Source organism: Aliiroseovarius sediminilitoris (assembly GCF_900109955.1).
GTDB classification, from domain to species: Bacteria; Pseudomonadota; Alphaproteobacteria; order Rhodobacterales; family Rhodobacteraceae; genus Aliiroseovarius; species Aliiroseovarius sediminilitoris.
The window spans coordinates 1,530,569-1,587,776 of the sequence record NZ_FOJB01000001.1; the positions used below are offsets into that span (position 1 = coordinate 1,530,569).

At 60.2% G+C, this 57,208-nt stretch carries 52 protein-coding genes (2 of these 52 cut by a window edge); 30 read left to right on the forward strand and 22 right to left on the reverse strand.

Annotation, left to right across the window (positions count from 1 at the left end):
- On the forward strand, positions 1-332 hold the end of the coding sequence (locus BMY55_RS07600) for a hypothetical protein (RefSeq protein ID WP_091429609.1). Its footprint begins 3,469 nt before the window's first position; the window shows 332 of its 3,801 coding nt (coding positions 3,470-3,801); its start codon lies beyond the left edge, outside the window; it ends in the stop codon at positions 330-332.
- Complete coding sequence (locus BMY55_RS07605) at positions 332-3,700, forward strand: beta propeller repeat protein (protein ID WP_091429610.1); 3,369 nt, start codon at positions 332-334, stop codon at positions 3,698-3,700. The genes BMY55_RS07600 and BMY55_RS07605 overlap by 1 nt, the downstream gene beginning before the upstream one ends.
- A gap of 319 nt (positions 3,701-4,019) precedes the next feature.
- Here the strand turns inward: BMY55_RS07605 and BMY55_RS07610 are convergent, their stop codons facing one another.
- A complete protein-coding gene (locus tag BMY55_RS07610) occupies positions 4,020-4,634 on the reverse strand; it encodes a TetR/AcrR family transcriptional regulator (protein WP_177179307.1) in 615 nt (204 codons plus the stop codon).
- A 111-nt stretch (positions 4,635-4,745) separates the two neighbouring features.
- On the opposite strand from BMY55_RS07610, the gene BMY55_RS07615 reads away from it, so the two are divergent.
- The 4 genes from BMY55_RS07615 to BMY55_RS07630 all read left to right on the forward strand — a co-directional run bounded on the left by BMY55_RS07615 (position 4,746) and on the right by BMY55_RS07630 (position 8,732).
- Positions 4,746-5,597: a DUF6920 family protein gene (locus BMY55_RS07615; RefSeq protein WP_091429615.1), complete on the forward strand. Its 852-nt coding sequence runs from the start codon at positions 4,746-4,748 to the stop codon at positions 5,595-5,597.
- 89 nt (positions 5,598-5,686) lie between these two features.
- Positions 5,687-6,319, forward strand: a complete 633-nt coding sequence (locus tag BMY55_RS07620) for a LysE family translocator (protein ID WP_091429616.1) — start codon at positions 5,687-5,689, stop codon at positions 6,317-6,319.
- Positions 6,320-6,604: 285 nt separating this feature from the next.
- Positions 6,605-7,021, forward strand: a complete 417-nt coding sequence (locus BMY55_RS07625) for a universal stress protein (RefSeq protein WP_091429618.1) — start codon at positions 6,605-6,607, stop codon at positions 7,019-7,021.
- Positions 7,022-7,064: 43 nt separating this feature from the next.
- Positions 7,065-8,732 carry a BCCT family transporter gene (locus BMY55_RS07630; RefSeq protein ID WP_091429620.1) on the forward strand — a complete coding sequence of 556 codons (1,668 nt, stop codon included), beginning with the start codon at positions 7,065-7,067 and terminating at the stop codon, positions 8,730-8,732.
- Between the two features lie 64 nt (positions 8,733-8,796).
- On the opposite strand, the gene BMY55_RS07635 is transcribed toward BMY55_RS07630, so the two are convergent.
- Genes BMY55_RS07635 through BMY55_RS07650 form a run of 4 tightly spaced genes read right to left on the reverse strand, consistent with a single transcriptional unit; the run spans position 8,797 to position 13,016 of the window.
- The gene (locus BMY55_RS07635; protein WP_091429622.1) at positions 8,797-9,579 is read right to left on the reverse strand and encodes a dimethylarginine dimethylaminohydrolase family protein; all 783 of its coding nucleotides are present in this window, start codon (positions 9,577-9,579) and stop codon (positions 8,797-8,799) included.
- A gap of 16 nt (positions 9,580-9,595) precedes the next feature.
- Entirely contained in the window at positions 9,596-11,188 is a 1,593-nt protein-coding gene (locus BMY55_RS07640) for a 5-guanidino-2-oxopentanoate decarboxylase (RefSeq protein ID WP_091429623.1), read from the reverse strand.
- Positions 11,185-12,372, reverse strand: coding sequence for a pyridoxal phosphate-dependent aminotransferase (locus tag BMY55_RS07645; RefSeq protein ID WP_091429625.1), 1,188 nt, complete (start codon positions 12,370-12,372; stop codon positions 11,185-11,187). Before BMY55_RS07645 ends, BMY55_RS07640 begins: the two co-directional genes overlap by 4 nt.
- Entirely contained in the window at positions 12,369-13,016 is a 648-nt protein-coding gene (locus BMY55_RS07650; RefSeq protein ID WP_245744678.1) for a TetR/AcrR family transcriptional regulator, read from the reverse strand. The genes BMY55_RS07645 and BMY55_RS07650 overlap by 4 nt, the downstream gene beginning before the upstream one ends.
- An 89-nt stretch (positions 13,017-13,105) precedes the next feature.
- Here BMY55_RS07650 and BMY55_RS07655 point away from each other — a divergent pair, with 89 nt between their 5' ends.
- Genes BMY55_RS07655 through BMY55_RS07670 form a run of 4 tightly spaced genes read left to right on the forward strand, consistent with a single transcriptional unit; the run spans position 13,106 to position 16,240 of the window.
- Positions 13,106-13,900, forward strand: coding sequence for an ABC transporter ATP-binding protein (locus tag BMY55_RS07655; protein ID WP_091432176.1), 795 nt, complete (start codon positions 13,106-13,108; stop codon positions 13,898-13,900).
- A 32-nt stretch (positions 13,901-13,932) separates the two neighbouring features.
- A complete protein-coding gene (locus BMY55_RS07660; RefSeq protein WP_091429629.1) occupies positions 13,933-14,706 on the forward strand; it encodes a transporter substrate-binding domain-containing protein in 774 nt (257 codons plus the stop codon).
- Positions 14,707-14,714: 8 nt separating this feature from the next.
- Positions 14,715-15,467: an ABC transporter permease gene (locus tag BMY55_RS07665; RefSeq protein WP_091429631.1), complete on the forward strand. Its 753-nt coding sequence runs from the start codon at positions 14,715-14,717 to the stop codon at positions 15,465-15,467.
- Positions 15,464-16,240 carry an ABC transporter permease gene (locus BMY55_RS07670; RefSeq protein WP_091429632.1) on the forward strand — a complete coding sequence of 259 codons (777 nt, stop codon included), beginning with the start codon at positions 15,464-15,466 and terminating at the stop codon, positions 16,238-16,240. The genes BMY55_RS07665 and BMY55_RS07670 overlap by 4 nt, the downstream gene beginning before the upstream one ends.
- Here the strand turns inward: BMY55_RS07670 and BMY55_RS07675 are convergent.
- From BMY55_RS07675 to BMY55_RS07690, 4 genes are all read right to left on the reverse strand, one after another.
- Complete coding sequence (locus tag BMY55_RS07675; protein WP_143064305.1) at positions 16,237-17,151, reverse strand: alpha/beta hydrolase family protein; 915 nt, start codon at positions 17,149-17,151, stop codon at positions 16,237-16,239. The genes BMY55_RS07670 and BMY55_RS07675 overlap by 4 nt on opposite strands.
- Before the next feature lie 62 nt (positions 17,152-17,213).
- The gene (locus BMY55_RS07680; protein WP_091429635.1) at positions 17,214-18,233 is read right to left on the reverse strand and encodes a TRAP transporter substrate-binding protein; all 1,020 of its coding nucleotides are present in this window, start codon (positions 18,231-18,233) and stop codon (positions 17,214-17,216) included.
- Between the two features lie 13 nt (positions 18,234-18,246).
- A complete protein-coding gene (locus BMY55_RS07685; protein WP_245744679.1) occupies positions 18,247-19,560 on the reverse strand; it encodes a TRAP transporter large permease in 1,314 nt (437 codons plus the stop codon).
- Entirely contained in the window at positions 19,557-20,072 is a 516-nt protein-coding gene (locus BMY55_RS07690) for a TRAP transporter small permease subunit (protein WP_091429637.1), read from the reverse strand. The genes BMY55_RS07685 and BMY55_RS07690 overlap by 4 nt, the downstream gene beginning before the upstream one ends.
- A gap of 261 nt (positions 20,073-20,333) precedes the next feature.
- Here BMY55_RS07690 and BMY55_RS07695 point away from each other — a divergent pair, with 261 nt between their 5' ends.
- The 3 genes from BMY55_RS07695 (at position 20,334) to BMY55_RS07705 (ending at position 24,081) form a co-directional block, all read left to right on the forward strand.
- Positions 20,334-21,908, forward strand: coding sequence for an inorganic phosphate transporter (locus tag BMY55_RS07695; protein WP_091429638.1), 1,575 nt, complete (start codon positions 20,334-20,336; stop codon positions 21,906-21,908).
- A gap of 16 nt (positions 21,909-21,924) precedes the next feature.
- Entirely contained in the window at positions 21,925-23,757 is a 1,833-nt protein-coding gene (locus BMY55_RS07700) for a Na/Pi cotransporter family protein (protein WP_245744680.1), read from the forward strand.
- 69 nt (positions 23,758-23,826) lie between these two features.
- Positions 23,827-24,081 (forward strand): hypothetical protein, encoded by a 255-nt coding sequence (locus BMY55_RS07705; RefSeq protein ID WP_143064306.1) that lies wholly within the window; start codon positions 23,827-23,829, stop codon positions 24,079-24,081.
- A gap of 54 nt (positions 24,082-24,135) precedes the next feature.
- Here BMY55_RS07705 and BMY55_RS07710 read toward each other — a convergent pair whose 3' ends face one another.
- Positions 24,136-25,038 (reverse strand): LysR substrate-binding domain-containing protein, encoded by a 903-nt coding sequence (locus tag BMY55_RS07710; protein WP_091429642.1) that lies wholly within the window; start codon positions 25,036-25,038, stop codon positions 24,136-24,138.
- 242 nt (positions 25,039-25,280) lie between these two features.
- Between BMY55_RS07710 and ugpB the strand changes: the two genes are divergently transcribed.
- From ugpB to ugpC, 4 genes are read left to right on the forward strand one after another with little or no spacing between them, the layout of a single operon-like run.
- Positions 25,281-26,549 carry a sn-glycerol-3-phosphate ABC transporter substrate-binding protein UgpB gene (gene ugpB / locus BMY55_RS07715; protein WP_407639074.1) on the forward strand — a complete coding sequence of 423 codons (1,269 nt, stop codon included), beginning with the start codon at positions 25,281-25,283 and terminating at the stop codon, positions 26,547-26,549.
- A gap of 57 nt (positions 26,550-26,606) precedes the next feature.
- Positions 26,607-27,488 (forward strand): sn-glycerol-3-phosphate ABC transporter permease UgpA, encoded by an 882-nt coding sequence (gene ugpA, locus BMY55_RS07720; RefSeq protein WP_091432181.1) that lies wholly within the window; start codon positions 26,607-26,609, stop codon positions 27,486-27,488.
- Between the two features lie 20 nt (positions 27,489-27,508).
- The gene (gene ugpE / locus BMY55_RS07725) at positions 27,509-28,345 is read left to right on the forward strand and encodes a sn-glycerol-3-phosphate ABC transporter permease UgpE (RefSeq protein ID WP_091432182.1); all 837 of its coding nucleotides are present in this window, start codon (positions 27,509-27,511) and stop codon (positions 28,343-28,345) included.
- A 3-nt stretch (positions 28,346-28,348) separates the two neighbouring features.
- A complete protein-coding gene (gene ugpC / locus BMY55_RS07730; RefSeq protein ID WP_091429646.1) occupies positions 28,349-29,404 on the forward strand; it encodes a sn-glycerol-3-phosphate ABC transporter ATP-binding protein UgpC in 1,056 nt (351 codons plus the stop codon).
- Between the two features lie 4 nt (positions 29,405-29,408).
- On the opposite strand, the gene BMY55_RS07735 is transcribed toward ugpC, so the two are convergent.
- Positions 29,409-31,085 (reverse strand): beta-N-acetylhexosaminidase, encoded by a 1,677-nt coding sequence (locus tag BMY55_RS07735; protein WP_245744681.1) that lies wholly within the window; start codon positions 31,083-31,085, stop codon positions 29,409-29,411.
- A 103-nt stretch (positions 31,086-31,188) separates the two neighbouring features.
- Entirely contained in the window at positions 31,189-31,944 is a 756-nt protein-coding gene (locus BMY55_RS07740; protein ID WP_091429650.1) for a GntR family transcriptional regulator, read from the reverse strand.
- A gap of 221 nt (positions 31,945-32,165) precedes the next feature.
- Here BMY55_RS07740 and BMY55_RS07745 point away from each other — a divergent pair, with 221 nt between their 5' ends.
- The 11 genes from BMY55_RS07745 to BMY55_RS07795 all read left to right on the forward strand — a co-directional run bounded on the left by BMY55_RS07745 (position 32,166) and on the right by BMY55_RS07795 (position 43,437).
- The gene (locus BMY55_RS07745; RefSeq protein ID WP_091429652.1) at positions 32,166-33,098 is read left to right on the forward strand and encodes a carbohydrate ABC transporter permease; all 933 of its coding nucleotides are present in this window, start codon (positions 32,166-32,168) and stop codon (positions 33,096-33,098) included.
- Between the two features lies 1 nt (position 33,099).
- Positions 33,100-33,942 (forward strand): carbohydrate ABC transporter permease, encoded by an 843-nt coding sequence (locus BMY55_RS07750; protein ID WP_091429653.1) that lies wholly within the window; start codon positions 33,100-33,102, stop codon positions 33,940-33,942.
- Positions 33,943-33,964: 22 nt separating this feature from the next.
- Positions 33,965-35,170, forward strand: a complete 1,206-nt coding sequence (locus BMY55_RS07755) for an ABC transporter substrate-binding protein (protein ID WP_091429655.1) — start codon at positions 33,965-33,967, stop codon at positions 35,168-35,170.
- 77 nt (positions 35,171-35,247) lie between these two features.
- Positions 35,248-36,348 carry an ABC transporter ATP-binding protein gene (locus BMY55_RS07760; RefSeq protein ID WP_091429656.1) on the forward strand — a complete coding sequence of 367 codons (1,101 nt, stop codon included), beginning with the start codon at positions 35,248-35,250 and terminating at the stop codon, positions 36,346-36,348.
- Positions 36,345-37,481, forward strand: coding sequence for a Gfo/Idh/MocA family protein (locus BMY55_RS07765; RefSeq protein WP_091429676.1), 1,137 nt, complete (start codon positions 36,345-36,347; stop codon positions 37,479-37,481). The genes BMY55_RS07760 and BMY55_RS07765 overlap by 4 nt, the downstream gene beginning before the upstream one ends.
- Positions 37,478-38,482, forward strand: coding sequence for an SIS domain-containing protein (locus BMY55_RS07770; protein ID WP_245744682.1), 1,005 nt, complete (start codon positions 37,478-37,480; stop codon positions 38,480-38,482). The genes BMY55_RS07765 and BMY55_RS07770 overlap by 4 nt, the downstream gene beginning before the upstream one ends.
- Positions 38,479-39,531 (forward strand): SIS domain-containing protein, encoded by a 1,053-nt coding sequence (locus BMY55_RS07775; RefSeq protein WP_091429678.1) that lies wholly within the window; start codon positions 38,479-38,481, stop codon positions 39,529-39,531. Before BMY55_RS07770 ends, BMY55_RS07775 begins: the two co-directional genes overlap by 4 nt.
- The gene (locus BMY55_RS07780) at positions 39,528-40,439 is read left to right on the forward strand and encodes an ROK family protein (protein WP_091429679.1); all 912 of its coding nucleotides are present in this window, start codon (positions 39,528-39,530) and stop codon (positions 40,437-40,439) included. The genes BMY55_RS07775 and BMY55_RS07780 overlap by 4 nt, the downstream gene beginning before the upstream one ends.
- Entirely contained in the window at positions 40,432-41,673 is a 1,242-nt protein-coding gene (locus tag BMY55_RS07785) for a class II D-tagatose-bisphosphate aldolase non-catalytic subunit (RefSeq protein ID WP_091429681.1), read from the forward strand. Before BMY55_RS07780 ends, BMY55_RS07785 begins: the two co-directional genes overlap by 8 nt.
- Complete coding sequence (nagA, locus tag BMY55_RS07790; RefSeq protein ID WP_091429683.1) at positions 41,670-42,809, forward strand: N-acetylglucosamine-6-phosphate deacetylase; 1,140 nt, start codon at positions 41,670-41,672, stop codon at positions 42,807-42,809. The genes BMY55_RS07785 and nagA overlap by 4 nt, the downstream gene beginning before the upstream one ends.
- A gap of 145 nt (positions 42,810-42,954) precedes the next feature.
- Entirely contained in the window at positions 42,955-43,437 is a 483-nt protein-coding gene (locus BMY55_RS07795; protein WP_091429685.1) for a fasciclin domain-containing protein, read from the forward strand.
- 65 nt (positions 43,438-43,502) lie between these two features.
- On the opposite strand, the gene BMY55_RS07800 is transcribed toward BMY55_RS07795, so the two are convergent.
- Positions 43,503-43,970, reverse strand: a complete 468-nt coding sequence (locus tag BMY55_RS07800; protein WP_091429686.1) for a hypothetical protein — start codon at positions 43,968-43,970, stop codon at positions 43,503-43,505.
- A 264-nt stretch (positions 43,971-44,234) separates the two neighbouring features.
- Between BMY55_RS07800 and BMY55_RS07805 the strand changes: the two genes are divergently transcribed.
- Complete coding sequence (locus BMY55_RS07805; RefSeq protein WP_091429688.1) at positions 44,235-46,118, forward strand: SLC13 family permease; 1,884 nt, start codon at positions 44,235-44,237, stop codon at positions 46,116-46,118.
- A 4-nt stretch (positions 46,119-46,122) separates the two neighbouring features.
- On the opposite strand, the gene BMY55_RS07810 is transcribed toward BMY55_RS07805, so the two are convergent.
- The 5 genes from BMY55_RS07810 to BMY55_RS07830 all read right to left on the reverse strand — a co-directional run bounded on the left by BMY55_RS07810 (position 46,123) and on the right by BMY55_RS07830 (position 52,673).
- Complete coding sequence (locus tag BMY55_RS07810; protein ID WP_091429689.1) at positions 46,123-46,908, reverse strand: carnitinyl-CoA dehydratase; 786 nt, start codon at positions 46,906-46,908, stop codon at positions 46,123-46,125.
- Complete coding sequence (locus tag BMY55_RS07815) at positions 46,909-48,939, reverse strand: acetate--CoA ligase family protein (RefSeq protein WP_091429691.1); 2,031 nt, start codon at positions 48,937-48,939, stop codon at positions 46,909-46,911. It lies immediately after the preceding gene.
- Between the two features lie 271 nt (positions 48,940-49,210).
- Complete coding sequence (locus BMY55_RS07820) at positions 49,211-50,371, reverse strand: acyl-CoA dehydrogenase family protein (protein WP_091429692.1); 1,161 nt, start codon at positions 50,369-50,371, stop codon at positions 49,211-49,213.
- Positions 50,371-51,765, reverse strand: a complete 1,395-nt coding sequence (locus BMY55_RS07825; protein WP_091429694.1) for a carnitine 3-dehydrogenase — start codon at positions 51,763-51,765, stop codon at positions 50,371-50,373. Before BMY55_RS07825 ends, BMY55_RS07820 begins: the two co-directional genes overlap by 1 nt.
- Positions 51,762-52,673, reverse strand: a complete 912-nt coding sequence (locus tag BMY55_RS07830; RefSeq protein WP_091429695.1) for a BKACE family enzyme — start codon at positions 52,671-52,673, stop codon at positions 51,762-51,764. Before BMY55_RS07830 ends, BMY55_RS07825 begins: the two co-directional genes overlap by 4 nt.
- An 80-nt stretch (positions 52,674-52,753) precedes the next feature.
- Here BMY55_RS07830 and BMY55_RS07835 point away from each other — a divergent pair, with 80 nt between their 5' ends.
- Positions 52,754-53,728 carry a GlxA family transcriptional regulator gene (locus BMY55_RS07835; protein ID WP_091429697.1) on the forward strand — a complete coding sequence of 325 codons (975 nt, stop codon included), beginning with the start codon at positions 52,754-52,756 and terminating at the stop codon, positions 53,726-53,728.
- Here BMY55_RS07835 and BMY55_RS07840 read toward each other — a convergent pair.
- The 4 genes in view from BMY55_RS07840 to BMY55_RS07855 are tightly spaced (at most 42 nt apart) and all read right to left on the reverse strand, a layout consistent with a single transcriptional unit that may run on beyond the window.
- Entirely contained in the window at positions 53,703-54,359 is a 657-nt protein-coding gene (locus tag BMY55_RS07840; protein ID WP_091429699.1) for an NnrU family protein, read from the reverse strand. The two genes, BMY55_RS07835 and BMY55_RS07840, sit on opposite strands and share 26 nt — an antisense overlap.
- Positions 54,360-54,398: 39 nt before the next feature.
- Entirely contained in the window at positions 54,399-55,358 is a 960-nt protein-coding gene (locus BMY55_RS07845; protein WP_091429701.1) for a glucokinase, read from the reverse strand.
- Positions 55,355-56,689 (reverse strand): GH1 family beta-glucosidase, encoded by a 1,335-nt coding sequence (locus BMY55_RS07850; protein ID WP_091429703.1) that lies wholly within the window; start codon positions 56,687-56,689, stop codon positions 55,355-55,357. Before BMY55_RS07850 ends, BMY55_RS07845 begins: the two co-directional genes overlap by 4 nt.
- A gap of 42 nt (positions 56,690-56,731) precedes the next feature.
- On the reverse strand, positions 56,732-57,208 hold the 3' end of the coding sequence (locus BMY55_RS07855; protein WP_091432185.1) for a LacI family DNA-binding transcriptional regulator. Its footprint extends 564 nt past the window's final position; 477 of the gene's 1,041 nt are visible here — the last part of the coding sequence; the start codon falls outside the window, past its right edge; it ends in the stop codon at positions 56,732-56,734.

The following is a 57,208-nucleotide window of genomic DNA, read 5'->3' on the forward strand; positions in this document are numbered from 1 at the left end:
CGGCGGGCAAGGTGCACCTGACTTCCGGCATTGTGCCGCGAAAATCGCTGCAACTCGCGCGTGATTGGGTGGATCCTGGGCTGGGACGGATGGCACCGTCGGCCCGGATTGGCCCGGTGCTGATCGACCCTGACAAGGTGCGCCTGCCAAAGATCGCCAGTTTTGGAGAAGATCAGATCTGGACCCGACGCGACACGCCGTTTTCCTGGAAGGACGACCCCATTCTGGCGGCAACGCAAGCCGCGCTTCTGCCGGATGCGCCGGCGGCGATCGAAGAGGGATATGTGCGCATAGCCACCGCACCGATCCCCGGCAACGAGGAGGAGAGCTGATGCGATACAACTGGCCGGGTCGCGGACGCGCTGGCATCGACTTCGCCGCTCGTCGTCACGATTTCAATGCCTTCACCGACATTCATGCGCCAGAGGGATTGTTTGACGAAATCTTTGGCAATCGCGCGGATTATCTGCGCGTTCTCGAAGATCTGGGCGCTTTTACCGACGCCAATCGCTGGATTCCGCTTGGACCGACGGGAATGATCAATGGGCAAGCGACCGGCAACCCTGTCGTGGCCGGACGCGTCCGGGATCTGCAAGTCTCGCCAGATGGCAGCCGGGCCTATGCCGGTTCAGCCAATGGTGGGGTGTGGGTGACACTCGATGCCGGGCAAAGCTGGGCACCGCTTGGCAGTTGGGGGGTGAACCCCAGCGCGGCTTCGGGCACGGGCGGGCGTGTGCAATCGTTGACCATCGGCGCGCTTGATGTCGAGTTCGGCGCGACGCCGGATGACGATGTGATCTATGCCGCGACCGGCGAACTAAGGGCCATCACCGGGCGGACCCATGCTGATGATCATGCAGGGGTCGGCATATTGCGGCTTGATGGCACGCTTTCCAGTGCCTTGGGAAGCGTGGGATCAATCCCCTGGCTGCGCGAGGGGACCGCGCTGCGGGGCGCAGGGGTATTCAGGCTGACCCATGAGCCAGGCGTGCCGCTGTCGTTCGACCCCACTGGCAGCAATGTGATGATCGCGGCAGCGTCGTCCGGGTTGTATTTTCGCGATGGCCCGTTTGTGGCGGATGCAGCTTGGGATCGGATCGAACGCGCGCCCTTCGACTTTGATGCCGACACCTGGCCGCATGTTTCGGATGTGTTGTGGACCGGATCGACCCCGAAACGCATCTTTGCAGCCCTGACCCACAACGAGACCGGCAAGACGGCTGTGTATGTCACCGAAGGCGGCCCGGACAGCAATTACAGCAAGATCAGTTTGAATGGCGTACGACGCGGGGCGCGGCTGAGCATGGCCGTCGCGCCGTCCAACCCGGATGTGGTCTATGTGCTTGGCACCGGTGCACATAACCGCGCACGGCTGTGGCGGATCGAAGGCACCGGCCCCGCACGTGTCGTCGATGATGTCCCGCCCGGTCTGTTTGGCAAGCCGAAGATGGATGGCACCACTGTGAAGGTGGACGGCAATTCATCGCATTATAACAACTCTGTGGCGGTCGATCCGACGAATGAAAACATCGTCTATGTCGCCGGATCGACGATCCGGGTCAGCAATGTCTCGAACGCGAACATGCACAAGCTGACGATCAGCGGCTCCCATGCCGCAAACGACTACAGCACGGATTTCAACACCAGTAACAACCTCGCGGCCGAGACAGACGCGACCTTTTTCGGCAACATGGCACATGCAGACGTTCACGCAATCCGGCCCGTCGGAAGCGAGGTCTGGATCGGGTGCGATGGCGGGGTTTTTGTGGATCGCGGTTCTGGCATGGTGTCGCTGAACTATGGGCTTGCCATTTCGGAACCCGGTTTTCTGGCGTGCCATCCCGACGTGCCAGGTGCGCTTATTGCAGGCACGCAGGACAATGGCCGGATTGAAAAGGTTGGCGGATCGCTCTGGCGGCTTTGGCGCAAGGGCGATGGCGGGGGCGTTGCGTATCACACGACCAACCCGGCCTACTATCTTGGTCAATATACCGAAGCCTCATGGCGGGAAAATCAGGGACGGTTCACGCGACCCGTCTTTCGGACCACGGTTGCTGCGGGCAGCGCTCCGCCCGAAAGCGAAACCAAAGAGAACGACGCCTCGCTGTTTTACAGCGGAATCGCTGCGGTGGCAGGCGAGGTGGATGAAACCCGCATCGCCATCGGCACGACGCGCGTGTGGTTTTCGCCCGATTGGAACCCGGCAAATGCAGACAATACATGGGTAACACTGCCATCGGGTGAAGATGCCCGCACGCCGGGATCGGAAAATGACGGGCAGGACAAGTTTGGCGACGATGAAATGGCGGTGACGCTGCGCTGGGCACAGCGCGGCGACGCGACCAATGATTTCGACGGTGCGCGGCTTTTGATCCTGACCAACAAGAACATCTACCAATACAGCTTTGATAAGGCCGAGGACAAATGGACCGCTCACCGGTTCACCGAAAAGAAGATGAAGAACCGGATCCGCAAGAACGAAGATATCGAGACCGGTCCATCGGAAAAGCTGCCCTATATCGGCAAATGGACCGATGTCTTTTCCCATGACCGGACGCGCGGCAGCCACGGCTCGTTTTACGTCGCGACGACGTCCAAATCGAAGATGACAGATACGGGCGAGGTTGGTGAAGCAGACCGGATGGACACGCTGTGGTGGTTTGACGGCGAAGAGACCTGGCATCCCACCGGATTGCGCAATCAAGGGCTTGATCCGCTGGCTGGAACCTCGGGCACCAAAGCCCCACAGTTTGCGGTTGTGGTCCATCCTGACGATCCGAATATCGTTTTTGTCGGGGGAAGTGCAGGTGTGTGGCGCGGTGTATTGAGCTTTTCAGGCGACACGCCAAGTTGGAACTGGACCGGAGAACTGAACGGTCTGCCGCAGGCCGTCGTGCAGGATCTGGTGATTTTCCGAGAGGGGGATCTGAGGCTTCTGCGTGCCGCATTGGAAAGCCGGGGGATCTGGGAGTTGAATATCTCGGACTCGTCAACGTCAGTGGGCAATACCTACCTGCGCGTGACCAACCTTGACACCCGGCAGGCCGAGATTGATGCCGCGCCGATTGACCCGTTGAGTTCCACCAGCCCCCCTGCGACCTTCACGCTGGATATGAGCCCGGACATATATGTGCATGGTTCAGCGGCGCCGCCGCCCTGGGGCATGGGGGTCTTGCCCAATGAAGCGCAGATGTTCGATCGAACCGAGCGTGAGCGCACGCCGTTCAGGCTGAGTTTTCGCCGTTCGCCCGGCACTTATCCGACCTATGTCATGGTGCATCACCGGGACACCGATCCATTGGCGGGCAATCAGGTCACGGTGGTCCTGCTGCGTCTTGCCAATGCGCCAGTTGATTTGACCACGGTGCCAATCGATACGCCGTGGCGTCAGGCTGTGTTGGCTTTGATGGACGGGTCGTCAAACACGCCGCCCGCGGGCTGGGCTTTGGCCGAACCAGGAGCACCCCGACGCAATCTAACCGGGCCGATTGAAGCCCGCGTGCCGCGTGCGGTGGAGTTCGCTGTCGATCTGTCCCACCCGGTGACAGACGCATCGGGACAAGATGACGAGTTGCTGGTGGCAATTGTAAACTCGACCCGAGATCCGCTTTCGCTGGCACAGCTCAATCGCAACAATCTGGCGATGCTTATTCGCCGCAGCCGCAAGGTGGCAGCGCGAAGATTCCGCCGCCGCAGTTGATCTGGCGCTTTTCGTGACAAGTCCGATCCAGCGATGACCTGACTGACGGCGACAACAAAATCGCCTGTTGCCGTCAGGTGCAGATTGCATATCCCGGTCACGAAGACATCATTTCAAAAAAGTGAAACGGACAAGGCGCTGATACTCTCTGCGTGGCAATCCGATTGGTGCAGGCGGGCAGGCGAGGGCGGGTAGCAACCTTCTCAACCCAGAATCTAGCGGGAAAAAAGAGCTTATGTTGAAGCGTCGTCCCGCGACGCAGCTTCTTCCTGGTGCCATTGCGCAGCCGACCAAACAGTTTGTAAGCTTGCGACCATCATCATCCCGTGGCACCGTACAGCCGACTTGTCAGGTCAAAGGCGCGTTCAGCTCGCTGGGCGATCGCGGTCCGATCCAATACATCCATCCGGCCCAGTGCTTGCCGCAGTTGCACCTCTCCGAACAGTAAGCTGATATAGCTTTCGGCGGCATCGGCGGGATCGGTGTCATCGCGAAACCGGCCCGCAGCGACCAATTGCGTCATGATGGCGGTGATCAAGGCCACCATCTCGTGGCGCGCGGCACTGTCAATTGCTTCGCCCAGAAGGCCAGTTTCGTCTGCATCTGCGATGGCTGCCCGGTTCATGATAATCGCCTTCTCGCCGGTGGTGAACGCCAGCAGCAGGGGGCCAAGGGCGCGCAGGGTGTCCTGTGGGTCGGAATGATTGTCCAGCGCATCCCGAAGCAGGTCTTTGACGTTTCGCGCGTTTTCTTCGATCAGGCTTTGAAACAGCGTTTGCTTGTTGCCATACCAGGCATAGAGCGTCTGGTTTGACGCCGCTGCTCGCTTGGCAATCTGCAACATACTGGTGCTGCGATAGCCCTTCTCGGCGAGAACGTCGAAGGCGGCGGCTTCGATCTGGCGCCGTCTTTCATCTTGTTTATCCGGAGTCATGGTGTGCTTTCTCGATCTGTCTTGACAGTAAATGTACATGTGTATACTCCACAGTCAATGGCAGTACATAAGTGTACGATTGTAGCAGAAAACATCATAGTGGAGACCCTCATGAAGCCCCTCAAAATTCTTGCAATAGGTGCCGCTGCCGTAATCGCGGCAACCGCCAGCGTCGTCATCTATTCCTCGGCACAGACCGAAGCCGATATTGCCGCGTTTCAGTCCAGAATCGCAGATATTGGGGCAACCATTCCGGCTGTGGCATTCGACGCGGCGCAAATCGCCGACCTGCCCGAACCGGTGCAGCGCTATTTCGAGTTCGTCTTCACTGGACCCGTTCCGGTTTTCACAGCGGTCCAATTGAAAGCCGAAGGGAAGTTCCGCCGCCCGTTGACGGAGGGTTTCAACGATGCAACCGCTGAACAAGTGATTGCCGTGGGAACGCCAGCTTTGATGTTTTCCGCGACAACGCCTGTTCTGCCGGGGGTCCGGGCGCGGGCTTACGACTTCTTCGCAAAGGGACAAATGGAAATGAAGGCAAAGATCCTGTCCACCCTTACGGTCGTGGACGAACGCGAAACGCCTGAGTTGAACCGTATCTCGCTGCGCCGGTGGTTGCTGGAAAGTGCGCTTTTCCCGCAGGCTCTGCTGCCCGGGGGGCCGGTGACGTGGGATGCGATTGACAGGTCCAGCGCGCGGGCAACCGTGACCGCCGATGGCCTGTCCGCTTCGATGGTTGCGCATTTCGATGATGAGGGTCGCCTGACCCAAATGGCGGCCGAAGAGGATGGCGATCTGACAACGCCCTATCACGGTTCTGGCGAACACGTCACGCGAGGGGACTATAGGCCCGTCGGCAATCTGATGGTCCCCCATACGTTCACGATCTCCCGTTCGGCGGATGGTGCGCTTTATCCGTTCTTTGAAGGCCGGATCACAGATATCCGGTTTCTGACAGAGTAGGAGGCAGCCGTGACCAAATATGACCTTTACTTGATCATACGTGACCCTTTCGCCGTCGCCATAGTGACGATCGAAGAAATGGGCTCCCAATGGACCTGACACTTCTGGCTTTTGCAACCGTGGTGGTGATCGCAATCGCGACGCCGGGGCCAACTGTCCTTCTTGCCCTGTCCAACGGCTCGCGATACGGCGTGCTGATCGCTTTTTTTGGCATGGGGGGTGCGATCCTGTCCGATCTCGTGCTGATCGGTGCCGTGTCTCTCGGTCTCGGCGCACTGCTGGCAACCTCTCAGTTCTGGTTCAGCGTTTTGAAATGGCTGGGCGTGGCTTATCTGGTGTTTCTTGGTGTCAGTATTCTGCGCCGCAGGGGCAGGGCGGGTCCGAAAGCTGCCCGCATGGAGGTATATACACGCGTCGATCCGACATCCGTATTCCTGCGCAGCTTTCTGGTGGCCGTGACCAATCCTAAGGGCTATCTGTTTTTTACCGCGTTTCTTCCGCAGTTCGTTGATCCGTCAGCAGCCATATTGCCGCAATATGCCCTGCTGACGGCCATCTTCATAGCGATCGATTTCGCGGTGATGGCGGCATATGCGGCTCTTGGTGCAACGACCGCACGAGCTCTGCGCGCCGATGGTTTGCGCTGGATTGAACGTCTCTGTGGATCAACCTTTCTGGCCCTCGCCGCCGGTCTGGCTCTCTATCGGCGCAACGGTGGTTGAACAACAATTGCAGACCAGTGCTGTTCTTTGTTGAGGGCAAGATGTTCATGCCGAATTGGTCGTCAACAGCACCGACCGGAACGCTTTCTGAGTGAATGAAAAATGGCATCTGGTGCTGCGGGTTGATTGGGTTTGCCATGGATGCAAGACTGTTCACGTCACTCTGGTCCACTCGACCTGCCTATCTTGAAAGTCGAGCGCACCCAGACGAGGACGGCCAGTTTCCGAATTGGCGCCACCCGGCAACAAGCGGCGACATGATGGCCGTCGGACACAGGAGGGAAGATGTTTAACAAGATTGTTTCACCAGTCGACCTTGCCCATGCAGGGAAACTTGAAAAAGCGATGGCTGTGACGGGCGATTTGGCCCGGTCGTATGGGGCCGAGGTCTGTTTTGTCGGTGTGACGGGGGCAACGCCCAGCGAATTGGCCCGGACCCCCGATGAATATCGCAAACAACTGGAGGCCTTTGCCGCTGAGCAGGGCACAAAATTTGGCGTGTCAACTTCAAGCCACGTGATCGTAAGCCACGACCCTGCGGTTCAGATGAATCAGGAACTTGAAGACGCCGTTACCGAAATTGGTGCCGATTTGGTCGTTATGGCGACGCATCCGCCGGGCGTCAGCGACTACTTTTGGTCAGGCCACGGGGCGCATCTGGCAGCCCACAGCAAGGCTTCTGTGATGCTGATCCGTGGCTGATCGCGCGATAACAAGCGCCAAATAAAAACAGAAAGGACGCCGAATGGTCGACCAATCACCCAACACGGAGGAGCTTGAGGGCATACCAACGCCCGATGGCACCACCCAACTTATCGAAACCGAATACGAAATAGGAGAGGACAACGTCGAAGGCAGTGTCGGGCCCTTTGGGTTTGACATTCACAACCCGGTCTTCCTGATCTCGGGGTTGTCGATCGTGGCCTTCGTGTTCTACACGCTGGCCCTGCCTGAACAATCAAACACTTTGTTCAGCTGGCTTTTCGGGGCAGTCACGAAAGGTTTTGACTGGTTCTTTATCAGTGCGGCGAACATCTTTGTGCTGTTTTGTCTGGTGCTGATCGTCACCCCATGGGGCAATGTGCGCCTTGGGGGCACCGAAGCCACGCCCGATTACACCTATGTCGGCTGGTTGGCGATGCTGTTTGCCGCCGGGATGGGCATCGGGCTTATGTTCTATGGTGTGTCCGAACCGATGAGCCATTTCTCATCCTCGCTGGGCGGAACCGCGTCTGAAAATGGCGTGCGCACCGATTGGGCACCGCTGGGTGGCGCCGCGGGGGATCAGGACGCCTCAGTGCGCCTTGGTATGGCTGCGACGATTTTCCATTGGGGTCTGCACCCTTGGGCGATCTATGCCATCGTGGCGCTGTCGCTGGCACTGTTTTCCTATAACAAGGGTCTGCCTCTGACGATCCGGTCGGCGTTCTATCCGATCTTTGGTGATGCGGTTTGGGGCTGGGTCGGCCATATCATCGACACGCTGGCCGTGTTTGCCACGCTGTTTGGTCTGGCAACGTCGCTGGGCTTTGGCGCGACACAGGCGAATGCGGGCCTGAACGAGTTGTTCGGCCTGCCCGTCGGGTCTACAACCGAGGTGGTCCTGATCTCGGTCATCACCGCGATTGCGCTGGTGTCGGTGCTGCGCGGTCTGGATGGCGGCGTGAAAGTGCTGTCCGAGATCAACATGGGTCTCGCCTTCCTTTTGTTGATCTTCGTGCTGCTGGTCGGCCCGACAGTCTTTCTGGTAAAGCTGTTCTTCAGCTCATTGGGGGCCTATCTGCAATATCTTCCGGCCCTGTCCAACCCGGTCGGGCGCGAAGACGTGAACTTCATGCAAGGCTGGACGTCCTTCTATTGGGCGTGGTGGATCAGCTGGTCGCCCTTTGTCGGCATGTTCATCGCCCGCGTCAGCCGTGGCCGAACCGTGCGCGAGTTCATCGTCTGCGTTCTGTTGGTCCCGTCGATGATCAGTGTGTTCTGGATGACTGTCTTCGGTGGCACGGCGCTGTTCCAGGTGATCAATGATGGTTACACCGTGGCGCAGGACGCCGCTCTGGAACTGAAGCTGTTCAAGATGCTGGATGTTATGCCCTTGGCAAGTTTCACGTCCTTGGTTGGCATTGTTCTTGTGGTGGTGTTCTTTGTCACCTCATCGGACAGTGGGTCGCTGGTGATCGACACGATCACGGCAGGTGGCAAGATCGACGCCCCGGTGCCGCAGCGGGCCTTCTGGTGCATCTTTGAAGGGGCGGTGGCCATCGTGCTTCTGCTCAGCGCGGGCGGGCTGCAATCCTTGCAATCCATGGTGATTTCCACCGGACTGCCCTTCACATTGGTCTTGTTGCTGATGTGTATCGCGATCGCCAAGGGCTTGGCATCGGAACGACGTTCGATCAAAGACGCGAATTAAGGAAACGTCAAAGACCGCCTCGCCCGGGGCGGTCTTTTTCGTTTGGCTGCGGTGCACGCCGTGTTCAGAACCGCAGCGACAGACACGACATGCCACCGTCCAGTTTGGCGCATTCCGAGTTGTTAATCTCAACCACGTCATAACCGGCATTGCCCAGCATCGCGGCGGTGCGCGGAAAGCCCGCAGGCATCAGCACAAACTGATTGAACCTGATGCTGTTGGCCGCAGCTTCTTCGCCGTCTTCCACATGCAAAACCCTGTAGCCGTCAAAGCAACCCGAGGCGGCCAGACGCTTGGTGGACAGGATCGTCTCACCATCCAGAAGCGAACAATCGGTTTTGAAATGCAGGACACCGGGCGGCGTGAACACCTCTCGCAGACTGTGCCCCCAATCGCTGACAATCCCGGACAACTCAGCGACCCCGGCAGCATCCGTCCGGTCAGAGCGCCCCACAAGAATTTCGCGCCCCGTGACCAGAATATCCCCGCCCTCGATATGACCCGGCCCGGCGATTCCGCGCACATCGCCATAAAACTCGCGCAGGGCAGGGGCCATATGGGGCACTTCGCCCATGCGGCTGGGCGCGCCGGGTCGCATCAGGACAGCGCCTTGGGGCAGGCAAAGCGCCGTATCCTCGACAAAGACCGCATCAGGGAAGTCCTCCAGCGGTGGCAGCTCGATCACCTCGGCTCCGGTCTTTTTCAACGTCGCGACATAATGGGCGTGATCCTTCAGCATCTGATCCAGATCGGGCGTGCCAATGTCCTCGGCGCGCAAACCGTCGGTGATGCTGGCGGATGGGCGGCGGGTGATGGCGCGGGAAAACTCAAAGGTCGGGTCGGTCATGTTTGATCTCGCTTGTTCAAAGGGATTGCGCAGAGTTGGGCGCGTGAATGTCGATCAGGGTCGGACCGCGTGCATTGCGTGCTGCGCGCAATGTGCCTGCGAGGTCGCCGGGATCGCAGCGCCAGAATGGCATCCCGCAGGATCGGGCGACGTGCTCAAAGTCAGGCGGAGTCGGGTCACAGCCCACCACCGTCACGTCGGCGTCCTGCATCGATGTCGCAATCTCCTGATACCCATGGTTGTTCCAGATCACGAAACTGATGGGCAGGTTTTCATCCACCGCGCACATCAGCTCGGGCAGGCTGAACTGCGCGCCACCATCGCCGGTGATGCAAATAACCGGGGCGGTCGGGTCTGCCAACGCGGCCCCGATCGCCGCCGGAATCCCGTAACCCAGCGCGCCGAACCCGGTTGCGGCGTTGAACCAGCCGCCGGGTCGGTCGTGGTCGTAATAGAGGTTCCCGGCATAGATCGGCTGTGCTGAATCTCCGACAAGGATCGCAGCAGGGATAGTGTCCCGGATCGTGTTCAGAACGCTATTTAACGCCTGCATCTCCGGGCCGATTTCGGCAAAGGCAGCGCACCGGGTTTGATCGGCGCGTGCGGCCCCGTTCCGGTCAACGTCAAAGTCCTTTAGATGCGTGTTCAACACCGTCAGCGCTTGGGTGGCGTCGCCAAGGATCGAGATTTCGGCGGGATGGCGGGCCAGTTGATCGGGGCACAGGTCGATGCGGATCAGGCGGTGCAGCTTGGGCATCTGCCCGGTGGCATACATGTCGTAATCGGTCGGCCCAAGCTCGGTGCCGATGGCCAGAACCATATCGGACGCGTCGATCAGATCGCGCACCGCGCCAAGGCTCGGGCTGGCAGGAACGCCCAACGGATGAGCGTGCAGGACACCGCGCGCATTTACGGTTTGGACGACGGGCGCATCAAGTTTCTCAGCCAGCTCGCGCAACGCCAGTGCCGCCGCCCGCGCGCCACCGCCCGCCAGAATGACAGGGTTGCGGGCAGTGTGCAAAAGATCAGCCGCGCGCGCAATCTGATCTGCGTCCAACGCACGCGGGGGCGCCGGAGATGGGGCAGGGGTGTCGGTTGTCATGTCCTGCCCAGCCACGTCCAGCGGGATTTCGATATGAGCCGGTCCAGGCCGCGCGGTCTGGAATGCAGCGAAGGCCTTATCCACGGCGTCAGCAAGCGCGCCCGGTGTCTCGACCCGTTCAGACACCAAAGCGACGGTGCGCGCCAAGGCTTGCTGATCGGGCAACTCGTGCAAATGACCCAAACCCTTGCCAAGCCCGGGGAGGGCATTCACGCCCGACACCACCAGCATTGGCACACTGTCGGCGCGCGCTTGGCCCATCGCAGTCAGCGTGTTGGTCAGCCCCGGCCCGGTGATCACGAAGGCCACGCCGGGTTTGCCCGACACCCGTGCGTAGCCATCGGCCATGAACCCGGCGCCTTGTTCGTGGCGAGGGGTGATATGACGAATACCCGAAGCCGCCAGCCCGCGATACAGCTCGATCGTATGCACACCGGGGATGCCGAAGACACAGGTGATGCCACGGTTTTCCAGATCGGCGACAAGGGCTTCTCCGACACGGGTCATGCGGTTTCCAGTTGCAGTTGGGTGGCGTGTTGGATGATCCGTGTGCAGGCTGTGTCGAACGCGTCGTCATCGACGGTCAGCGCGATGCGCACCCACCCTTCCAGCGTGGTGCCAAAAGACGACCCCGGCATGACGGCGACACCCGCATGATCCAGCAAATGCAACGCATAGTCATGGCCGTTCAACCCGGTCGAGGACACATCGATCAGCGCAAACATGCCGGCTTGCGGTTGGTGCACTTTCAGATTGCAGCCTTGGCTTAGCCGGTGCTCAAGATGACGGGCGCGTGCGGCGAAACGGGTGCGCATCCCGTCCGCCACTTCCGATCCGTCGCACACGGCTTGCTCGGTCATGTCCGCGATGAAAGGCTGGTTGCCGAACAGCATGGTTTCCGACAGCGGCAACAGCGCCTCGGTAAAGGCTTGGGGGCCGATACACCAACCGCTGCGAAACCCCGGTGCCGCGTGCGATTTCGAGATCGAAGACACCACGATCACCCGATCCTCAAGATGCGGGCGTGACAGGGGCGAGATGAAGGTTTCACCGTCGAAGATCAGGTCTTCATACACCTCGTCCGAGATGATCCACAGGTCATGCTCCAGGGCCAGCTTGCCAATCGCGTCAATGTCGTCGGCGGTCAGGATCGACCCGGTGGGGTTGTGTGGCGTCGTCAGCAGGATGGCACGGGTTCTGGGTGTGATACGGGCGGCAAGGTCATCTGCGGCCAGCCGAAACCCGTTTTCGGGGTGCAGTGGCACGGGCACCATATCGGCACCGCTGGCGCGGATCACGCCTTCATAGGTTGCATACATCGGATCGCCCACCAAAACGTCGCACCCGGTGTCGGCAATGCCCATAAACACGGCAAACAGCGCGGTTTGCGTGCCGGGAAAGCACATCACCTGATCGGCGTTGATCGCGCGGCCCGTTCGTTGCGAATAACGCTCGGACAGGGCGGCCCGCAACTTCGGCTCCCCCCGCCCATCGGAATACCCCGTGCGACCGGCGTGCATCGCCGCCGTTGCCGCTTCGATCAAAGCCGGCGGGGTGGGGACGTCCGGTTCGCCAATTGTCAGTTCGATGATGTCACGTCCCTGCGCGCGCAGGGCTTTCGCCTTGACGTGAACCTCCCACTTCGCGCCACCCAATCCTGCGAGGCGCTGGATGATATCTGCATGTCTCATGACGGGTTTCCTGTTTCCTGCAAATCAATTCCGATGATCGCGCCGACCGATTGCAGCCCGATTTTGGGCAGCTCTCCCGGTTCAAACGCATTTGGCAGCGCGCCGCCTTCCATCCAAAGCCCGTCAATCACCGCGTTACAGGCAATCGCCAGATGTCTCAACCGGGCGGGGGGTGCGACCAATTCCGCCTCGGCCAATGCGTCGGCAATCAACCCTTCCAGCCGGTCGCGGAAATCGTGATAGGTCTGTTCGTGGATCTGCCGCATCCGGGGGTCTTCGCGCACCTTATTCAGAAAACTCGCCCACAGGGACACAGAGGCCGGATCGACCACCGGTGGGTTCAAACCCGCCGCCACGAAGGCCGCCAACCGCACACTGGCCGTCGCGCCATCGGGCACGTTTGGCGCGGCGGTCAGATTTGTCATATGGCTCATGTGAAACGCATAGGCGGCGGATATCAGGTCTTCCTTTGACGAGAAATAGTGCCGGATCAGACCCTGCGTGACATCCGCCCGTTCCGCGATCGCGCGCACTGTCGCCCCCCGCACGCCACGCTCGGCGATCAGGGCAAGGGCGGCCAGGATCAACGCTTCTTTGCGTTGCTCGGCAGGTTCGCGCCTGAACTTGGGATGGCTTTGTGTCACCTGAGATCTCAGCCTTGCTAATTATACGCTTGCATAATTGCGGAAATCGCGGCTTACTACAAGCCGGAAATCGGGGAACGATGATGGCGATGCCGGATATGACGGCCAGAGAAGTACAGGCACCAGCCGAAGACACCGAGGCCATTCGGGTGACAGATCTGCACAAGTCCTTTGGGACGCTTGAGGTGCTGAAAGGTGTTTCGCTGACTGCCCACAAGGGCGATGTCGTGGCGATTATCGGCGGCAGCGGGTCGGGCAAATCGACCTTCCTGCGCTGTATCAACTTTCTGGAAACCCCAAGCTCCGGTCAGATTGTCATCAGTGGGGAAGAGGTCGTGATGCGTCCCGACGGCACCCCCGTCAAGCGGCGCCAGATCGAACGTATCCGCACGCGTCTGGGCATGGTGTTTCAGGCCTTCAACCTGTGGACCCACCGCACGCTTCTGGAAAACGTGATCGAAGTGCCGGTGCATGTGTTGAAAGTGCCGCGCGACAAGGCGATTGAACGCGCGAAAGAGCTGCTGGAGCGGGTCGGGCTGGGCGACAAGGCGGACACGTTCCCGTCATACCTGTCCGGTGGGCAGCAACAGCGGGCCGCGATTGCCCGCGCGCTGGCCGTCGATCCAAGTGTTATGCTGTTTGACGAACCCACCAGCGCACTGGACCCGGAACTGGTCGGCGAGGTTCTGACTGTGATCCGCGATCTGGCGGCCGAAGGGCGCACGATGCTTCTGGTCACGCACGAGATGAAGTTTGCCCGCGAAGTGGCAACGCATGTCGTGTATCTTTTTGAAGGACGGATTGAAGAGGAAGGCCCCCCGGCCGAAGTCTTCGGCAATCCGAAATCCGCACGGCTGCAACAATTCCTGAAAACAGTCGGCTAATAACCATGAAACCAACCAACGGGAGACGACACATGAAACTCAAGACATTGCTGGCCGCTGGCCTGGCCTCGACCTTGCTGGCCGCTGGTGCTGCATCCGCCCAAGAGGTCAAGATCGGCATCGCCGCAGAACCCTATCCGCCCTTCGCCTCGCTTGATGCGTCCGGCAACTGGGTCGGCTGGGAAGTCGAAATCATCGGTGCGGTTTGCGCTGCCGCCGAGCTGGATTGCGTGATCACACCCGTGGCGTGGGACGGGATCATCCCGTCGCTGACCGGACAGCAGATCGACGCAATCATGGCGTCCATGTCGATCACCGAAGAACGCATGAAAACCATTGATTTCAGCGATCCTTACTACAACACGCCTGCCGTGATCGTGGCGGACAAGTCGATGGACATCGAGCCGACACCGGAATCGCTTGCCGGCAAGATCGTTGGTATTCAGGCGTCGACCATCCACCAGACCTATGCCAACACCTATTTCGGGGATGCCGCCGAAATCCGGGTCTATCAGACCCAGGACGAGGCCAATCAGGATCTTGTTGCAGGCCGGATTGATGCCACGCAGGCTGACAGCATTGCCATGGCGGATTTCGTCAACTCTGACGCCGGTCAATGCTGTGAAATCAAAGGCGCAGTTGCCAATGATGAAGCCATCCTGGGCAAAGGCGTGGGCGCCGGCGTGCGCAAGGGTGACGATGCGCTGCGTGAAAGCCTGAACGCCGGGATCGCGGCTATCCTTGCCGATGGTACCCATGCCGAGATCACGTCGCGTTACTTCACGACCAGCATCTATAGCGAGTAAGCCCTGCCTTGGAACTGATCCTCGACTCGCTGGGCCTGGCCAAAAGCGCAGAATTGTTGTCGCTCAGCCCTCCGGGGTGGGGCGGCAACCTTCTGCGGGGCCTGGCCAATTCGCTACAGATCGCCTTTGGGGCGTTCGGGTTCGGATTGGTGATCGGGCTGTTTGGCGCGTCGGGCAAACTCTATGGCGGGGTGGTCGTTCGTGATCTCCTCGCCATTTACACGACGGTGATCCGGGCGGTGCCCGAGTTGGTGTTGATCCTGATCCTTTATTACGTTGGCACGGACCTGATCAATCAGGCCTCCAGCGCGTTGGGATATGGCCGCGTTGAAATCAGCGGGGTGGTGGCCGGGATCTGGGTCTTGGGCATCGTCCAGGGGGCTTATGCGACCGAGGTGCTGCGCGGTGCCATTCAAGCGATTCCGCATGGGCAGATCGAGGCCGCGCGGGCCTTTGGTATGCCGCCCTTTATGCTGATGCGCCGGGTGACAATCCCGGCGATGATGTCTTTTGCCACGCCCGGACTGGCCAACCTTTGGCTGATCGCCACCAAGGACACCGCGCTTCTGGCCATTGTGGGCTTTAGCGAGTTGACGTTGGAGACGCGACAGGCGGCGTCCAGCACCCGCGCCTATTTCACCTTTTTTCTGGCGGCAGGCGCACTTTACATGATCGTGACCCTGTTTTCCGGCGCGATCTTTGCGCGGATCGAAAAATGGGCGCGCCGTGGTCAGCCCTCGTTGCGGGGGGCGGGAAAATGACGGGATGGCGCAGCCTGATGCAGCCGCACAGAATTGTGCTGATGGCACTGTTTGCCGGGTTGGTGATCTGGTGCGCGGTTTCGCTGCGCTGGGACTGGATCCCGGAGTACGCACCGTTGGCCGTTGAAGGCGCGTGGCGGACGATCTGGATCCTGGTCGTGACCACCGTTGCCGGATTTCTTCTGGCCATCCCCTTGGGCCTCGCGCAGGCGGTTGGGCCATGGTATCTGTCCGCGCCCGCCAAGACCTTTTGCACCATCATTCGCGGAACACCGCTTCTGTTGCAAATCTGGCTGCTTTATTACGGGTTGGGGTCGCTGTTCCCGCAAATCCCGTGGATCCGTGGCAGCGAGCTGTGGCCTTATCTGCGTCAGGCCTGGCCCTATGCGGTGCTGGCGCTGACCCTGTCTTACGCAGGCTATGAAGGCGAGGTGATGCGCGGCGCGTTTGCGGGCGTCAACAAGGGGCAGTTGGAAGCCGCCAACGCCTTCGGGATGCCGCGTTTCACCATGTTTCGTCGGATCTGGCTGCCGCAGGCGATCCGCAATGTCCTGCCCACATTGGGCGGAGAGACCATCCTGCAACTGAAAGCCACGCCACTGGTCGCAACGATCACGGTGGTCGAGATTTATTCAGTCTCGTCCCGTGTGCGGTCGGACACGTTCATCGTTTACGAGCCTTTGCTGCTGCTGGCGGTGTTTTACATGATCATCGCCGGGATCATCGCGCTGTTGTTTCGGCGGTTCGAACTCAAGACCGGCAGTCGGGCTTAGACGCGGATTGCAGCCAGTGCTTCCAAGGCATTGTCCAAAACTTCAGCGTTGTTGGCGTCCATCATCATCATGTGGCTGTTGCCGGGTGTAAACGCGGACACACCAAGGAAACGCACAGTCTCCGCAGCCTGCGCAAACCGTTCCCAGCCGCGCGCGCGTGTCTGCCAGTCCGGGTTGGTATCAAGGAAATCACCGGCGCAGATCACGATGGGTTGCTTGGATGCGTGGTCCGCGTCACCCGGCAGGCTGGAGGGTTCAATCGCGATGATCCCCTCGAACAGGTCCGGGGCCGTGGACCGCGCGTCAAATGTGACCTCGGCCCCCTGGCTATGGCAGATGACCATCGCCGGACCTGTCCGGTTCAACACCGCCAGAAGGGCTGCGGATTGAAGCGAGGTGGTGCCCAACCAGCGCGGCACGAAGCACCGGGCGAATGCTTCGAACTGGTTCACCGGAAAAAGCTGTCCGGGGAAGGGGGTGCGCGTGGCAAAGCCGCTGGGGGGACCGATGCGGAACAAGGTCCACGCCTCGTCCAGACTGCGCAGGAAGGGATCGCCCTCCCACAGTCCCGGTGCAAACCCCGCGCGTCCCCGTTCGACATTGTCGACCACATGCACCTCGTATCCGCGCGCAAGCAGCAGGTGCAGCCATCCCGGTCGCCCGTCCGGCGTGGTCTCCCAACAACTGCCCGACAGGCCGCCACCATGGACCAGCACCACCGGCGGGCCGGGGCAGCGGTCTTGTGGCACGAAATACTGAACATAGGCGTGTTCGACGGCGAAATATCCGCGCGGATCGACGGTGAAGGACACGCTGCGGGTAAACTGCACCTCGCGCGGGGTGCCTTCGGTCACGTGCCGCAGACGCCCGCCCACGGTGTAAGAGCCGAAATCTTTCAGGGCGTAGCTCACGGTGCGGTCCTTGGGATGTGCCAAGCGCCGCGCCACCATGATCGGGGGCGCGGCCCGTCGGGTCAGTTGAGGTCGGTCAGATCCTGATATTCGCGATAATCGGCTGCATAGGCGCGGTAGCTGTCGATCACCCGCTTGAACATCTCGTCCTCGGCGGATTTCTCGGCATAGACCTCGTCGGCAGCAGCGCGCAGAGCATCCATCACGCTGTCTGGCAGGCGTGCGACATTCACACCATTGGCGCGGAAGCCCTCCAACACCTCGCTTTGCGCGCCAGCGGCGGACCCCAGTGCATACAGGTTGGCATCGGCACAGGACACTTCGATTGCGGTGCGCTGGCTGTCGGTCAACCCATCCCATTTATCCTTGTTCATGTAAAACTCGATAAAGCCCGCCGGTTGGTGCCAGCCGGGGAAATAATAGTTCTTCGCCACCTTGTCGAAGCCCAGAAGTTTATCGACCAGCGGGAAACTTAACTCGGTCGCGTCCAGCCGTCCGGTTTCCAGTGATGTGGAAATCTCACCGGTGGGCAGGGACATGGCATTGGCCCCCAGTTTGGCCAGGATGTCGCCGCCCAGCCCGCCGATGCGGATGTTCAGCCCTTGCAGGTCTTCGGGTGTGTTGATCTCTTTCGTGTACCAGCCGCCCGCTTCGGACAGGATCACGCCGCAGGCCATGGGCACGAGGTTGTAGGGGGCATAAATCTCGCGCCACAGCTCAAGCCCGCCGCCATGCTGCAACCAGCTGATATAGGACAGCGGATCGCCCCCGAATGGCACCGACCCGAACAGCGCGGCGGCTGGTTCCTTGCCGCTGGCGTAGGCGGCAAACGACCAGCCTGCATCAATTGCGCCGACGCTGACATTGTCGAAAATCTCGAACGGCGGAGACATCTCACCGGCCAGAAGATACTTGAACTCGACCTCGCCTCCGGTCAGGGCCGAGACATTCGCCACGAACCGTTTGGCGGTCGGGTCCAGCACTGGCAAGCCGCCAAAGGCGCTTTGCAGGTTGAATGTCTCGGCCGTTGCGCTTGATGCGACAAGGGTGGCGACGGTGGCCAGCATGTAGGTCGTTTTCATAAGGGTCCTCCCATTAATATGACGTCAGGCCGGTGATCAAACCGGGAAACAGGATCAGCAGCACCAGCACCAGCACCTGCAATGCGATGAAGGGCAGGACGCCGCGATAGATTTGCGGTGTCGTCAACGCCTCGCCCGCCGCGCCGCGCAGATAGAACAGCGAAAAGCCAAACGGCGGGGTCAGAAACGAGGTTTGCAGGTTTACAGCGACCAAAATACCGAACCAGATCAGAAGTGTATCGCCCGTCAGCCCATTACCGAAATCCAGCCCCGCCACGATGGGCGCAAAGATGGGCATGAGGATAAGCGTTATTTCCAGCCAGTCCAGCACGAAGCCCAGAAGGAAGATCGCGGCCATCACCACTGCCAGAACCGTGTAGGGTCCGGTGCCGAAGGCGGTGATGCCCGCTTCGACCAGATCATCACCGCCGATGCCTTTGAACACGGCGGAAAAGCAGGTGGCGCCAATCATCACGAACAGCACAACTGAAGTGGTGGTGACGGTGCGGCTGGCGGCCTCCATCAGCATGGCGAAGCTGAACTTGCGGTATAGCACGGTGATCAGGACCGCGCCGAATGCGCCAAGGCCGCTGGCCTCGGTCGGGGTGGCCAGCCCCGCGACGATCGAGCCGAGGACCGATATGACCAGCCCCAGAAGCGGCGCGAGGTCAAAGATCAGACGCAGCAATGAGATGCGGGTCTGCCGGGGTTGCGCGGGCAACCCCCGCGCGCGCCAGATGATGTAGGCGCCATAGGCCAGCACCAGCAAAAGACCCGGCCCGATGGCCCCAGCAAACATGTCAGGCACCGGGGTTTGCAACTGGTCGCCCAGCACGATCAGCATGACCGAGGGTGGGATCAGGATGGCCAATGTGCCGGATGCCGCGATCAACCCCGCCGAGGTTGGCTTGTCATAGCCGACTTCCTCTAACCGGGGCAGGGCGAGCAGGGCCAACAGCACAACCGACGCGCCGACAATGCCGGATGAGGCCGCCAGCAAGACCCCGATCACGAGGACCGAAAACCCCATACCTGCCGCACTGCCGCCCAAGGCCCGCTGCGCGGCCTTCAGCGAGCGTTCGGCGGCGCCCGAAATTTCCAGGATCAGCCCCATGAAGATGAACATAGGCACCGCGACCAGTAGCCAGTTGGACAGGACATTGGCGTAAATCCGGCTGATCAGCAGGTTGAAATAGGCAATCGGCAGGTCGGACAGAAGGATGAACAACGCGGCGGACCCTGCCAGCACCATGCCGACGCGATAACCGGCGAAGATCGCCGTCAGGGTCAGACCCGCCATCGCGAGGGGCAGAAAACTGTCGATCATCTGCTGGCCCGGATCAGGCGGATGGTTTCGATCAGGATCGCCACGGCCAACAGCGTCAATCCGAGCGGCAGCACCGCCTTGATCAGCCAAAGGTCGTTCAACCCGCCATTGCGCCCACCTTCATCCGATGCCCATGCGCGCATCATGAAGGACCATGCGGCGGGAAGCCCCAAGGCGAAGAACGGCACTGCGAAGATCAGGTTGCCCACCAGATCAATGCGCGCTTTCGTCCGGTTGCTGCGGTTTTGGTACAGGAAATCCACCCGCACATGCTTGTTTGCCTGCCAGACAAGCCCGGCGGGGATCAGCCCTATGATGACCAGCAGATGCCATTGGATATCGAGCAGAGAGTTCAGCGTGATGGCCTTTCCCAACAGGGGCACGGCCCTCATGAAGCTCAGGATCGGGTTGATGTCGAATGTGCTGAACACCACCTGCACAACAATCCCGCTCATCATCGCGATCAACGCGATGGCCAAGGCCTTCATCATGGCTGACTTCAGACGTTCCAACAGGCTCCCCCCAACTTGGGTCACAGGGAACGATAAATTTTCAGAAGGCGCAATGCCAGCCTGCGGAACTGTTGGGTCGAATGGAGCAGGCGTACCGAGAGAGCGTCACAATTATAGAACAGGCAGCGCAATAAGGGGCTGTCAATGATCCACCTCAGTTTGACCTGCGCTGGCGCGTGCAAATTTCACTGTGGCACAGCACCTTCCGCAACCTTTGGGCGCGCGGCATGGGCAAGTGTGCGCTTCTCGGATGGGGGTCCCATGAAAGTGAAAGAATATCTTAAGATTGAAAGCGCGACGCATATCAGCCGCTCCGAGGTCGGGCGGCTGGGAACCGCCATCATCTTCGTTGTCGGGGTGATGATCTATACCGGTGCGCGGTTTGCGCATGTGGATCAGCTTTACCTGTTGGTCGCTGCCGCCGTTATCGGTGCTTACATGGCGATGAATATCGGTGCCAATGACGTGGCCAACAATGTCGGCCCCGCCGTCGGCTCTTTTGCGCTGAGCCTGACGGGCGCAATCGTGATCGCGGCACTGTTTGAAGCCGCAGGCGCCATCATCGCGGGCGGAGACGTGGTTTCGACCGTGAAGAAAGGCATTATCGACCCCGCCGACGTGCCCGACCCGGATGTCTTTATCTGGGTAATGATGGGGGCTTTGATCGGGGCTGCCCTTTGGCTGAATGCCGCCACATGGTTGGGCGCGCCGGTGTCGACCACCCATGCCATCGTGGGCGGCGTGATGGGTGCGGGGATCGCTGCGGTGGGCTGGGATGTCGTCAACTGGGATTCGATGGGCAAAATCGCCCTGAGCTGGGTGATCTCACCCGTGACCGGGGGCGTCATCGCCGCATTGTTTCTGTATGCGCTGAAAAAGATGATCTTTTTCAAACCGCAACCTGTGGAAGCCGCTCGAAAAGTTGTTCCTTTCATGATCGGTATCATGGCCTGGGCCTTCACCACCTATATCGCGCTGAAAGGGATCAAGAGCCTGATCAAGATCGACTTCACCAACGCCATTCTGATCGGATTGGTCGTGGGGTTGGTTGCTATCGTTGTTGTTCGCCCGATGATCAACAAGGTCGCACCCACGCTGCCAGACACACGCGAGGGGGTGAACAAACTTTTTACCACGCCGCTGATCATCTCGGCAGCTCTTCTGAGCTTTGCACATGGCGCAAATGATGTGGCGAATGCCGTCGGCCCGCTGGCCGGAGTGGTCGATGCTCTGACAAATACGCAAGGCGGTGCGTCCAAGGTGGCGATCCCGCTTTGGGTGATGGTGATCGGTGCGCTTGGAATCTCGGTCGGTCTGGCATTGTTTGGGCCGAAGCTGATCCGCACCGTTGGGTCAGAGATCACCGAACTGGATCGGTCGCGTGCCTTTTGTATTGCGCTCGCTGCTGCCATCACAGTGATCATCGCCAGCCAACTTGGGATGCCGATCAGCTCGACCCATGTGGCGTTGGGAGCTGTTTTCGGCGTCGGCTTTTTGCGCGAATTTCTGGAAACCCGGATGAGCAAAGTGGTCGAGGAGGTGTTGATCCAACACCGGGGCGAACAGGATTTCGCCACCGTCGAACAGGTGCTGATGTCTTTTCAGAACGCACCGCCTGAGGACAAGTTGCGTATTCTGGAAAAGCTGAAGAAAATGGGGCCAGATGCGGTGATTGACGCCGCCGAACGCAAGATGCTTCAAAAGGCGTTGAAGCGCCAATTGGTGCACCGCGCATCGCTTTTGAAGATCGTGTCGGCATGGATCATTACCGTGCCGGTTTCTGCGGTGCTTGCGGCCATGTTCTATTTCGTGCTGCGCGGCATGATGCTGCCATAGGAGTGGGCACCTCAAGATGATGAAGAAATCCCTTTTGCCGGTCATCCTTTTGGTGCTTGGCTTTGGCTTTTGGCTTAGCCGCGATTTTCAAGAGATCGCCGCCGGCGTCGCGATCTTCCTGTTCGGCATGTTGATGCTGGAAGACGGCTTCAAGCTGTTCAGCGGCGGCTTTTTGGAAACCGTGCTTGAAAAGACAACAGGCTCGGTCGCCAAATCCATGGGGTTTGGCATCCTGTCGACCACGATCATGCAATCCAGTTCGCTGGTGTCGGTGATCACCATCTCGTTTCTGTCCGCTGGCCTGATTTCGCTGATTGCAGGGGTCGGGATCATCTTTGGTGCCAATATCGGCACCACAACGGGGGCGTGGCTGGTGGCGGGCTTCGGGCTGAAAGTGAACATCGCGTCCTATGCGTTGCCAATGTTGGCCATCGCCATTGTGCTGGTGTTCCAGAAAAACAAGTATCTGCGCGGCGCAGGGTTGGTCCTTGCCGGGCTGGGGTTCCTGTTTCTGGGCATTCACTACATGAAAGAGGGGTTCGAGTCGTTCAAAGACCAGTTCGACCTGACCCGATTTGCCATGACCGGGCTTCTGGGGCTGCTGGTTTATACGCTGGTCGGGGCAGCGGCGACCGTGGTCATGCAGTCCAGCCACGCCACGATGACGCTGATCATTACCGCGCTGGCGGCAGGGCAGATTTCCTATGAGAACGCGCTGGCGCTTGCAATCGGGGCCAATATCGGCACCACCATCACTGCGATTATCGGATCTTTCACGGCGAATTATCAGGGCAAACGCCTGGCTCTGGCTCATCTGATCTTCAACCTCGTGACTGCGGGGGTTGCGCTGGTGTTCATTGGGCCAATCCGTCAGAGCGTCGATCTCGTCTCGGCCGGAGTTGGTATAGCGGACACGGATTTCGCCCTGAAACTGGCGGTATTCCATACGATCTTCAACACGCTGGGGGTCGTGTTGATGCTGCCGCTTTTGAACCGTTTGATCCGCTTTCTGGAACGTGTGATCACGCCGCCAGAGGAAGACTTGAGCCAGCCCAAATATCTGTCCGAAGCGGTGGACGAATTTCCGCAGACCGTCGAGGTCGCCATGCGGCGCGAGGTCAAACACCTTTATGACAACGCCGTGGAATTGATCTTGCACGGGCTAAACCTGCACCGCGATGAGGTGTTTGCCTCGAAAGACATCGCCGCAACCGTTCGAGCCAGTCGCAAACCGGTCGAATTTGACATCGACGAACGGTATGAGGCGCGGGTCAAGACGCTCTATTCCGCGATTGTCGAGTTCGCCACGCGCATCGGGTCAAAGGACATGCCGGCGGATGTGATGGATGACATCTATACGCTGCGGGATGTGGCTGGGCGGATCGTCCGGGCCGTAAAGGCGGTCAAGCATTTGCGTCGCAACGTCAACCGCTACACGGTGCGCCGGCAGGGGGCCGCGACCGATCTCTATAACCAGCTTCGCACCGAAATCGCGCGCATCCTTGTCGAAATTCGACAACTGGATCTGGCAGACCCCGACGACCGCTCAAGCCTGTGGCTGGATCAGGAGAGGATGCAAGTAGAAACCGACGGACGCGAGACAAACACACGGATCGAGGCATTGATCCGCCAACGCGAGCTGGATGCGTCGGTCGCGACTTCGTTTCTGAACGATTCCAGCTATGCCTATTCGGCGATGCGCGATCTGCTTGGGGCCGCGCGGGCGTATTATATTGAAAGCGAGGACGCCATGGCCGAGGTCGAACGCATTCTCGCGCTTGATGATGACGAACTGATGGCCATCGTCCGGGACGCGATCAACGACAAACAGAAGGATATGGCGCAATGATTATAGATGGCAGTTACAGGCCCAGACCCATTGGGCCATATCATGTGCTGTCGCAACCAGGGGGCCACCATGGGACTTGAAAATAGCGTTGAGAAACTCGACAAATATTACGCTCGGCTTGAGCAAGGGAAGGCGCAGAAGATCAAGCCATCCCATGTCGACAAGATATTGTCGAAACTTGAGGCGAAAGCCCGATTGCTTCAGGCAGAACTTGATGAGACGACGAAGTCATCGAAAAAAGAACGGCTGGCGACAAAACTCGATATGGTGCGCGAGCAGCAGAAGCGCGCGCGCTGGCTGAAAGACAAGATCGGCGATGCCTGAGGGCATTATCTGACGTCTGGCCAACTCCGTGCTGATCGCGTGGGGCCGTCCGGGTCAGCGCATTTTGTAGGGCGCAAGACTGGCCGAGAAGACCTCGATAAACTCAAGCGAGATCATTGAGGGCTGTTTCAGCGTCGGACGCACCAGCGATAACCGATGCGGAATGGCGGGCGTGAAAGGGCGATGATCCAGGCCCTGACCCACATATTTTGCCGCATCCAACGCGCTGACAACCGAGACACCGATCCCTTGGCAAACCATCTCGCAGGCGGCGGTGAACTGTCGCGATTCCACCAGTGAATTTATGGTGGTGTTGGCTTTCTGAAAGGCTTCGTTCAGATCGCGAAAAAATGTGCTGTCTCGGCGTGTGTGGATCAGGTTTTCATCGGCCAGATCGCTTGGGCCGATCTGTTTGAGTGCTGCCAGTCGGTGCCCTGTCGGAAATACGCAGACGGTGCGGATGTCGATATTTTCACTTTCGACGGCGGGATGTCCTTCGAACCCGTCAGTGATGCCGAAATCATACTGTTCACCCACCATCCATTCCAGAATGCGTTCAGGGCGGTCCGGTTCCAGCGTGACGCTGACACCGGGGCGGTCGCGCAGGAATGCCGCCACGACGCCGGGCAGGTGGCTGGTCGCAAAACCGGGCAGGCAGGCAATGCGCAGATGCCCGGCCTTCTTTTCGGTGATGTTCTGGCTGGCTTCCGAGATTTGGTGCATCATTTCAAGCACCCGCCGGATGTCGGGCAGCAGAAACCGGACTTCCTGGGTCGGCACCAGTCGCCCGTCACGACGATTGAACAGGTCGAAGCCCAGAACCTCGCGCAGATCGGACAGAAGGCGACTCACCGCAGGTTGGCTGATGCCCAGTTCCAGCGCGCCGCGTGTCATGGAACCGTGATGTGTGACCGCCATAAGGGCCTCTAACTGGCGCAGGCGCAGCGAATGTGACATGCGATCTTCCTTCCGGGACAGGGGCAGCGTAGCAGTATAATGCTGTGTTATAAAACTGTTACATCAAATATTCTTGCATTATGCCATGTGGGATGTAACCCTTTTGCCAGACACGCGGTTCGGGTCGGGCAACTCGGCTGATCTGACTGCGTGCCACACCTGGGAAACGCACCGCAGCTGGTGCAAGGGAGGATGAAGTGAAAAAGCTCGTGTTTGGCGCAATTGCTGCCGCAACCACCGCGATGTCCCCAATCGGGGCCTCCGCGCAAACCGAAATTCAATTCTGGCACGCCTTTACCGGACGTCTTGGCGAGCTTGTGGCCGCGCAGGTCGAGGAGTTCAACGCAAGCCAGAGCGATTACAAAGTCGTCGCCAGCCACAAAGGTAACTATTCCGAGACGTTGAATGCCGGCATCGCGGCGTTCCGCGCTGGTGAACAACCTCATGTTCTGATGGTGTTCGAGGTTGGCACGGCGACCATGATGGCCGCCGAGGGCGCCATCAAGCCAGTCTATGAAGTAATGGCCGAAAGCGGGGCCGAATTTGACCCCGACGCCTATATCGGTGCTGTGAAAGGTTACTACACCACCACTGACGGTCAGATGCTATCGTTGCCGTTCAACTCGTCAACGCCCGTTCTGTGGGTGAACCGTGACGCGATGGAAGCGGCTGGTGTGGACCCTGACACAGACCTGTCCACGTGGCAAAACGTGGATTCGGTGCTTGAGCAACTTAAAGCGGGCGGTGAAGATTGCCCGCTGGTTACGGCTTGGCAAAGCTGGATCCATCTTGAAAACTTCTCGGCCTATCACGACGTGCCGTTTGCGACCAGGGATAACGGTTTCGCCGGGCTGGACACCGAGCTTGCGCTGAACGGCGAAGCTCAGGTGGCGCATTTGGCGAAGATGGGCGAATGGGCCAAGGATGGAGAGTTCGTCTATACCGGTCGCCGCAACGAAGGCGGTGCAAACTTCCGCGCCGGTGAGTGCGCATTGTTCACCGAAAGCTCGGCCGGTTACGCAGGCATCAAGGCCGAGGCAGAGTTTGCCTTCGACGTGCGTCCGCTGCCCTATTGGGAAGGTGTCGGAAATGCACCGCAGAACACCATCATCGGTGGTGCATCGCTTTGGGTCATGGAGGGCCACGAAGCCGAGGAATACAAGGGCGTGGGTGAATTCCTGTCCTTCCTGTCCTCGACCCCGGTTCAGGCAAAATGGCACCAGGATACCGGTTATCTGCCGATCACGGTTGCCGCTGGCGAAGCCACGAAAGAAGCTGGGTTCTATGAAGAAAACCCCGGCACCGATGTGGCCGTCAAACAGATGACAGCCAACCAGCCGACCGCCAATTCCAAAGGCATCCGTCTGGGATCGTTTGACCAGATCCGCGGCATCATCGACGAAGAGCTGGAAGGCATCTGGGCCGGTGACAAGACCGCGCAAGAGGCGATGGACAGTGCCAAGGAACGCGGCGACGCGCTGCTGCGCCGGTTCGAGCAAGCCAATATGTAAACCACGCATCAAAAGGGCGGGCCATCACGGCCCGTCTTTTCCGTTCCGGGGGATATGATGGAAAAACGCGTCACCTTTCGCGGCTGGCTTTTGCCCCTGTGCCTGATCGCGCCGCAGGTCATCATCTCGGCGGTGTTTTTCTTTTATCCGGCGGGGCAGGCAATCTGGCAGTCGCTGTTCATACCCGACCCGTTCGGGCTGTCGATGCAATATGTGGGTCTGGGCAATTTCGAATACCTGCTGTCGGACAGGTTTTATCGCGCGTCATTTGTGACGACGGGAATATTCTCGATCCTTGTGACCCTCGCCTCGATGATCCCGGCGTTGTTTCTGGCGGTGCTAGCGGATCGGTTGATCAAAGGGTCGGGCGTCTATCGCACGCTTCTGATCTGGCCCTACGCGGTCGCGCCTGCCGTGGCCGGTGTGCTGTGGCTCTTTATGTTCAACACCCGCGTGGGCGTCGTGTCTTGGTATCTGGGGCAGTTGGGATATGACTGGAACCATGTGCTGAATGGCAGCGAGGCGATGGGGCTGGTCGTCGTCGCCTCGGCCTGGGGGCGGATAAGTTATAACTTCCTGTTTTTCTTTGCCGCCCTGCAAGCCGTGCCCCGTTCGGTGATTGAAGCCGCAGCGATTGACGGCGCCCGTTTCTGGCGGCGCTTTTTCACCATCGTCTTGCCGCTTCTGTCGCCCACCACTTTTTTCCTCTTGGTGGTCAACGTGGTCTATTCCTTTTTCGAGACGTTCGGCGTGATCCACACCATCACCTCGGGTGGGCCGCAGCAATCGACGACGATCCTTGTCTATAAAGTCTTTTCGGACGGGTTCGTCGGCCAGGATCTCGGGTCAAGCTCGGCGCAGTCGGTGATCCTTCTGATCGTGGTCGGGCTGCTGACTGTGCTTCAGTTCAAGTTCGTCGAAAAAAGGGTGCACTACTGATGGCCCGCGACATACATGGCATGGTCGAAAAACGCGGGGTGGGGCTGTGGCTGACCCATCTGTTGATGATACTTGGCGTGTTGGTCATCTTCTTCCCGATCTGGCTGGCCTTCGTCGCTTCGACCGTCTCGCAACCCGAAATCGTGCGCCCCCCCATGCCGCTTTGGCCCGGCGATCAGTTCTTTGAAAACTACAAGGCGGCGCTGTTGTCGGGCGTGAATGTGCCGGTCGCGACGATGCTGTTCAACTCGCTGGTCATGGCGGTAGGGATCGCCGTGGGCAAGATCGTGATCTCGCTTCTGTCCGCCTTCGCCATCGTCTATTTTCGCTTTCCCGGCCGAACGTTCTTTTTCTGGATGATCTTCCTGACCCTGATGCTGCCGGTCGAGGTGCGGATCGTGCCGACCTACGAGGTCGTGGCGGGGTTCGGGATGCTGAACAGCTATTCCGGGCTGATCTTCCCGCTGATTGCGTCGGCGACGGCAACCTTCCTGTTTCGCCAGTTTTTCCTGACCATTCCCGATGAACTGGCCGAGGCCGCGCGCGTCGACGGTGCCCGCCCGATGCGGTTTTTCTGGGACATCGTCGTGCCGATGAGCCGCACGAACGTGGCTGCCCTGTTCGTGATCCTGTTCATCTATGGCTGGAACCAATACCTTTGGCCGCTGCTGATCACCACCGACCCGGAAATGAACACCATCGTCATGGGCATCAAGCAGATGTTCCCATCAGGCGATGATGTGGCGGATTGGCCGGTGATCATGGCGACCTCGATCCTTGCGATGGTCCCGCCGGTGATTGTCGTTGTGTCGATGCAGAAACTGTTCATCCGCGGCCTAGTAGATAGCGAGAAGTGATCCATGGCGACTGTCACGCTGAAAGATATCAAGAAAAGTTTCGGGTCCACCGATGTGATCCACGGCATCAGTGCGGAAATCGCCGATGGCGAGTTCATCGTGATTGTCGGCCCGTCGGGTTGTGGCAAGTCCACGCTGTTGCGCATGGTGGCGGGGCTTGAGACGGTCACCTCCGGCGAGGTGTTGATCGGGGGCGAACGCGCCAACGAGAAAGAGCCGATGGACCGCGATATCGCGATGGTGTTTCAAAACTACGCGCTTTATCCGCATATGTCGGTGGCGCAGAATATGGGCTATGGGCTGAAGATCGCCGGGCTGCCGAAGGACGAGATTTCGCGTAAGGTGCGTGAGGCGGCCGAGTTGTTGCAGCTAGAGGCGCTGCTGGATCGTCGCCCCAAGCAATTGTCAGGCGGTCAGCGTCAACGTGTGGCCATGGGCCGCGCCATTGTCCGCGAACCGGCTGTGTTCCTGTTTGACGAGCCGCTGTCGAACCTCGACGCCAAACTGCGCGTCCAGATGCGGTTGGAGATCAAGGAGCTGCAATCCAAACTGGGCATCACCGCGCTTTACGTGACCCATGATCAGGTCGAAGCCATGACCATGGCAGATCGTATGATTGTCATGAATGGTGGAGTGGCTGAACAGATCGGCACCCCGCTTGAGGTTTATGAAACGCCCCGAACGCTGTTCGCCGCGCAGTTTATCGGCAGTCCTGCGATGAACATTCTGGACGCAGAAGTGGTGGGCGGTGGGGTGCGGCTGGGCGATGCCATTGTTGTCAAGACCGACCATCAGGATGGTGCCGTGAAACTCGGCATCCGCCCCGAACACCTTGCGCCGGATGACAACGGCCCGCTTGCGCTGGCGGTGCAATTGTCCGAGCCGCTGGGGGCCAACACTTTACTGCATGGTCATCTTGAAGGCACAGGGGTCGCGTTTACCGCAAGCCTTCCCGGCGTGCATTTGACTCAAAACAAGGGGCAGGTGATGCGCCTGTCGGTTTTGCCCGACCATGCGCATCTGTTCGACCCCAAGACCCAGCTTCGGATCGACATGTAGGGCGTCACAATGGCGTTTCGACCGGCCAGATTGCGCGATAGCTGACGGCAAGGCGCGCCAGGTCATCGGCATGTATGTCATTGATCTGCCATGCCTTAACGGCCACGCCCAGTATCCGAGGCATCAACATCGGCCAGATCTGATTGTCCTCGGTGGTGAATTCGGACCAGAACGTGCCCTGCACGCCGATGATCTTGTCGGCCAACGCCGGATCGGGGACGGGATCCCAGTCGATCGTGTCGGCCAACGAGATGAAGGCGGCCCAACTGGCCCCCCAATCGTCGGGGTCAGCACTGTGCGCCATGTCCAGATAGACATGTTGGGCGGGCGTCATCACCACGTCATAGCCGGCCCGCGCCGCCTCCAGCCCCGGCCCTTGCCCGGTCCAGCTGAACAGGATGGCGCCATGCCCGATGCCGCCGTTCGACCCCTGCGCGGCTTCCTCCCACGCGGCGGGGCGCTGGCCGTTTCGCGCAACGATCCCTGCCAGTTTGGCGATGGTCCAGCCTTGCAGGTCTTGCGTTGTCTCTAACCCTTCTTCTGCCATAAGCGCGCGCGCTTTGGGGGACCCCATCCAGGTGTCTTTGGGCAGTTCATCGCAACCCAGATGCAGATGGCCGAACGGAAAAAGAGCGCCAACTTCCTTCGCGATAGCCTTCAACACCTCCCACGTTTTGGGCATGGCAGGGTTCACGCAATTGCCCTGATACCCCTGAACCGAAGTCTCTGGCCCGTTGTCCCCCGGATCACGTGTGTCGGGAAAGACCTGGGTGATGGTGATGGCGTGGGCGGGGGCTTCAATTTCCGGCATCACCTCGATATTCAGCGCCGCGGCATGGGCGATGATCGCGCGAGCGGTGTCCTTGGAATAGCTGCCGCCGGCTTCGATCGCTCCTGCGAACAGGGCCGGCAACAGATGGCCTTCACCACAGATTTCGGTCTTGCGCCAAAGCTCTGGATAGCTGTCGATTTGCAGCCGAAACGCCTCGTCATCCGCGAAATGCCAATGGAAGCGGTTCAGCTTCAACAGCGCCATCAGGTCCAGAAAATCCAGAATGGTTCTCGGCTGGTAATAGTGTCGGGCCGTGTCCAGATGCTGCCCGCGCCAGCCGAACCGGGGGGCGTCCGTGATCACACCACAGGGAAGCCGCCCGGCCTGCATCAGCGTTAGCAGCGTGATCCCGGCATAAAACCGGCCGCCATAGCTGCCCGCAGTGATGTGAATGGAGTTTGGCGTGATCTCCAGCTGATAGGCGTCCAAGTCCATGTCAGCGGTCGCGATCTTGACGGGGAAACGCCCGTCGAAACGCCACCCCCGTCGCGTGGCCAGATCGGCAACGGCATTCAGCGCCTTGTCGGCACACTGCACGCCGGTCACAACGACCGTTCCGCCGCTTGGAACCCAGTTCTGCGGTTGCGGCACAAGGGGCAAGCCGTCAAAGGGGCCAAGGTCGGGCAGGGCGGGCGGCACGCAGCCCAAGGGCTGATAGGGCAGGTCGATCACCTCGTCCCGCGTGCGCAGATAGGGGCCGAGTGGCAACCATGCCCGGTTCGTCGCCCTGTGCCCATGGGTGTATTCCACCACCACGTCATGCGGTTGCCCGGCTTTCAGATCGGGCAGAGCAACCTCGGTGAAACTTCCCTTGCCGCGCAGCCGTTCACCGCCTTCTGTGGCTGTCATCGGCGACATGCCGGAAAAACAGAAGATCGGGGCCGAAAGGTCCCGATCCGAAGTGAGGGTGCAGATTATTTGTGCGCCGTCGAGGCGACAGGCGTAATCCATGTCAATCCAATCTCAGTTCAGACACAAAGTCATAGATATCAGAGCGATAAAGGCCGCTTGTAAACTCGATCGGGCGACCGGTGCCCAGGTATCCTGTGCGTTCGATTTTCAGGACGGCAGCACCTTCGGGCAGGCGGAACATCTGCGCGTCCGTGGTGGTCAGGTTGGTTGCCGTGACCCGCTGAATGGCGCGGGTGGGCGCCTGGCCCGTCTTGCGCAACAAAGCATATAGCGACACGTCGATCTGTTCGGGATGGGGCAGGATATCTCCTGGCAAGGACGAGCGTTCCAGAGCCATTGGTGTCCCGCTGGCACTGCGCAACCGGTCGATGCGGGCCACCCGGTCGCTGGCGGACAGACCCAGCGACATCATTTCTTGGCTGGTGGGGCGGAACAGTCCCAGCGACAGGGTTTCGCTGGTCGAGGTCATACCACGCGCCTGCATGTTCTCGGTAAACGACACGAGCGAGGACAGCGACTGCTCTAACTTGGGCGCGGCGGCGCGGACGAACGATCCGGCACCCTGCCGCTGCTCGATCAACCCGTCCTCGACCAGTTTCGCGATCGCCTTGCGGACGGTGACGCGGCTGACATCGGCGGCGTCGGCCAGATCCCGTTCCGGCGGCAATTGATCGTCCGGGGCCAGATCGCCTGATTGGATCGCGGCACGGATATGGCGGTGCAATTGCAGGTAACGCGGGCCACGGCCCGGTTGAAACCATGCGGTTGGAGAGAGCCAGTGAAACGGCGCTTGCATGAGATTTCCACTCTGTTTGGTATGTAAAAGTAATACCAAAACAATCAGAATGGCAACAGACAATTCTTGCTATGCCCGGAAATACCACCGTAAAATATTGATTTTATGCAAGAACAGGCGTAATCGGAAAATTTGGTATTATAATGGTAGTCAAAAAAGGTCTGTAATGATAAAAATTGGTATACGCTCCGATTCGCTTGGGGTGCCACTGGGGGAAATCAATGGCAGACGTGATGCACGCTGAAGGTTCTGCGGCCAGCAAACGGGCGCGTAAATCCATTTCTGAAAGCCTTTTCGCGTGGCTTCTTGTCGGGCCAGCCATGATCTTCATCGCGGTGATCGTCGCCTGGCCATTGGCCGAAACCATCCGGCTGTCCTTCATGGAAGCCGGATTGGGTGGTGAAAAATTTATCGGGTTGGCCAACTATGAAGACCTTGCCGGCAGCCGGAAGTTCCACCAGACCATCGTTCGCACCTTCTATTGGATGTTCCTGTCGGTCGCCTTGAAGCTTGTGCTTGGACTGATCGGCGCGACGCTTCTGAACGCAGCCATTCCGGGGCGGGCGCTGTTCCGGGTGCTGGTCATGCCGCCCTGGGTCATTCCGATCGCCATCGGCTGTATTGGCTGGCTGTGGCTCTACAACGGCTATTTCGGGGTGTTGTCTGGGGTGATGATGCGTCTTGGCATCACCGATGTGCCGTTCGAATTCCTCGCTCAGAAGCAATCGGCGTTCTATTCCGCCATTGCCACAGATGTCTGGGTCGGTGTCCCAATGGTCACACTGTTCTTTCTGGCCGCCATGCAGGGCGTCAGCCGCGACCTGTACGAAGCGGCATGGGTCGACGGAGCAGGGCGCTGGTATCGCTTCCGCCGCATCACCATCCCGCAAATCATGCCGGTGATCGTGTCGATGTCGCTGCTGTCCGCCATCTTCACCTTCAACAGTTTCGAGATCATCTGGATCCTGACCGAAGGTGGCCCGCGCGGGGCGACAACCACGTTGATCGTCGATACCTACAAGACCGCCATCGGCAATTACAAGTTTGGCGAAGGGTCTGCCCGTGCGGTGATCATCGTGCTGCTGCTCGGCCTGTTCTCACTCGCCTATCTGTTCTTTCTGAACAAGGTGAACAAGAAATATGGAGTGAAGTAAGATGATGGATCGCTACACAAAGCTGCAAATGGTCGGGATCTATGCCTGCCTCGCCGTTTTTCTGACCTTCATCCTCTTGCCGTTTTTCGAGATGTTCATGGCCTCACTGCGCCCGCTGGAGCACCTGTTCCGCAGCCCCTATCAGTTCTGGTCGGACGATTTCAGCTTCGATGCCTACAAGCAGATGTGGGTGACGGTGCCGTTGCTGGGCCGCTATATTTTCAACTCGATCTATATCTCGTTCATGGTGACGGGGCTGACGATGATCTTCGTGGTGCCGGCCGCCTATGCCTATGCCCGGTTGAAGTTTCCGTTCAAGAACCTGTCACTGGGCATCTTTCTGGGTGTCAACATGTTCACTGGCGCGGTGCTTTTGATCCCGCTTTACCGGGTGCTGCGCACGATGGGGCTTTTGAACACCTATTGGGCGATGATCGTGCCGGGCGTGGCGTTTTTGATCCCGACCGGCATCTGGCTGCTGCGCTCGTATCTTGAGAAGATCCCGCGCGAGCTTGAGGAGGCCGCCTTCGTGGACGGTGCCTCGCGCCTTTATACCCTGCGCCGCGTGGTGCTGCCGCTGGCGACACCGGGGCTGATCGTGGTCGGCGTGGCTGTCTTTATCGGTGCCTATGCACAGCAATTCCTGTTCGCAATCACTTTCAACCAGACCCGCGAGCTGCAACCGCTGCCCGCCGGTCTTTACGAATTCATCGGCTATCAGTCGGTGACCTGGAACGAGATGATGGCCGCGGCCCTGGTGGGGGTTCTGCCGGTCATGGTCATCTTCCTGTTCCTGCAAAAATATCTTGTCGCGGGTCTGACGGCCGGGGCGGTCAAGGAATAATCCAACCAAGGGAGAGACCAAAATGTATGTAACCAAACTGTCATTGGCAGCACTGCTGCTGTCAGGCTCGGCGATAAGCGCCGCGGCTCAGACAACTGAACTGCACTTCATCATGTGCGGCGGAGAGGTGCGGGAAGCGGATCAGAAAACCGTTGACGCATTCGAAGCGGCCAACGAAGGCGTGACCGTTAACCTGGAAGCCGTCCCATGGGGCACTTGTCAGGACAAGTCGCTCACGCTGGCCGCAGCGGGCGATCCGCCTTCGATTGCCTATATGGGGTCGCGCACTTTGCGTCAGATGGCCAACAATGACCTGATCGTTCCGGCCCAGATTTCCGCCGATACGCCGTATCAGGACGGTGTTCTGAACACTGTCACCATCGAAGGGCAAGCCTGGGGTTATCCGCACGCGTTCTCGACCAAGGCACTGTATATCAACTGCGGCATCATCGAGGAATCCGGCCAGGAATGCGTCGCGCCCAAAACCTGGGACGAGATGTATACCATGGCCAAAGGTGTGGTCGACAACACCGATGTCGCAGGTGTTGGCCTTGCCGGCAAGGACTTCGACAACACGATGCACCAGTTCCTGAACTATCTGTATTCGAACGGTGGTGTCGTGATTGACCCGGCGACCGGAGAAAACAAACTGGACAGTCAACAGACCCGTGAAACGCTGGAGTTTTACGGCAAGCTGGTCGACGTGGCACAGGAAGGCCCGACCGCGTGGGAACGCGATCAGTTGAAAGACCTGTTCAACGACGGCAAGATTGCGATGTATGTCCAAGGCCCATGGGGTTATGGTCAACATAACGAGGACATCAACCAACTGGTGGCCCCGGTGCCCGCAGGTCCGTCGGGTAAAAGCGGCACGATCCTGATCACCGACAGCATTGTAGTGTTCAAGGGCACGGGTCACGAAGACCTGGCCCATGAACTGGCACAGATGATCACTTCGGGCGACAGCCAGTATGATCTGGACAGCAGCTGGGGGCTGACGCCGATCCTTGACTATGCCGCGCTGGGCAAGACGGATCTCTATTACGAATCCGGCATCTGGCCGAACTTCACCTCGACGATCTCGACAGGTGGCCCAGAGCCGCTGGTCGAAGACTTCAAATCGTTGCAGTCGGTGTTTACCAACATGGTTCAGGGCATCATCCTGAAGGATGACACCGTGGACAATCTGGTGACGATCGCCGGTGAAGAGCTGGACGAAGCGCTTTAAGCCAATCCTCCCTGGTTCGGGCGGCGCTTTGCCGTCGCCCGAACCACCTTTGACCTGAACAAAAGGATGCCCAGACCATGGCGACCCTCGATCTGAACGCGATCAGCAAATCCTTTGGCTCGGCCAAGGTGTTGCACGACATCAGCCTTGCGATTGAAGACAAGGAATTCGTTGTCTTTGTTGGCCCGTCAGGCTGCGGCAAATCCACCCTGCTGCGCATCATCGCCGGGCTGGAAGAAGCCACATCGGGCCAGATCATCATTGGCGGCGAGGATGTCAGCAATGCGCATCCCGTGGACCGCGGCATCTCGATGGTGTTCCAGTCCTATGCGCTTTATCCACATCTGAGCGTTTATGAAAACATCGCCTTCCCGCTGCGTGTTCAAAAGCTGGACGCCGCAGATCTGGACAGCCGCGTGCAAAAGGCCGCTGCGATCCTGCAACTGTCGGACAAGTTGCAGTTGAAGCCGGGCCAATTGTCGGGTGGTCAGCGCCAGCGGGTCGCCATTGGCCGCTCGATCGTGCGCAACCCCAAGGTGTTCCTGTTTGATGAACCCTTGTCGAACCTCGACGCTGCATTGCGTGGCGATATGCGGGTTGAGCTAAGCCAGTTGCACCGAGAGCTGGACGCGACCATGGTCTATGTGACCCACGACCAGGTCGAGGCAATGACCATGGCCGACCGGATCGTCGTGCTGAATGGCGGGCGGGTTGAACAATTTGGCTCTCCGATGGAGCTGTATCACCACCCCGCCACCAAGTTCGTGGCGTCTTTCATCGGCCAGCCCAACATGAATCTGATCCCGGCCCGCGTGGCGGGTGTTGACGCATCAGGCGTCATGGTCGAGATGGATGGTGGCCACCGCATGGCGCTGCCGGTCGCATCTGACACCGTCAGCAAGGGCGACAAGGTCGAGGTCGGCATTCGCCCCGAACATGTGAACATGGGCGACAGCGGTCTGGATATTTCGGTCAACGTGCTGGAACGTCTGGGCGGCACCTCGATCACTTATGGCACCATTGGCAATGGCACGCGGTTCTGTGCCGCCCTGCCGGGTGATGCGGCGATCGAAGAAGGCAGAAACCTGACCCTGAGTGTAGCCCCCGAAAACTGTCATGTCTTTGACGCCAATGGTGACGTGTTGCGCCGCCAGGCCGCACCGGAGATGGTTGCATGAAAGTTGTTACCGCCGGGATCGGCCTGCGCGCAGGCCATGTCCTTTCGATCCTGAAAGAGACCATGTCCGAGGTCGAGTTTGTTGGGTTCCATGACCCGCAGCCGTCACATCTGGACATGATCGGCGCGGATGTGCCGCGCTTTGACGATGTGGCCGGAATGCTGGCTGATACCAAACCCGACCTGTTCTTTGTTGGTTCGCCCAATGTCTATCACCTTGAGCATATCAAGCTGGGGCTGGAAGCGGGCGTGCGGATATTCACCGAAAAACCGGTGGTGACGACGCGGGCGGACACATTCGAACTGGCGCGTCTTCTGGCCGAGTATGGGACCGATCAGGTGATGGTCGGGCTGGTGTTGCGCTATTCGCAGCATATGGTCGATCTGCGTGCGGTGCTGGATCGGCTTGGCCCCATTGCCTCGCTTGAGGCAAACGAACACATCCCGCCCTATCACGGCGCATTTTTCATGCGCGACTGGCGGCGTAAAAGCGCGCTGTCCGGCGGGTTCATGCTGGAAAAATGCTGCCACGATCTGGATATCTACAACATGGTCACCCGCTCACGGCCCATGCAGGTGGCGAGCTTTGGAGGCAAGAAATCCTTCCTTCCGGAGTTCGCCCCAACAACAAACACCGAGGTCGAGATTGCACAGCGCAAATCAAGCGTGTGGGACAGCGCCCCGGACCCCTACAACTCGGACGGCGACATCATCGACTTCCAGACGGCGATCCTGCGCTATGAAAGCGGGGCATCAATGGCGTTTCACACCAACCTGAATGCGCCCGACGATCACCGCCGGTTCTGCGTCTTCGGCGCGCTTGGCATGGCCGAGGGCGACTTTGTGCGCGGCTATCTGAAAGCGACGGCGCGCGACGGCTCGGTGATTGCCGACCATGACTACACGAAGATGGATCAGAAACACGCCTCGGCCCATTACGGGGCGGATCACATGATGGTTGCGGATATTGCCGATTTCCTGCGCGGCAAGTCAGACAGCCTGCCGGTTGGTGTCGTCGACGCGCTGGAGGCCGGTCTGGTCGCCATGGCGCTGGACGAGGCGCGGATCAATGGCGGTGTGGTCGATCTGCGAAGCACATGGGAAGAATTTGACAGCTATGGATTGCGCGCATGAGCATCGAGACAAAGACCCACGGTCATCTGATGGCCACGGAGAGCGCCGAGGCGATGGACGTGTTCTGCCGCGCGGCCACGCAACCGGTCGATGCGGGCAAGCTGGCGGATGCGAAAGCGATCTTTACCATCGCACGCGGATCGTCGGATGCGGCGGCGAATGTTCTGTCCTACGAGTTCATGCGTGAACTGTCGGTGCCTGTCACATCGTTGCCGCCCTCGGTGTTTTCACTGGGCAAGGGGGTATGCTTTGATGGATTCGGCGCGCTGGTGATCAGCCAATCGGGCGCCAGCGAAGACCTTGTGCGCGCCGCAAAGGGGGCTGGCATCAATGGAGCGAGCGTGATGGCGATCACCAACCAAACGGGCAGCGCAGTTGAGGCGGCGTCGGAAGCCACTGTCCCGATCGGGGCTGGGCCGGAACTGGCGGTGCCTGCCACCAAGACGGTGATCGGTTCGATCGGCGCAGGTATGGCGCTGTTGGGCGGGATCGTGCCGGATTACAAGGCGCGAACCGCGAAATCGGTCGCCGCATTGAAGGGCGTATCCACCAACCATCCGCGCGCCAAAGCACTCCAGTCAGCGTTGTTGCGGGCGCGCAATGTCTATGTGATCGGGCGTGATACCGGGTATGGCGCGGCGCATGAGGTTGCGTTGAAACTCAAGGAATGTTGTTCGCTTCACGCCGAGGCGTATTCGGCATCCGAGGTGTTGCATGGCCCACTGCAACTGGCGACCAATCCGTTGATGGTGTTGATCCTCGATACTGGGTCGGACCGCATTCAGGACAGTCTTGATCAGGCCGAGGTCCGGTTCAAGGGCGTAGGCTGTGATGTGCATCGCATTTCGCCCACCGACATCGACCTGTCCGATCTGGTGCCCGCCGCTGCCGCTGCGGTTCTTCTGGCGGTGATCTATCCGGTCATCCTGAACACGGCGCTCGCGTTGGGGCTGGACCCTGACACGCCTGAAACCCTTTCGAAAGTGACACAAACGACATGATCAAATCAGTGGAACACTGGGCGACATGGGCTGAAATTCATCGCCAACCCGAGATCTGGTCTGCGTGGGGCAAGGTGCTTGACGTGGACGGGTTGCGCGGCTGGATCGGCAGCCTTGGCCATGACGAGGTGTGGTTTTGCGGCGCAGGCACATCGGCCTATATTGGTGACATTATCGCGGCGGGGGTGCCAGGAATGCGCGCGGTGCCCAGCACCGATATCGTGGCCACACCGAAAGCCTTTTTGAACGGCGTGAAGCCGCTTGTCGTCAGTTTCGGGCGGTCAGGCAACAGCACCGAAAGCATCGGCACGCTGGATGCGCTGGACGCGTTGGCACCGGGTGCGGCACGTCTGCACATCACGTGCAACAAGGATGGCGCGCTGGCGACGCGCGGCTCGCACGGACCGCTCAAAGTGATCGTGTTGCCGGACGCCACCCATGATGCAGGCTTCGCGATGACCAGCAGCTTTTCGACCATGCTTCTGACTGCACTGGCCCTGTTTGACGCGCCGTGTGACGTGCCTGCGCGCATGGACGCTCTGGCGGGGCAAATGGCGGCGTTGTTGCCCAAGCTTCGTGGCATGCCCTGTCCTGAACGTGCCGTCTATGTCGGCTCCGGCCCGTTGTCTTTTGCAGCCCGCGAGGCGGCGTTGAAGGTGATGGAGCTGTCTGCCGGTCAAATCCCGGCGCTTTGGGACAGCACATTGGGATTTCGCCACGGTCCGAAATCTTTTGTGACCGCCGACACTGCGGTCACTGTTTTCACCAGCCCCGATGCACCGACGCGTGACTATGACGCCGATCTGGTGGCCGAGTTGCGGGCACAGTTCCCGTCCGCGCGTGTCACCTCGGTCGGGCCGGGCGGCGATATCGACATTCCGATGCCCTTCGGCCCCACATGGGCGGCCCCGCTTTGTGTCGCTCTGGCGCAGGTGACAGGGGTTGAATGGGCGGGCGCGCTTGGGTTGAACGTGGACGATCCGTTTTCTGGCCAGGGCACACTCAGCCGCGTCGTGTCCGGGGTGAAGCTCTATCCGGTGGCGTCATGATCGCAACCGGCATTGACCTTGGCGGCACCAAGATCGAGGTGCAACTGTTCGGCGATGACTGGGCCGTTGCCCATCGCCATCGTGTTCCGACGCCTTCCGACTACGACGATCTGGTCACGGCAATTGCCGATCAGATTCGCTGGGCGGATGAGATTGCAGGCGGTGCCGTACCCGTGGGCGTCGGGGCCGCCGGGCTTTTGCACCCGGTGACAGGTCTTGCCCTGACCGCGAACCTTCCGGCATCGGGCAAGCCGTTCCAGCGCGACATCGAAACCGCGATCGGGCGACCGATTACCTATGTCAACGATTGCCGCGCCATGGCCTTGTCCGAGGCGGTGTTTGGTGTCGGGCAGGGGCAGCGCACGGTCGTTGCCCTGATCCTTGGCACCGGCATTGGCGGCGGCATCGCCGTGGACGGCACCATTTTGCAAGGTCCGACCATGACCGGTGGCGAATTCGGGCATACTGCGGCCCCCGCGCATCTGGTTTCCAAATATAGCCTGCCGGTCGTGACCTGTGGTTGCGGTCGTCAGGGCTGCACCGAGACTTACATAGCCGGGCCGGGGATGCGGCGACTGGCCAAGGCGCTGACCGGCCAAGACATCGAACCACCCCAGATTGCCGCCCGTCGCACAGGCGATATGGCGCAGGTCTGGTCGGTCTGGTGCGAAATGACCGCCGAGCTTCTGCACACGCTGACCATGATGGTCGATCCCGACCTGATCGTTCTGGGCGGTGGGCTGAGCCGGATTGACGGTGTGGTCGATGGCCTGACCGCTGCCGCCCAGCGGGCGCAAATCGGCGATTTCGGCACCGCGAAACTGGTTCTGGCACAGGGCGGCGACACCAGTGGCGCCCGTGGTGCGGCCTATGCGGCGTGGCAGGCGGAGGGTTCGCAAGATGGCTGATGTGCTGCGCGACATTATCGACCGCAACCGGGCGGGCAGGCGGGCGGCGATCCCGTCGGTGTGTTCGGCGCAACCGGATGTGCTGCGCGCCTCGCTGATGCGGGCACAGACCCTTGATCGCCCGGTGGTGATCGAGGCGACCAGCAATCAGGTCAACCAGGATGGCGGCTATACCGGGATCACCCCGGACCGGTTCATTGGATATGTTCACGGTATCGCCGACAAGGCAGGTGTGGATCGCGACCGCATCATTTTCGGCGGCGATCATCTTGGCCCACAAGCCTGGCGGTCGATGCCTGCCGAGGCCGCAATGGAGAAGGCCCGCGTCCTGGTGCGCGATTACGTCAAGGCCGGGTTTCGCAAGATCCATCTGGACTGCTCGGAAGGGTGCGCGGGCGAACCGATGCAGCTTGACGACGCGCAGACCGCCGCACGCTCTGCCGATCTGGCGCGGGTCTGTGTCGCGGCCTGCGATGGTGACGCCACAGGGCTGCTTTTTGTTGTCGGCACCGAAGTGCCCCCGCCAGGCGGTGCGCGGATGGATGAGGATGGGGATATCCCTCCCACAGACCCGGCGGCCGCCAAGGCCACGCTGGCCGCGCATGGCGACAGCTTTGGCGAACTGTCCTCGATGATCGGGGGGCTGGTCGTGCAACCGGGCGTCGAATTCAGCCCGACCGCCGTGCATCACATGCCGCTGGAGCGCGATCCCGGCCTGTTGGCTGCACTCAACGGCTGGCACGGTGTCTGTCTTGAAGCACATTCGACCGACTATCAGTATCCCGCCGTCTTTCCGCGTCTGGCCGAACTAGGCTTTGCCTTCCAGAAGATCGGACCGGCGCTGACCTTTGCCTATCGTCAGGCGCTCTATGCGCTGGATCAGATCAGCACTGCGCCCGGCGCGCTGCAATCTGTAATGGAGCAGGTGATGACCGAAAACCCCGGCTATTGGCAGGGGCATTACCACGGCGATGCCAAGGCGCTGTATCACCAGCGCCATTTCGGGCTGGCCGACCGCATCCGCTATTCCTGGCCCCATCCTGCCGCTCAGGCGGCGGTGGCGGGATTGCGCGGCGGGTTTGACTGCCCGATCCCGGACGCAGACCTGCACGGCGTTTTTCCCGACGAGGTGCTGACCCGCGCTGAGCACCTGACAGGCGATCAGGTGCAGCGACTAATAGACGCGCAGATACAACTTGCGCTCGATCCCTATTTCTTTGAAGAGGCGGCATGATAGATCACTGGATCACCCCCGACCGCCTGTTTGATGGCCGCGATTTGCACGATGGAAAAGCCGTGCTGATCCGGGACGCACGCGTGGTCGACATCGCCGACACCCCGCAGAAGGGTGTGCCTGTGAAGGGTTTGCTGACCCCCGGTTTCGTGGATTTGCAGGTCAATGGCGGGGGCGGGGTGCAGTTGAACTCTACCCCGACACCTGAGGGGATGCAGATCATCGCAGATGCTCATCGACGCTTCGGCACCGTCGCGCTTTTGCCCACTGTGATTACGGATCTGCCCGAGGTCCTGGACAGCGCCGCCGATGCGGCGATCGCGGCGCGGGGGCAGCCTGGGATCATCGGGCTGCATATCGAAGGGCCACATATCGCCATGGCGCGACGTGGCACCCACTCGCCCGATCTGGTGCGCCCACTGGACACGCGCACAATGAACACGGTGACACGGCTTCGCGAAGCTGATGTGTCTGTGATGATCACCCTGGCCCCGGAGGCCGCAACGCTGGACCAGATCGCGCAACTGGCGAGGTTGGGAGCCGTCGTCTCACTGGGTCACACAGATGCCACATCCGAGATGATGGCGGCCGCCTTCACCGCCGGTGCAAGCTGCGCCACCCACCTCTTCAATGCCATGTCACCGATGGTCGGGCGTGCGCCCGGCGCGGTCGGGGCGGTGATCAACTCCACCTGCTACAGCGGGATCATCTGCGATGGCCACCATGTGGCGGACGAGATGGTCGGGCTGGCCATCCGCGCGCGCCCCGTGCCGGACCGGATGTTTCTGGTGTCAGACGCGATGGCAACCGTTGGCGGGCCTGAGCATTTTGACCTGTATGGGGAACATATCGCGCTGAAGGAAGGCCGTCTGATCAATGCCGAGGGCAGCTTGGCTGGGGCGCATGTCACGCAGGCCGAAGGGATCAAGCGGTTGGTGGATTGCACCGGCACGTCGCTGACGCAGGCGTTGCGGATGGCGACGTCGATCCCTGCCGATTGTATTGGGCAGCCGGAAATCGGGCGGTTGCAGGGTCGGTCGGTCGACGATGTGATCTTGCTGAACGATGATCTGCTGCTGACAGGCACATTGACGGCGGCAATTGGTGATCTGGATCGCGTCACAGCCGCTGGCTGACAGCGTTGTTTTGCGCAACAATACCCTGAAATCCCTGGGTTTGGGTGTGTTTCGGAAAAAATAGTTCTGCCGAAAGTGATCTGCGTCGCACCCCTTTCCGTATCCTTCATACAACTTCCAACTGGGACTCAGAAAAGGATACACCATGCTTCGCAGAACCTTTCTTTCGATCACCACCGCAGCGCTTCTGGCCACACCGGCCATGGCTGACAGCCACTCGATGGACATAGTTGACACCGCTGTTGCGGCGGGCAGCTTCACCACTCTCGTCGCGGCTGTCGAGGCCGCAGGCCTTGTCGATACCCTGAAGGGCGAGGGTCCGTTCACCGTTTTCGCTCCGACGGACGAGGCTTTCGCGGCCCTGCCAGAGGGCACTGTTGAAACGCTTTTGATGCCCGAGAACAAGGATCAACTGACCGCGATCCTGACTTACCATGTGGTTCCGGGCAAAGTGATGTCCGGTGACATTGCGGGCAAAAGCATGGACGTGGAAACCGTGAATGGCGCAATGGCCATGGTGGATGCGACCGAGGGCGTCAAAATCGACGGCGCGAACGTCGTTCAGGCAGATATCGAGGCCTCGAACGGGGTGATCCACGTGATCGACGCGGTGATCATGCCGAAATAAGCCAACCGGCTTATGTCAGGAACCCGGCGGCGATCCCCTCGCTGCCGGGATTTCTTTTGCGTCCGTCAGTGGAAATCGGTCGCGTATTCCGGTCCGAATTCTGGCCGTGTCTGTAAATCTGCCTGCGAGACCTGTGCCAGGACGATGGTTTCACCCGCTGTCGGATGAACCACCGTAAACTCGGCGGCCTCTGCCGACACCCGTTTGACACCATTGGTGTCGTCGTCGGGCACAGCGAGCACCATGCCGTGCACGTCACCCTCGGTATTGACCATCAGTTCGGCGACATAACCCGCGACGTTGCGGTCGTGGTCATAGACAGGTGCGCCCAGAATGGGGTTCAGATCGTTTTCATAGATGTTCAGTTGACCGGCACCATACCCAACCGTGTTGGGGTTGATGGCAGCAAGGGCTGTCACATCACCGCCCCCATCTTCGTCAGGCAGAGATTGCAATGCCATTGCCGACAAGGCCGAGGCTGTTGTGATCGCCAAAGCGACCGGGATCATCTTATTTGCACGTTTCTGTTTCATACGTTGATAACGCTGATGGACACGGAAAGTTCCTACAGTCTGGAAAATCAATATTTGACAGATGCTTGTCAGCCTTTGTTTCCATAGACCTGATCCCATGCTGGGCAGATATCCGCTCCACAAACCGCGCTGAGTGACGTTGTGCAACGCTGTGCAACGCGTGGATTTCCCTTAAAAAATTGATTTTTGGCGGAAGTTCACTCTAAGCTGAGACATGGCTGATGATCGCGGCAACTGATCGTGACGCAGCCAAAGGGGGACAGGATGGAACCGATTGTCTTTTCGCTGGAAATGGGCGTCGTGAGTGCGATGCTGGCGTTCACCGTGTTCCTGTTCGTGTCCGAGATCGTGCGCATAGATCTGGCCGCAATCCTGATCCTCGTCATCCTTGGTATCCTGAGCTACATTCCCGCGCTGTCCAATCTGGCCGAGGTCAATCGCCTGTTCGACGGGTTTGCCTCGAACGCGGTGATTTCGATCATCGCGGTGATGATCGTGGGGGCAGGTCTGGACAAGACCGGGCTGATGAACAAGGTGGCCGCGACGATCATGAAACGTGGCGGCGCAACCGAGGCGCGCATTCAGCCGATCGTGGCAGCCACGGTCGGTGTGATTTCCAGCTTCATGCAAAACGTGGGGGCGGCCGCACTGTTTCTGCCGGTGATAAGCCGTATTTCGACACGCTCAGGCATTCCTCTGAACCGTCTGGCCATGCCGATGGGGTTCTGCGCCATTCTTGGCGGCACGATGACAATGGTGGGCTCGTCACCGTTGATCCTGTTGAACGATCTGATCCAGACGGCGAATAACAGCTTGCCGGACGGCCAGAAGATGGCCAGTTTCGGCCTGTTCTCCGTCACCCCGATCGGTGCCGTTCTTATCCTCAGCGGGATCCTGTATTTCCTGCTGCTTGGCCGTTGGGTGTTGCCCGAAGGCGGTTCTGCCAGCAGTTCGTCGGTCGGGCAGGGGATGTCGGCCTATCTGAAGCGGGTCTATGGCATCAGGGCCAGTGTCCATGAGGTCGACGTGCCTGCCGACAGCCCCTTGGTGGGGCAGATCCTTGCGGATGTGAACCTTGAAAACAACCTCTACATCATCTCGACATTCTATCGCGGCAAGACCTCTATGGTGCAGGTTCTGACCGCCGAGATCGCCGCACCCTGTCGGCTGGCGATCATCGGCAAGAAAACAGTGGTCGAGGCGTTCGCCGAAAAATATGGCCTGACAATTTTCCCCGAGTTGGACGTTTTCGTCGAGGAGTTTGCCCCCACCAATGCAGGCATCGCCGAGATTGTCATTCCGCCGGAAAGCAAACTGATTGGCAAATCCCCGCGCGATCTTCTGTTGCGCAAGACCTATGGATTGTCGCTGTTGGCGATCCACCGGGGAGAGGAAACGCTGAGCCATGTGGAAACCGAGGAACACAAACCGACGGCCATCGGCTTGGTCAAGTTTCAGGTCGGCGACATGCTGGTCGCCCACACCCGCTGGGACAATCTGACTCAACTGAAAGACAACCGGGATTTCGTCATCATCACGTCCGATTTCCCGCAAGAGGAGTTGCGCCCGCACAAGGTGGGCTGGGCACTTTTGTTCTTTGCGATCTCGATCTCGATGATCCTGTTCACCGACATTCGCCTGTCGCTGTGCCTGCTGACCGGGGCCGTCGGGATGCTGCTGGCGCGGGTGATTTCGATAGACGAAGCGTATCAGGCTGTCGGGTGGAACACCGTGTTCCTGCTGGCGAGCCTGATCCCCTTGGGGCAGGCGGTGCAGAACACCGGCACGGCAGAATGGATTGCCCAGCAGATTCTATCCATTCTGGACGGCTGGCCGCTCTGGTCGCTGCAAACCGGCATTGCGATCCTGTCCACTGCCTTTTCTCTGGTCATGTCGAATGTGGGAGCCACCGTGCTCTTGGTGCCGCTGGCAGTGTCGATCGCGGTGGCGGCGGGCGGCGACCCGGCGCTGTTTGCTTTGACCGTGGCGATCTCCACCTCGAACTCGTTCATCATCCCGACCCATCAGGTGAATGCGCTGATCATGGGACCGGCGGGCTACAAGGTGAAAGACTTTGTGAAAAGCGGAGGGATCATGACCGTGATCTTCCTCGTGGTGTCACTCGTGATGCTGAACGTGGTCTTCTGATCGCTCACTGACCCTTCCACACGGGGTCGCGTTTTTCGGCGAATGCGCGCGCGCCTTCCAACTGATCTTCCGAGCGGTAAAGTTTCTCGACCGTTTCAAACTGGCTTTTGGTGATCCGGTTCATCGCGTCCTGAAACTTCATATCCTCGGCCTCGCGCACAACCTCCTTGATCGCGGCATAGACCAGCGGTGGGCCAGAGGCGAGCAGGGCCGCCATCTTGCGCGCCTCGGCCATCAGGTCGGCGGCGGGATAAATGTGGTTGATCATGCCCCAGCGTGCCGCCTCGTCCGCGTCCAGCCAGCGACCGGTGAACAACATCTCCATCGCGATGTGATAGGGAATGCGCTTGGGCAGTTTGATGCTGGCGGCATCGGCCACGGTGCCGGACCGGATTTCCGGTAGCGCAAAGCTGGCATGATCGGCGGCCAGAATGATGTCGGCAGACAGGGCCAGTTCCAGCCCACCGCCGCAGCAAATACCGTTCACGGCGGCAATCACCGGCTTGTTCAGCCCGCGCAACTCCTGCAAGCCGCCAAACCCGCCCAGCCCGTAATCGCCATCGACCGCGTCGCCCTCAGCCGCCGCTTTCAGATCCCAACCGGGGCAGAAGAATTTTTCACCCGCGCCTGTGACGATCGCCACGCGCAGGTCGGGGTCGTCGCGAAACGCGGTGAACACCTCGCCCATGATGCGGCTGGTGGCCAGGTCGATGGCGTTGGCCTTGGGGCGGTCCAGCGTGACCTCAAGCACATGACCGTCGCGGTGGGTCTTGATGGGGGTGTCGGTCATTCAGATGTCTCCTGTCCGGATAAGGGCGTCGGCGGCGATTGCGCCGTCTGGCATAACGATCAGCGGATTGATCTCAACCTCGTCAGCGGGCGCGGCCATCACATGGGCCTGCACCGCCATCACATTGTCAAGCACCGCCTTGATGTCGGCAGCGGGCGCGCCACGGTATCCGCGCAGCAGCGGCGCGATACGAAGACGCATCAGGGCGGCATGAATTTCCTCTCGGGTAGACGGAACCAAAAGCGATTGGCTGTCTTGCAGGATCTCTGTCAGCACGCCGCCAGCGGCAAGCGTCAGGACATAACCATGCGCCGGGTCGCGGGTGACGCCGATCAACAGCTCAACAATGCCACCGGTGATCATTTCCTCGACCAAAAAGCTCTCGCTTTGCATGGCGCGCGCAGCCTCGACGACGTGGGCCGCGCTTGTCAGGTTCAGCCGGACCGCGCCCGCCTCGGATTTATGCGCATGTCCTTCGCCCTTCAGAACCACGGGAAAGCCGATCTCTGCCGCCGCGCGTGCGGCCTCTTCCGGCGAAACGGCAGGGCGCGACTGTGGGACCCGCACGCCATGCGCCGCCAAAGCCCGTTTGGCGGCCCGTTCCGTCAGCACGCCGCGACTCTGAGGCGGGGCAAGAAAAATGGGCGCCGGCGTGTCAGGGTTGCCCCCAAACGCAGCGGCCACCTCGATCGCATCAATCGCATGGTCCAAACCGCAAAGCGGCACGATCCCTGTCGCAAGCAATCGGTGTGCGGTCGCCTCTGGCATTGTCTCAGGCAGTGACGAGACGATGCCCATCGGCACACCGCTGACGTCACGCGCCCGCTCGACCGCGTCAATCACCAGACCCCAGGCGGGCGAGGTGCAGCGATCAGAGCGCGGAAAGTCCAGCACGACCATGCCGAACCCAAGATCGGCGCGCATCATGGCGGTGAACGTGTCCGTCATCGCCTGAAGATTGCCCCAGATATAGGTGTGGTAATCCAAGGGGTTGGCCAGCGCCACCATGGGGCCGAGAGCCGTGCGCAGCGCTTTGATCTGGGCGGGGGTCAGCGCCGGAAAGCTCACATTCCTGCCATGTGCGCTGTCGGCCACAAGACTGGCCTCGCCGCCCGAACAGGACATGGAGGCGACCCGGTTGGACCTGAGCGGCCCCACGGTATGAAGCAGCTTCAGCGTCTCAAGCAATGCTGGCAGAGAGGACACTTGCCCAATCCCCAATCGCGCCAACAAGGCCCGCGCACCCACGTCACTGCCTGCAAGTGACGCGGTGTGGCTGATCGCGGCGGTCCGCGCGTGATCAGATTGACCGACCTTGAGCGCGACGATGGGCTTGCCAAGTGTGTGGGCTTTTGCGGCCAAGGCCTCCAGCGCGCGAAGATCACCTACGCCCTCGATATGCAGACCCAGGGCGGTCACGCGCTCGTCGTCCAGAAGCGCCGCGCCGATCTCGGCCAGCCCGGTCTGCGCCTGATTGCCAACTGTCACCACATAGGCAATCGGCAGGCCGCGTGTCTGCATCGTCAGATTGATCGCAATGTTCGAACTTTGTGTCACCAGCGCAACACCCGTGTCACAAGACACCCCGCCATGCTGGTCGGGCCACAGGATTGTCCGGTCAAGATAGTTAAGATAACCGTAACAATTGGGACCAATGATGGGCATATCGCCCGCCGCCGACAACAATTTTCCCTGCATATCCGCGCCGTCATTGCTTTCCGCCGCTGCTTCTGCAAACCCGGATGCAAAACAGATCGCGCCGCCCGCACCTCGTGCGGACAATGCGGCGACCACTTCGACCGTGGCGTGGCGATTGATACCGACGAAAACGGCATCAGGGGCAGCAGGTAATGCGTCGACAGAAGTGAATGCCGGCAGGCCACAAACGCTGGGAAGCGTCGGGTGCACAGGCCAAATCCGACCCCGATAGCCGATCTTCTGACATTGCTCGATGACCTGGGCGCACCACGCGCCGCCGCCGATGACTGCGATGGTGCGTGGACGAAAAAGGCGCTCAAGCTCACGCGACATGGCCCGGACCTGTCCATTTGGCTCCGCCAGGGAAAGGGCGCAAGGGGCGCTGCCCCTCTTGGCCGTTGGCCAATTCACCCCGGGATATTTTGGGCCAGAAGAAGAAACGACTTGTTAACCAGTTTTGGTCAGTATCGGAGTGCGGTACAGGCGGGGACGCCGATGGCCGCGCCAGGAGAAGCACGAACAGGTGTTTCAACGCGCGGGGGGATCCAAGCGATCCTCCCGCGTTTCTTCTGGCTGAAAATATCCTCGCCGAAGGCATTGAATCTCATGCTCCCAAGGGGCGAAACAGGTCGCGGCTGATGATATGGCGCTGAATTTCCGAGGTGCCGTCCCAGATGCGTTCGACACGGGCGTCGCGCCAGAACCGTTCCACGGGGAAGTCGTTCATCAAGCCCATCCCACCGAAAATTTGCAGCGTGGTGTCGGTTACGCGGGCCAGCATTTCCGAAGCGTAGAGCTTTGCGGATGCAATCTCGCGGTTGGCGGGCAGGTTTTGGTCCAGCCGCCACGCGCCGGACAGGGTCAGCCAGTCGGCGGCGTCAATTTCGGTGATCATGTCTGCGACCTGAAAGCTGACACCCTGAAATTTCGCGATGGGCTGGCCGAATTGCTTGCGTTCGGCCGCATAATTCAGGGCCATGTCAAAGCAGCGTCGCGCGCGGCCGACGCAGAAGGCGGCGACGGTCAGGCGGGTGGCGTAGAGCCATTCGTTCATCACTGCAAAGCCGCCGTCGACTTCGCCCAGAACCTGAGCGTCGGGCAGGCGGCAATTGTCGAAATCGAGGATACAGTTCCTGTAGCCCTTGTGGCTGACCGAGGCGTATCCGTCCCTGACGTCGAAACCGGCTGTGCCACGGTCAACGAGGAAACAGGTGATACGTTTCTTCGGCCCGCGCGGTGTGTCATCAACGCCGGTTGCGATGAAAACAATAAAGAAATCAGCATGTTCCGCACCAGAGATGAAGTGCTTGGAGCCGTTGATGACCCAATCGCCCCCATCACGCACCGCCGAACATTTCATGCCCCTTACGTCCGATCCAGCGTCGGGTTCGGTCATGGCAAGGGCGTCCATCTTCTCGCCCCGCACGGCGGGCAAAAGGTAGCGGTCGCGTTGATCGCCCTCGCACGCCATCAGGATGTTCTGGGGACGTCCAAAGAAATGGGTCAGCGCCATCGACCCGCGCCCCAATTCGCGTTCGACCAGCGTGAAATCGAGATGTGACAGGCCCGCGCCGCCGACTTCTTCGGGGAAGTTGCAGGCGTAGAAGCCCAGGCCGATGACCTTCTGCTTGATCTCTTGCCCCAGTTCATGCGGCACCTGGCCGGTGCGTTCAACCATGTCCTCGTGGGGGTAGATCTCGTTCTCGACGAAGCTGCGCACGGTCGAGACGATCATTTTCTGCTCTTCACTCAGTCCGAAATCCATCAGGTGGCTCCTTTCGCGTGCAGGGCGGCGAGTGCTTCGATGCGGGCCTCGACATCGGCGCGCGGCGGGCAGGATTTGCGGGTGATCAGGTCCACATGCAGCAGGAACTGGTCGCAGGTCGCCAGCAGCCCGCCATCTATCGCGCGCTTCATCTCGTGCCACAGGCGCAGCTTTTTGCCTTCGCCCAAGGTGACGGTCGTATCGACATAGACTGCGTCGCCCGCATGGCATTCGTCGATGTATCTGATGTTGGTTTCAGCGGTGAAATAGCTGAGGCCAGACGCGATGTAACCCGCGTCAGCACCGACATGGATCATGATGCGGTCGGCGGCGTCCGAGAACACCTGACCATAGCGCCCTTCGTTCATATGGCCGTTATAGTCGGTCCAGTCCACCGGCACGTCACGGGTGACTGTGCGCAGGGGGACGGCGTCGGTCATGGCGGGCCACAGGTCCACCTCGTGTTCGCGGATCACGCGGCCTGCGCCGGAACCAGCCCCTCGCGTTTTCAGCGCGCGCAGCATCGAGACCAGGTTGTCGTCGCGCAGGCGCTCCAACTCGCGGATCGACATATGGCCGGATTGGGCATCGGACTGGCCGGCGATCAGGTCAACCAGTTCATCGGTGAATTCCGGCACGTCCATCAGCTTGGTCCAGGGCCAGGACAGGCAGGGGCCGAACTGCGCCATGAAGTGCTTCATGCCAGCTTCGCCCCCCGCGACTCGATAGGTTTCAAATAGGCCCATCTGCGCCCAGCGAAGGCCAAAGCCCATGCGGATCGCCTCGTCGATTTCCTCGGTTGTTGCGATGCCGTCCTTGACCAGCCACAGCGCTTCACGCCAGACAGCTTCAAGGAAACGATCGGCAATATGGGCGTCGATTTCCTTGCGAACTTTCAGGGGGAACATACCAATGCCACTTAAGATAGCGGCGGCGCGGGTGCAGGTGTCGGCGTCGCCCACAAGCTCGATCAAGGGCAGAAGATAGACCGGGTTGAACGGATGCGCGACAATGGCGCGCGCGCCGTTTTCGTTCAGTTCCGAGGGTTTGAAGCCCGATGTTGATGAGCCGATGATGGCGGTGTCCGGTGTGTGACGGATCAGGTCTGCAAAGACCTTGTGTTTCAGTTCCAGCCGTTCCGGCACGCTTTCCTGAACCCAGTCGGCACCCGTGACGGCCTCGGCCAGATCACGGTGATAGGTCAGTTGCCCCTCGGCAGGCAGCGCGGTTTCGTAGAGGCCCGGCAGCGCGCGGCGGGCGTTGGTCAGGACTTCGCCGATCTTGCGTTCGGCTTCGGGGTCGGGGTCGAATACGGCCACGTCCCATCCGTTCAGCAGGAACCGAGCGGCCCAGCCGCCGCCGATTACGCCGCCGCCGATGATCGCCGCCTTCATTTGGGCGCCCTTTTCACAAGGCCAAGCTTCTTGCGCACGTCCTCGGGGCCGATCACGCGGGCACCCATGCTTTCGATGATGCCACGCGCGCGGGTCACAAGCTGTTCGTTGGTCGCAAGCTCTCCCTTGCCAAGCCACAGGTTGTCCTCAAGCCCCACACGCACATTCCCGCCCGCCAGCACGGCCGCCGCGACATAGGCCATCTGATTGCGCCCCAGCCCGAAGGCCGAGAAGGTCCAGCCGTCCGGCACATTGTTGACCATCGCCATGAAGGTGTTCAGGTCGTCCGGCGCGCCCCACGGCACACCCATGCACAGCTGCACAAGGGCGGGGCTGTCCAGCACGCCTTCCTTCACCAACTCCTTTGCGAACCACAGATGGCCGGTGTCGAAGGCCTCGATCTCGGGTTTCACGCCAAGATCGGTCATCATCTGCCCCATGGCGCGCAACATGCCAGGGGTGTTGGTCATGACATAATCGGCCTCGGCGAAATTCATGGTGCCACAATCCAGCGTGCAGATTTCAGGCAGGCAGTCGGCCACATGGGCGACCCGTTCGGCGGCACCGATCATGTCTGTGCCAGCTTTGTTCACCGGCATGGGAGCGTCGGTCGGGCCGAAGGTGATGTCGCCACCCATACCCGCGGTCAGGTTCAAAACCACATCCACATCGGCGTCGCGAATGCGTTCGGTCACTTCGCGATAGTATTTCAGGTCGCGCGATGGGGTGCCGGTATCGGGGTCGCGCACATGACAATGCACAATGGAAGCGCCTGCTTTCGCGGCGGCAATCGCGCTGTCGGCGATCTGTTTCGGGCTGCGTGGCACATGGGGCGAGCGGTCTTGCGTGCTGCCCGATCCGGTAACGGCGCAGGTGATGAAAACATCGGTGTTCATGGAAAGCGGCATGGGATCCTCGCAGAATGGTTCGCGTGTTGGTTCATGATGTCCGGGATTGACGCGCGTGATGTGCGGAATTATGCAAAACTATGCAGAGTTGGTCGAAATCCTACACGAAACCCCACATCATCAGCTTTTTGCTGTTCGACCGCTTTTCCAATCTCGCGCTTGCCAACCTGCTGGAGCCGTTGCGGGCGGCGAATATGTTGTTGGGTCGGAACGCCTATGAATGGCAGATTTGCACACCAGGTCACGGCGTCGTTCATAGCTCTAGCGGGTTGCCGGTGATGCCCACGGCGCGGCTGTCGGATATGGGGCGTGGTGATCTTTTGTTAGCTGTGGCCAGTTATGACTATCCAAGCCATGTCACGCTGGACAATGCAAAGATACTGCGCGGACTGGCGGCGCGGTTTAAGACCATGGCAGGGGTCGATACCGGCGCGTGGCTGCTCGCGGCGGCGGGGCTTCTGGACGGGTGCCGCGCCACCATTCACTATGATCTGCTTGATGCGTTCGCCGAGCGGTTTCCCAACATCGAAGTTGAACGGGCCCGCTGGGTGCAGGATCGCAACCGCATCACATGCAGCGGCGGGATGGCGGCCTATGAACTGACCTGTGATCTGATCAAAGAATATCACGGGGCGGCACTGCTCTTGGAGATCACGCAATTGTTCATGTCCGACAGCATGGCCACGCCACACGCCTTGACACAGGTGCGTGGGGATCGACGGGTCGAGACCTGCCTGCGCGAGATGGAAGCCCATATCGAAGCGCCATTGACGATACCGCAATTGGCGCGCCGGTCGGGTTGTCGTCAGCGCGATCTGGAACAGCGGTTCGACCGTCATTTCGGCGCCTCACCACAGCAGGTCTATCGCCGTTTGCGTCTGAATGCCGCCCGACGAATGTTGGCCGATGGAGGGTTGTCAATTTCAGAGGTTGCGTTGCGCGTAGGCTATAGCGACGCCAGCGCCTTCAGCCGCGCCTTTCGGGCAGAGTTCGGAAAGACACCGCGTGACATTGCACGCAACGCTCCGGTCAGGGCAGAGGTTCGACACCGATGATCGGGCCGTGCAGCGACAATAAAAGAGCATAGACAGCCACCGCAGCAGCGATGCGGATCAGACCGTTTTTTGTCACTGTGATCCCGCGTCTTGTATCTGCCAGCCGTGCCCATTGCGCTTGTCCCATGACGCGTTTCTTGCGCCGGTCAATGATCCGCATTCCCAAAAGTGCAAAGCCTGCGAACACGCCGAACAGGATCACGTGGGCAAGATTTCCGTTTGGGATCATGTGCCCCAAGGCCCAAAGGAACAAGGCAACCAGCAACGGATGGCGCATCCAGCCGATCAGGCCGGGGTGGTGGGGATCGAAGCGGTCGTTGTTCGCGCCACCAAACGACAAGGGGTTGGGGCGGCCGATGGCCAGTGCGGCAATTACGCAGACCAGAAACATCACGGTCAGCGTCACGTGGTTTTGCCACGGTGCCCAATCCCACAAGCCGACAAAGGGCGCGCGTCCGGCGGCCACGATCACCAGTGCCAGAACGGCGATGGACAGGGCCGAATAAGCGGCTGTGAAGCCGCGCGGCCCAAACGCCTTGACCAGTCGCGATTTCACCGCCGGGCGCACCGGGATGGAATGCGTCAGGAAGAACACGGTGAATGCCAGGATATACCCGCCCCATCCGATCATGGCTGTCTCCGATTGCTGCTGTTTTCGGTTGGCCTTTTATTACTGATTGTCGGAACGTGCCAGAAAATGCGCACAGCCCGACAGTGCGGCATAATCGTCTTCGACCAGACGGACCGAGAAGGCGTTCAGGAAATCGCCGAACCGGCCCTTGTCGGTCATGGCGGCATCAAACCCGCACCGGTCAAACCAAGGGGCCACTGCGCGGGACATGCCACCGATCAGGTAGATGCCACCAAAGGGCAGAAGGGTCAGGGCCAGATCGCCTGTCACACTGCCCAAGGCGGTGACGAAGGCCCCTATGGCACGCACCGCCACTGGGTCGTCAGCGTCGGCGGCGGCAAAAATCTCGGCGGCGGTGGCGGTCTTGTTGTCCCCCGATCTGGCCGACGCCCAGGCATAGCACCGCTCCAACCCGCGGCCGGACAAGATGTCCTCGACCCCGACATGGCCAAGTTGTGCCTCAAGAAACTGCGACAGATCCCATTGGTCCGCGCCCCGTGCGGCGAATGTCAGATGTCCGGCCTCGGAGGGGGGCACGAACCGTCCTTTGGCGGTCTGAAACACCGGGGCGCAGTTGAACCCGGTGCCAACGCCGATCACCAGCATCGCGGCATTCGGGTTCTCGTCCGCGCCCTGTTTCAGCGTGACAAGATTTTCGTCGGCAATATGCCCAAGCGCGTGGCCTTGTGCTTGCAGATCGTTCATCACCGCGCCGCGATCTGCGCCTGACAGCTTGGCCAGCGTGTCTTTGTCGATTTCCCAGTTCAGATTGGTCAACCGCCCCGCGCCGTCCTTGACTGGTCCCGCGATGGCAACCGCTGCCCGTTTGCAGGGGGGGGTGCCTTGACCCGCCAGATAGGCGGCCAAAAGCTGCGAAAGCCCGGCATAGTCGGCGTTGCGGTGCTTGACGATGCTGTCGGTCAATAGTTCCGTGCCGCAGGCGAGGGCGACGCGGGTATTGGTGCCGCCAACATCGGCGACAAGCGAAAATGAGGTCATGGGCGCGACAAGGCCTTTCTGAGTGCATGATAGGACGCCTTTGGCGTGCGCTCGAGTGTTTCGAAATCGACATGGACCAGCCCGAAGCGCGGCGCATAGCCCAGGGCCCATTCATAATTGTCCAGAAGCGACCAGGTAAAGTAACCTTTTACCGGAATACCCTCTGTGATGGCGTCCTGCACGACGCCCATGTGAGCGGCCAGATAGGCAGTGCGGTCCGGGTCGTCGGTCGCATCACCCTTACGCTCGACCAGCCCGGCCATGCCGTTCTCGGTAACATAGATCGGCAGGTCGCCGGTGTATTCAGACGCGACCATGTTCAGGAAATGGGTGAGCCCTTCTGGGTAGACCTCCCACCCCATGGCGGTCTTGGGCAGGGGGCCGTCATGTTCGCGCGTTGCAGGCCACGGGGCGGACGGGTCTTCTGCCGGGCCGTAAATCTTGCGGGTGTAGTAGTTGACCCCGATCCAGTCGATGGGCGCGGTGATCGTCTGGAAGTCATGCGGCCATCCATCGGGCAGATGTGGCTCGATCCCTTCCAGCACCGCGTCGGGATAGGTGCCTTTGGTGATGCCCGACAGGAAGAACCGGTTATAGATCGCATCCTGCACCCGGGCGGCCTTTTGCGCGCCGGGGCTGTCATCTACGGGGGCGGCGTATTCCATATTGCAGACCGCCCCAAGGTTCGACATGCCCAAGCCACGCATCACCTCGATTGCGCGGCCATGGGCCAGAAGCACGTGGTGCATGGCGCGCGCCGTGGCGCGGATATCGCGCAGGCCGGGGGCGTGGTGGCCGTCAAAATGGCTGAGCCACGAGACACACCATGGCTCGTTTATCGGCGCGGCGGACCACACACGATCCCCGATACGGGACATGATGACCTCAGTGAAATCGGCAAACCAGTTCGCGATGTCGCGGTTGCGCCAGCCCCCCAGATCAGCCAAGGGCGATGGCAGTTCCCAATGATACAGCGTCGCGGCAGGCTTGATGCCGCGTTCCAGCATCCCATCGACCAGTCGGTCATAGAAATCCAATCCCGCCGCGTTGGGCGTGCCGCGCCCCTCTGGCAGCACCCGCGCCCAAGAGGTTGAGAAGCGGTAGACGTCGAACCCGGCGTCTTGCACAAGATCCAGATCCTCGGCCCAGCGATCCAGATGCCCACAGGCCACGGCCCCGTTTTCCGCCCCTGCCACATTGCCGGGCGTGGCGGCAAAATCGTCCCAATGCGTGCGCCCGGCACCGCCTTTGGAATGGCCTTCGATCTGATAGGCGGATGTGGCGGTGCCAAACAGAAAACCATTTGGAAAATCAGTGCGATGTGGCAGCATCTTGATCTCTTTCTAGTGTGGGTTCTACAGGTGTGGGCCGGATCAGCCAGCCTCTGCGTGCATCGGGGCGGCAGGGCCGGTCGACAGGCCCAATGTCAGGTCTGCCTCAAGCAGTATTTCACGGGGTGTATCGCACCGCTGCATGATGTCGATCAACATCTGTGCCGCTTTGCGCCCGGCATCCCGAACCGACGAGCGTGTGGCGGTGTAAACGGGGATGTCAGCGCCGTTTCGGAAATAGCTCAGATCATCATCATGGGTGATCAGCGACACATCGCGCCCCATGCGCAGCCCCAGTTCCTCGATCCCACGCCGAACACCGATGGCGGTGATCATGGAACTGACCAGAATGGCCGTGGGCGGATTGGGCTGGGCCAGAAGGGTGCGGGTCAAATCGTGTCCCTGTGCCTCGGTCATTTCGCCTGCGAACATCAGGTCCGGGTCGGGGGTGATCCCGCGCGCCGTCAACGCCGCCTCGTAACCTGCGCGGCGGCGGATCGCGAAATCCATATGTTCAAG

Excerpts from the sequence above, each read along its gene's own strand:
- BMY55_RS07660 (WP_091429629.1), top strand. The coding sequence starts at position 13,933 with ATGAAACTCAAGACATTGCTGGCCGCTGGCCTGGCCTCGACCTTGCTG.
- BMY55_RS07835 (WP_091429697.1), top strand. The coding sequence starts at position 52,754 with ATGCAGAGTTGGTCGAAATCCTACACGAAACCCCACATCATCAGCTTT.
- BMY55_RS07700 (WP_245744680.1), top strand. The coding sequence starts at position 21,925 with ATGATGAAGAAATCCCTTTTGCCGGTCATCCTTTTGGTGCTTGGCTTT.
- BMY55_RS07625 (WP_091429618.1), top strand. The coding sequence starts at position 6,605 with ATGTTTAACAAGATTGTTTCACCAGTCGACCTTGCCCATGCAGGGAAA.
- BMY55_RS07795 (WP_091429685.1), top strand. The coding sequence starts at position 42,955 with ATGCTTCGCAGAACCTTTCTTTCGATCACCACCGCAGCGCTTCTGGCC.
- BMY55_RS07850 (WP_091429703.1), bottom strand. The coding sequence starts at position 56,689 with ATGCTGCCACATCGCACTGATTTTCCAAATGGTTTTCTGTTTGGCACC.
- BMY55_RS07780 (WP_091429679.1), top strand. The coding sequence starts at position 39,528 with ATGATCGCAACCGGCATTGACCTTGGCGGCACCAAGATCGAGGTGCAA.
- ugpB (WP_407639074.1), top strand. The coding sequence starts at position 25,281 with ATGTCCCCAATCGGGGCCTCCGCGCAAACCGAAATTCAATTCTGGCAC.
- BMY55_RS07760 (WP_091429656.1), top strand. The coding sequence starts at position 35,248 with ATGGCGACCCTCGATCTGAACGCGATCAGCAAATCCTTTGGCTCGGCC.
- BMY55_RS07825 (WP_091429694.1), bottom strand. The coding sequence starts at position 51,765 with ATGAAGGCGGCGATCATCGGCGGCGGCGTAATCGGCGGCGGCTGGGCC.
- BMY55_RS07815 (WP_091429691.1), bottom strand. The coding sequence starts at position 48,939 with ATGTCGCGTGAGCTTGAGCGCCTTTTTCGTCCACGCACCATCGCAGTC.
- BMY55_RS07750 (WP_091429653.1), top strand. The coding sequence starts at position 33,100 with ATGATGGATCGCTACACAAAGCTGCAAATGGTCGGGATCTATGCCTGC.
- BMY55_RS07640 (WP_091429623.1), bottom strand. The coding sequence starts at position 11,188 with ATGACCCGTGTCGGAGAAGCCCTTGTCGCCGATCTGGAAAACCGTGGC.
- BMY55_RS07655 (WP_091432176.1), top strand. The coding sequence starts at position 13,106 with ATGCCGGATATGACGGCCAGAGAAGTACAGGCACCAGCCGAAGACACC.
- BMY55_RS07755 (WP_091429655.1), top strand. The coding sequence starts at position 33,965 with ATGTATGTAACCAAACTGTCATTGGCAGCACTGCTGCTGTCAGGCTCG.
- BMY55_RS07840 (WP_091429699.1), bottom strand. The coding sequence starts at position 54,359 with ATGATCGGATGGGGCGGGTATATCCTGGCATTCACCGTGTTCTTCCTG.
- BMY55_RS07695 (WP_091429638.1), top strand. The coding sequence starts at position 20,334 with ATGAAAGTGAAAGAATATCTTAAGATTGAAAGCGCGACGCATATCAGC.
- BMY55_RS07630 (WP_091429620.1), top strand. The coding sequence starts at position 7,065 with ATGGTCGACCAATCACCCAACACGGAGGAGCTTGAGGGCATACCAACG.
- BMY55_RS07830 (WP_091429695.1), bottom strand. The coding sequence starts at position 52,673 with ATGCCGCTTTCCATGAACACCGATGTTTTCATCACCTGCGCCGTTACC.
- BMY55_RS07670 (WP_091429632.1), top strand. The coding sequence starts at position 15,464 with ATGACGGGATGGCGCAGCCTGATGCAGCCGCACAGAATTGTGCTGATG.
- BMY55_RS07845 (WP_091429701.1), bottom strand. The coding sequence starts at position 55,358 with ATGACCTCATTTTCGCTTGTCGCCGATGTTGGCGGCACCAATACCCGC.
- BMY55_RS07605 (WP_091429610.1), top strand. The coding sequence starts at position 332 with ATGCGATACAACTGGCCGGGTCGCGGACGCGCTGGCATCGACTTCGCC.
- BMY55_RS07685 (WP_245744679.1), bottom strand. The coding sequence starts at position 19,560 with ATGATCGACAGTTTTCTGCCCCTCGCGATGGCGGGTCTGACCCTGACG.
- BMY55_RS07805 (WP_091429688.1), top strand. The coding sequence starts at position 44,235 with ATGGAACCGATTGTCTTTTCGCTGGAAATGGGCGTCGTGAGTGCGATG.
- BMY55_RS07785 (WP_091429681.1), top strand. The coding sequence starts at position 40,432 with ATGGCTGATGTGCTGCGCGACATTATCGACCGCAACCGGGCGGGCAGG.
- ugpC (WP_091429646.1), top strand. The coding sequence starts at position 28,349 with ATGGCGACTGTCACGCTGAAAGATATCAAGAAAAGTTTCGGGTCCACC.
- BMY55_RS07820 (WP_091429692.1), bottom strand. The coding sequence starts at position 50,371 with ATGGATTTCGGACTGAGTGAAGAGCAGAAAATGATCGTCTCGACCGTG.
- BMY55_RS07775 (WP_091429678.1), top strand. The coding sequence starts at position 38,479 with ATGATCAAATCAGTGGAACACTGGGCGACATGGGCTGAAATTCATCGC.
- BMY55_RS07645 (WP_091429625.1), bottom strand. The coding sequence starts at position 12,372 with ATGAGACATGCAGATATCATCCAGCGCCTCGCAGGATTGGGTGGCGCG.
- BMY55_RS07800 (WP_091429686.1), bottom strand. The coding sequence starts at position 43,970 with ATGAAACAGAAACGTGCAAATAAGATGATCCCGGTCGCTTTGGCGATC.
- BMY55_RS07635 (WP_091429622.1), bottom strand. The coding sequence starts at position 9,579 with ATGACCGACCCGACCTTTGAGTTTTCCCGCGCCATCACCCGCCGCCCA.
- BMY55_RS07770 (WP_245744682.1), top strand. The coding sequence starts at position 37,478 with ATGAGCATCGAGACAAAGACCCACGGTCATCTGATGGCCACGGAGAGC.
- BMY55_RS07745 (WP_091429652.1), top strand. The coding sequence starts at position 32,166 with ATGGCAGACGTGATGCACGCTGAAGGTTCTGCGGCCAGCAAACGGGCG.
- BMY55_RS07680 (WP_091429635.1), bottom strand. The coding sequence starts at position 18,233 with ATGAAAACGACCTACATGCTGGCCACCGTCGCCACCCTTGTCGCATCA.
- nagA (WP_091429683.1), top strand. The coding sequence starts at position 41,670 with ATGATAGATCACTGGATCACCCCCGACCGCCTGTTTGATGGCCGCGAT.
- BMY55_RS07735 (WP_245744681.1), bottom strand. The coding sequence starts at position 31,085 with ATGACAGCCACAGAAGGCGGTGAACGGCTGCGCGGCAAGGGAAGTTTC.
- BMY55_RS07705 (WP_143064306.1), top strand. The coding sequence starts at position 23,827 with ATGGGACTTGAAAATAGCGTTGAGAAACTCGACAAATATTACGCTCGG.
- BMY55_RS07740 (WP_091429650.1), bottom strand. The coding sequence starts at position 31,944 with ATGCAAGCGCCGTTTCACTGGCTCTCTCCAACCGCATGGTTTCAACCG.
- BMY55_RS07615 (WP_091429615.1), top strand. The coding sequence starts at position 4,746 with ATGAAGCCCCTCAAAATTCTTGCAATAGGTGCCGCTGCCGTAATCGCG.
- ugpE (WP_091432182.1), top strand. The coding sequence starts at position 27,509 with ATGGTCGAAAAACGCGGGGTGGGGCTGTGGCTGACCCATCTGTTGATG.
- BMY55_RS07620 (WP_091429616.1), top strand. The coding sequence starts at position 5,687 with ATGGACCTGACACTTCTGGCTTTTGCAACCGTGGTGGTGATCGCAATC.
- ugpA (WP_091432181.1), top strand. The coding sequence starts at position 26,607 with ATGGAAAAACGCGTCACCTTTCGCGGCTGGCTTTTGCCCCTGTGCCTG.
- BMY55_RS07710 (WP_091429642.1), bottom strand. The coding sequence starts at position 25,038 with ATGTCACATTCGCTGCGCCTGCGCCAGTTAGAGGCCCTTATGGCGGTC.
- BMY55_RS07810 (WP_091429689.1), bottom strand. The coding sequence starts at position 46,908 with ATGACCGACACCCCCATCAAGACCCACCGCGACGGTCATGTGCTTGAG.
- BMY55_RS07610 (WP_177179307.1), bottom strand. The coding sequence starts at position 4,634 with ATGACTCCGGATAAACAAGATGAAAGACGGCGCCAGATCGAAGCCGCC.
- BMY55_RS07765 (WP_091429676.1), top strand. The coding sequence starts at position 36,345 with ATGAAAGTTGTTACCGCCGGGATCGGCCTGCGCGCAGGCCATGTCCTT.